The sequence below is a fragment of the Streptomyces canus 299MFChir4.1 genome, from assembly GCF_000383615.1.
Classification (GTDB): Bacteria; Actinomycetota; Actinomycetes; order Streptomycetales; family Streptomycetaceae; genus Streptomyces; species Streptomyces canus_C.
In genome coordinates, this window is the sequence record NZ_KB911582.1 from 585,720 (window position 1) to 643,390 (window position 57,671).

The 57,671-nt window shown below is 70.2% G+C and carries 47 protein-coding genes, 2 tRNA genes and 2 pseudogenes (2 of these 51 cut by a window edge); 10 read left to right on the plus strand and 41 right to left on the minus strand.

Annotated elements, in window-relative coordinates; genetic code table 11:
• Positions 1-1,463, minus strand: partial view of a leucine--tRNA ligase gene (gene leuS / locus H293_RS0102625; protein ID WP_020116327.1) — the 5' portion only. Its footprint begins 1,414 nt before the window's first position; only the first 1,463 of its 2,877 coding nucleotides appear in the window; the start codon lies at positions 1,461-1,463; the stop codon falls past the left edge of the window.
• Between the two features lie 459 nt (positions 1,464-1,922).
• Between leuS and H293_RS0102630 the strand changes: the two genes are divergently transcribed.
• On the plus strand, positions 1,923-3,254 hold the full coding sequence (locus H293_RS0102630) for a ferric reductase-like transmembrane domain-containing protein (RefSeq protein WP_259294406.1): 1,332 nt from the start codon (positions 1,923-1,925) through the stop codon (positions 3,252-3,254).
• Entirely contained in the window at positions 3,251-4,864 is a 1,614-nt protein-coding gene (locus H293_RS0102635) for an NADH-quinone oxidoreductase subunit NuoF family protein (protein WP_020116329.1), read from the plus strand. The genes H293_RS0102630 and H293_RS0102635 overlap by 4 nt, the downstream gene beginning before the upstream one ends.
• A 126-nt stretch (positions 4,865-4,990) precedes the next feature.
• Here the strand turns inward: H293_RS0102635 and H293_RS0102640 are convergent.
• The 11 genes and pseudogenes from H293_RS0102640 to H293_RS59060 form a co-directional block, all read right to left on the minus strand.
• Positions 4,991-5,063: transfer RNA gene (locus H293_RS0102640), tRNA-Ala, on the minus strand.
• 99 nt (positions 5,064-5,162) lie between these two features.
• A complete protein-coding gene (locus tag H293_RS0102645) occupies positions 5,163-5,396 on the minus strand; it encodes a hypothetical protein (RefSeq protein WP_003976229.1) in 234 nt (77 codons plus the stop codon).
• Positions 5,397-5,399: 3 nt separating this feature from the next.
• Positions 5,400-5,573 (minus strand): hypothetical protein, encoded by a 174-nt coding sequence (locus H293_RS57025; protein ID WP_020116331.1) that lies wholly within the window; start codon positions 5,571-5,573, stop codon positions 5,400-5,402.
• 69 nt (positions 5,574-5,642) lie between these two features.
• Positions 5,643-5,786 (minus strand): annotated as a pseudogene (locus H293_RS59810) (MFS transporter); the annotation flags it as partial.
• 115 nt (positions 5,787-5,901) lie between these two features.
• Positions 5,902-5,974 (minus strand) — tRNA-Ala (locus H293_RS0102655).
• Positions 5,975-6,067: 93 nt separating this feature from the next.
• Positions 6,068-6,727: a histidine phosphatase family protein gene (locus H293_RS0102660; RefSeq protein WP_020116332.1), complete on the minus strand. Its 660-nt coding sequence runs from the start codon at positions 6,725-6,727 to the stop codon at positions 6,068-6,070.
• Positions 6,724-7,167, minus strand: a complete 444-nt coding sequence (gene rsfS / locus H293_RS0102665; protein WP_020116333.1) for a ribosome silencing factor — start codon at positions 7,165-7,167, stop codon at positions 6,724-6,726. The genes H293_RS0102660 and rsfS overlap by 4 nt, the downstream gene beginning before the upstream one ends.
• Before the next feature lie 113 nt (positions 7,168-7,280).
• Positions 7,281-9,107: an LCP family protein gene (locus H293_RS0102670; protein ID WP_020116334.1), complete on the minus strand. Its 1,827-nt coding sequence runs from the start codon at positions 9,105-9,107 to the stop codon at positions 7,281-7,283.
• A gap of 16 nt (positions 9,108-9,123) precedes the next feature.
• Positions 9,124-9,762 carry a nicotinate-nucleotide adenylyltransferase gene (gene nadD / locus H293_RS0102675; protein ID WP_020116335.1) on the minus strand — a complete coding sequence of 213 codons (639 nt, stop codon included), beginning with the start codon at positions 9,760-9,762 and terminating at the stop codon, positions 9,124-9,126.
• Between the two features lie 79 nt (positions 9,763-9,841).
• Positions 9,842-10,003 (minus strand): hypothetical protein, encoded by a 162-nt coding sequence (locus tag H293_RS59055; RefSeq protein WP_020116336.1) that lies wholly within the window; start codon positions 10,001-10,003, stop codon positions 9,842-9,844.
• 128 nt (positions 10,004-10,131) lie between these two features.
• Positions 10,132-10,290, minus strand: coding sequence for a hypothetical protein (locus H293_RS59060; protein WP_020116337.1), 159 nt, complete (start codon positions 10,288-10,290; stop codon positions 10,132-10,134).
• Between the two features lie 146 nt (positions 10,291-10,436).
• Between H293_RS59060 and H293_RS0102690 the strand changes: the two genes are divergently transcribed.
• Entirely contained in the window at positions 10,437-11,537 is a 1,101-nt protein-coding gene (locus tag H293_RS0102690) for a M48 family metallopeptidase (RefSeq protein WP_028807486.1), read from the plus strand.
• 136 nt (positions 11,538-11,673) lie between these two features.
• Here H293_RS0102690 and H293_RS0102695 read toward each other — a convergent pair whose 3' ends face one another.
• The 5 genes from H293_RS0102695 to proB all read right to left on the minus strand — a co-directional run bounded on the left by H293_RS0102695 (position 11,674) and on the right by proB (position 16,773).
• On the minus strand, positions 11,674-12,750 hold the full coding sequence (locus H293_RS0102695) for an SCO2583 family membrane protein (RefSeq protein ID WP_028807487.1): 1,077 nt from the start codon (positions 12,748-12,750) through the stop codon (positions 11,674-11,676).
• Between the two features lie 78 nt (positions 12,751-12,828).
• Positions 12,829-13,395, minus strand: coding sequence for an SCO2584 family spore wall biosynthesis protein (locus H293_RS0102700; RefSeq protein WP_028807488.1), 567 nt, complete (start codon positions 13,393-13,395; stop codon positions 12,829-12,831).
• Between the two features lie 147 nt (positions 13,396-13,542).
• Positions 13,543-14,829 (minus strand): glutamate-5-semialdehyde dehydrogenase, encoded by a 1,287-nt coding sequence (locus H293_RS0102705; protein WP_020116341.1) that lies wholly within the window; start codon positions 14,827-14,829, stop codon positions 13,543-13,545.
• A gap of 89 nt (positions 14,830-14,918) precedes the next feature.
• Positions 14,919-15,482: a hypothetical protein gene (locus tag H293_RS0102710; RefSeq protein ID WP_106968246.1), complete on the minus strand. Its 564-nt coding sequence runs from the start codon at positions 15,480-15,482 to the stop codon at positions 14,919-14,921.
• Positions 15,483-15,666: 184 nt separating this feature from the next.
• Complete coding sequence (gene proB, locus H293_RS0102715; protein ID WP_020116343.1) at positions 15,667-16,773, minus strand: glutamate 5-kinase; 1,107 nt, start codon at positions 16,771-16,773, stop codon at positions 15,667-15,669.
• A 252-nt stretch (positions 16,774-17,025) separates the two neighbouring features.
• Here proB and H293_RS0102720 point away from each other — a divergent pair, with 252 nt between their 5' ends.
• A complete protein-coding gene (locus H293_RS0102720) occupies positions 17,026-19,020 on the plus strand; it encodes a hypothetical protein (RefSeq protein WP_199790123.1) in 1,995 nt (664 codons plus the stop codon).
• A 21-nt stretch (positions 19,021-19,041) separates the two neighbouring features.
• A pseudogene (locus H293_RS52510) lies at positions 19,042-19,759 on the plus strand (hypothetical protein); the annotation flags it as partial.
• On the opposite strand, the gene H293_RS0102735 reads toward H293_RS52510, so the two are convergent.
• The 18 genes from H293_RS0102735 to H293_RS0102820 all read right to left on the minus strand — a co-directional run bounded on the left by H293_RS0102735 (position 19,743) and on the right by H293_RS0102820 (position 44,537).
• Entirely contained in the window at positions 19,743-20,936 is a 1,194-nt protein-coding gene (locus H293_RS0102735) for a glycosyltransferase family 2 protein (RefSeq protein WP_028807489.1), read from the minus strand. The pseudogene H293_RS52510 and the gene H293_RS0102735 sit on opposite strands and share 17 nt — an antisense overlap.
• A 108-nt stretch (positions 20,937-21,044) precedes the next feature.
• Positions 21,045-23,126, minus strand: coding sequence for a hypothetical protein (locus tag H293_RS0102740; RefSeq protein WP_028807490.1), 2,082 nt, complete (start codon positions 23,124-23,126; stop codon positions 21,045-21,047).
• A 130-nt stretch (positions 23,127-23,256) separates the two neighbouring features.
• Positions 23,257-24,756, minus strand: coding sequence for a bifunctional cytidylyltransferase/SDR family oxidoreductase (locus tag H293_RS0102745; RefSeq protein ID WP_020116349.1), 1,500 nt, complete (start codon positions 24,754-24,756; stop codon positions 23,257-23,259).
• A 144-nt stretch (positions 24,757-24,900) separates the two neighbouring features.
• Positions 24,901-26,064, minus strand: a complete 1,164-nt coding sequence (locus tag H293_RS0102750; protein WP_020116350.1) for a hypothetical protein — start codon at positions 26,062-26,064, stop codon at positions 24,901-24,903.
• A gap of 91 nt (positions 26,065-26,155) precedes the next feature.
• Positions 26,156-27,706: an alkaline phosphatase D family protein gene (locus H293_RS0102755; RefSeq protein ID WP_020116351.1), complete on the minus strand. Its 1,551-nt coding sequence runs from the start codon at positions 27,704-27,706 to the stop codon at positions 26,156-26,158.
• A gap of 202 nt (positions 27,707-27,908) precedes the next feature.
• Positions 27,909-29,426, minus strand: coding sequence for an FG-GAP-like repeat-containing protein (locus tag H293_RS0102760; protein WP_020116352.1), 1,518 nt, complete (start codon positions 29,424-29,426; stop codon positions 27,909-27,911).
• Between the two features lie 101 nt (positions 29,427-29,527).
• Positions 29,528-30,964, minus strand: coding sequence for a GTPase ObgE (gene obgE / locus H293_RS0102765; protein ID WP_020116353.1), 1,437 nt, complete (start codon positions 30,962-30,964; stop codon positions 29,528-29,530).
• A gap of 121 nt (positions 30,965-31,085) precedes the next feature.
• Positions 31,086-31,340, minus strand: coding sequence for a 50S ribosomal protein L27 (rpmA, locus tag H293_RS0102770; protein WP_007381992.1), 255 nt, complete (start codon positions 31,338-31,340; stop codon positions 31,086-31,088).
• 14 nt (positions 31,341-31,354) lie between these two features.
• Positions 31,355-31,675 carry a 50S ribosomal protein L21 gene (rplU, locus tag H293_RS0102775; RefSeq protein WP_007381993.1) on the minus strand — a complete coding sequence of 107 codons (321 nt, stop codon included), beginning with the start codon at positions 31,673-31,675 and terminating at the stop codon, positions 31,355-31,357.
• Positions 31,676-31,881: 206 nt separating this feature from the next.
• Positions 31,882-32,475, minus strand: coding sequence for a dTDP-4-dehydrorhamnose 3,5-epimerase (gene rfbC / locus H293_RS0102780; RefSeq protein ID WP_020116354.1), 594 nt, complete (start codon positions 32,473-32,475; stop codon positions 31,882-31,884).
• Positions 32,476-32,483: 8 nt separating this feature from the next.
• Positions 32,484-34,484, minus strand: a complete 2,001-nt coding sequence (locus H293_RS0102785) for a glycosyltransferase family 2 protein (RefSeq protein ID WP_020116355.1) — start codon at positions 34,482-34,484, stop codon at positions 32,484-32,486.
• Positions 34,481-35,377 carry a dTDP-4-dehydrorhamnose reductase gene (gene rfbD / locus H293_RS0102790; protein ID WP_020116356.1) on the minus strand — a complete coding sequence of 299 codons (897 nt, stop codon included), beginning with the start codon at positions 35,375-35,377 and terminating at the stop codon, positions 34,481-34,483. The genes H293_RS0102785 and rfbD overlap by 4 nt, the downstream gene beginning before the upstream one ends.
• Positions 35,374-36,360 (minus strand): dTDP-glucose 4,6-dehydratase, encoded by a 987-nt coding sequence (gene rfbB / locus H293_RS0102795; protein WP_020116357.1) that lies wholly within the window; start codon positions 36,358-36,360, stop codon positions 35,374-35,376. The genes rfbD and rfbB overlap by 4 nt, the downstream gene beginning before the upstream one ends.
• A complete protein-coding gene (locus tag H293_RS0102800; protein ID WP_020116358.1) occupies positions 36,357-37,424 on the minus strand; it encodes a glucose-1-phosphate thymidylyltransferase in 1,068 nt (355 codons plus the stop codon). The genes rfbB and H293_RS0102800 overlap by 4 nt, the downstream gene beginning before the upstream one ends.
• Positions 37,425-37,635: 211 nt before the next feature.
• Positions 37,636-41,730, minus strand: a complete 4,095-nt coding sequence (locus H293_RS0102805) for an Rne/Rng family ribonuclease (protein ID WP_020116359.1) — start codon at positions 41,728-41,730, stop codon at positions 37,636-37,638.
• 263 nt (positions 41,731-41,993) lie between these two features.
• Positions 41,994-42,758 (minus strand): TIGR03936 family radical SAM-associated protein, encoded by a 765-nt coding sequence (locus H293_RS0102810; RefSeq protein ID WP_020116360.1) that lies wholly within the window; start codon positions 42,756-42,758, stop codon positions 41,994-41,996.
• A 48-nt stretch (positions 42,759-42,806) separates the two neighbouring features.
• On the minus strand, positions 42,807-43,994 hold the full coding sequence (locus tag H293_RS0102815) for a phage tail tape measure protein (protein WP_020116361.1): 1,188 nt from the start codon (positions 43,992-43,994) through the stop codon (positions 42,807-42,809).
• Between the two features lie 15 nt (positions 43,995-44,009).
• Positions 44,010-44,537, minus strand: coding sequence for a GNAT family N-acetyltransferase (locus H293_RS0102820; RefSeq protein WP_020116362.1), 528 nt, complete (start codon positions 44,535-44,537; stop codon positions 44,010-44,012).
• Between the two features lie 93 nt (positions 44,538-44,630).
• On the opposite strand from H293_RS0102820, the gene H293_RS0102825 reads away from it, so the two are divergent.
• From H293_RS0102825 to H293_RS0102845, 5 genes are all read left to right on the plus strand, one after another.
• On the plus strand, positions 44,631-45,215 hold the full coding sequence (locus tag H293_RS0102825; RefSeq protein WP_028807491.1) for a TerD family protein: 585 nt from the start codon (positions 44,631-44,633) through the stop codon (positions 45,213-45,215).
• A gap of 211 nt (positions 45,216-45,426) precedes the next feature.
• Positions 45,427-46,125 carry a DUF899 domain-containing protein gene (locus tag H293_RS0102830; RefSeq protein ID WP_020116364.1) on the plus strand — a complete coding sequence of 233 codons (699 nt, stop codon included), beginning with the start codon at positions 45,427-45,429 and terminating at the stop codon, positions 46,123-46,125.
• Between the two features lie 105 nt (positions 46,126-46,230).
• Positions 46,231-47,064 (plus strand): class II glutamine amidotransferase, encoded by an 834-nt coding sequence (locus tag H293_RS0102835; RefSeq protein WP_020116365.1) that lies wholly within the window; start codon positions 46,231-46,233, stop codon positions 47,062-47,064.
• A 448-nt stretch (positions 47,065-47,512) separates the two neighbouring features.
• The gene (locus tag H293_RS0102840; RefSeq protein WP_028807492.1) at positions 47,513-48,688 is read left to right on the plus strand and encodes a glutathione-independent formaldehyde dehydrogenase; all 1,176 of its coding nucleotides are present in this window, start codon (positions 47,513-47,515) and stop codon (positions 48,686-48,688) included.
• Between the two features lie 550 nt (positions 48,689-49,238).
• On the plus strand, positions 49,239-49,499 hold the full coding sequence (locus tag H293_RS0102845) for a hypothetical protein (RefSeq protein ID WP_020116367.1): 261 nt from the start codon (positions 49,239-49,241) through the stop codon (positions 49,497-49,499).
• 128 nt (positions 49,500-49,627) lie between these two features.
• Here H293_RS0102845 and H293_RS0102850 read toward each other — a convergent pair whose 3' ends face one another.
• The 6 genes from H293_RS0102850 to mrdA all read right to left on the minus strand — a co-directional run.
• Positions 49,628-49,972, minus strand: coding sequence for a carboxymuconolactone decarboxylase family protein (locus tag H293_RS0102850; protein WP_020116368.1), 345 nt, complete (start codon positions 49,970-49,972; stop codon positions 49,628-49,630).
• Positions 49,973-50,395: 423 nt separating this feature from the next.
• The gene (locus H293_RS0102855; RefSeq protein ID WP_259294410.1) at positions 50,396-50,788 is read right to left on the minus strand and encodes a hypothetical protein; all 393 of its coding nucleotides are present in this window, start codon (positions 50,786-50,788) and stop codon (positions 50,396-50,398) included.
• A gap of 423 nt (positions 50,789-51,211) precedes the next feature.
• A complete protein-coding gene (locus tag H293_RS0102860; protein WP_020116370.1) occupies positions 51,212-53,182 on the minus strand; it encodes a TIGR03960 family B12-binding radical SAM protein in 1,971 nt (656 codons plus the stop codon).
• 76 nt (positions 53,183-53,258) lie between these two features.
• Positions 53,259-54,758 (minus strand): CYTH and CHAD domain-containing protein, encoded by a 1,500-nt coding sequence (locus H293_RS0102865; protein WP_020116371.1) that lies wholly within the window; start codon positions 54,756-54,758, stop codon positions 53,259-53,261.
• A gap of 64 nt (positions 54,759-54,822) precedes the next feature.
• Positions 54,823-56,022, minus strand: coding sequence for a rod shape-determining protein RodA (gene rodA, locus H293_RS0102870; RefSeq protein WP_020116372.1), 1,200 nt, complete (start codon positions 56,020-56,022; stop codon positions 54,823-54,825).
• On the minus strand, positions 56,019-57,671 hold the 3' portion of the coding sequence (gene mrdA / locus H293_RS0102875; protein WP_020116373.1) for a penicillin-binding protein 2. It continues 597 nt past the right edge of the window; the window shows 1,653 of its 2,250 coding nt (coding positions 598-2,250); the start codon falls outside the window, past its right edge — the gene reads right to left on this strand; the stop codon is at positions 56,019-56,021. Before mrdA ends, rodA begins: the two co-directional genes overlap by 4 nt.

The following is a 57,671-nucleotide window of genomic DNA, read 5'->3' on the forward strand; positions in this document are numbered from 1 at the left end:
ACGCCCAGGCCGTCCAGGGAGATGTCCGCGCCGTGCGAGTTCACGATCTTGGCGTCGTACGAGGCGAAGGCGTCGTCCCAGGTGGAGGCGTCGGTGCCCCGGCCGTCGCTGGGCTCGACCACGCAGCGGATCGGCAGCTCGAAGGCGCGCGCGAAGGCGAAGTCACGCGTGTCGTGCGCCGGTACGGCCATGATCGCGCCGGTGCCGTAGCCCATCAGGACGTAGTCGGCGATGAAGACGGGGATCTGCTCGCCGTTGACCGGGTTGGTCGCGAACGCGCCGGTGAAGACGCCGGTCTTGTCCTTGGCCTCGGCCTGGCGCTCGACGTCCGACTTGGAGGCGGCCTGCGCGCGGTAGGCGGCGACGGCCTCGGCCGGGGTGGCGTGACCGCCGGTCCACACGTCGTGCGTGCCCTCGGGCCAGGCGGCCGGGGTGAACTTCTCCACCAGCGGGTGTTCGGGGGCCAGCACCATGTAGGTCGCGCCGAACAGGGTGTCCTGGCGCGTGGTGAAGACCGTGATCGCCTCGCCGTCGATCGGGAAGTCGACGCGGGCGCCCTCGGAGCGGCCGATCCAGTTGCGCTGCTGCAGCTTGATGGCCTCGGGCCAGTCCAGCTCGTTCAGGTCGTCCAGGAGACGGTCGGCGTAGGCGGTGATCCGCATGTTCCACTGGCGCAGCTTGGCCTTGAAGACCGGGAAGTTGCCGCGCTCGGAGCGGCCGTCGGCGGTGACCTCCTCGTTGGCCAGCACGGTGCCCAGGCCCGGGCACCAGTTGACGGGCGCTTCGGAGGCGTACGCCAGGCGGTACTCGCCCAGGACGTCGGCACGCTCGGCGGCGGACAGGGCGGCCCAGGAGCGGCCCCCGGGAACCGCGCGCTCACCGGACTCGAACGCGGCGACCAGCTCGGAGATCGGGCGGGCCTTCTTCGCCTGGTCGTCGTACCAGGAGTTGAAGATCTGCAGGAAGATCCACTGGGTCCACTTGTAGTAGTCCGGGTCGATCGTGGCGAACGACCGGCGCTTGTCGTGGCCCAGGCCCAGCCGGCGCAGCTGGGACTTCATGTTGTTGATGGCGGCCTCGGTGGTGACCCGGGGGTGCTCGCCGGTCTGCACGGCGTGCTGCTCGGCGGGCAGGCCGAAGGCGTCGAAGCCCAGGGTGTGCAGGACGTTGTGGCCGGTCATCCGCTGGAAGCGGGCGAAGACGTCGGTGGCGATGTAGCCCAGCGGGTGGCCGACGTGCAGGCCCGCGCCCGAGGGATAGGGGAACATGTCCATGATGAACTTCTTGGGCTTGGCGACCAGCTCGGGGTCACCCGCCAGGTCACCCTTGGGGTTGGGTGCCGCGTAGGTGCCGTCGGTGTCCCAGAAGTCCTGCCAGCGTGCCTCGATCTCGGCCGCGACGGCGGCCGTGTAGCGGTGCGGCGCGGCCACCTCGGCGGGGGCTGCGGGGTTCGTCTCGCTCATGGTCCTCAAAGCTCCATCGATCGTCTCTGCCAGCGGCTGTGTCATCCGGCTGCTACATCCACCAAATGAAAAAACCCCTCGCACAGGAGGGGACGCCGCGCCGATTCCGACCACGTCTTCACCGGTGGTCGGGACTGATCAGCGCGGCTCGCTAAGCAGAAGGCGTACGGCACGCATGGCGTCAGAGTACCGCAGCCGTTGAGCAAGCCGCGACGAACTTACGTATGCCTCTTTGGCACCGGGTGCCGCACTCGCCGCCGCAGTCGAGCGCACCGTCCGATCCGACAGGAACCGAACCAAGGTCAATGATTACTTCGCGTAACAGTTACTAAGGGGCATCGCAACAGCCCCACGGCCGTTTGATAACAACGCAATAACTCAAACGCCGTACCCATCGGTATGGCGCCACTTAGAGTGCGGCAGCGGGACCGCCTTCCCGAACCGCTCGGAGTTGCCCCCATGAACCCTCGCAGTAACAGCAGCACGCTCCCCAGGACGGGCCGGTCGGCCTACGGGGTGGCGACGGCCGTCTTCCTGCTGGCCATCCCTCTGGTCGTGGTGTACGGAGGTGTCTGGCTCCAGGACTTCCTCAACTTCGGGGCGGGCGTGGTGACGCTTGTCCTCCTCACCTGCTCCGTGATCTGGGGGCTGGTCGCGCAGGACCGGTTGATCCTCAACACCCGGCAGCGGATCGTCGCCCAGGGCGTGCACCGGATCACCGCCGTGGGCTCGATCTCGTTCCTTCTGCTGCACATCGGCATCAAACTGACCCTCGACCACACGACGTGGATCGCCGCGTTCATCCCGTTCGGGCTCGGCTTCAGCAGCAGCGGAGGCCTCATAGGTCTCGGCACGCTGGCCGGCCAGCTCATGATCTTCGTCGGCATCACCGGCGCCCTGCGCAACCGGTTCGCGTCCCCGGCGCCGGTCGCGGCCCGCTGGCGCGCGATGCACATGCTGGCCTACCCGGCCTGGTGCGCCGGGCTGATCCACGGCCTGTACGCGGGCCGCGCGGTGAAGGCCCCGATCTTCACCTACATGTACGCGCTCTGCGTGCTCGGCGTCATAGCGGCCCTCGCCCTGCGCTCGGCACCGCGCCCGTTCAAGCGCAAGATCACCGACCGGGTCGCCATGCTCCTGGGCGCCGAGGAGCGACCGGGCCGCGAGGAGCTGGAGGCCAGCCGGGCCAGGAGGGCCGCGGAGAGCGCCGCACCGGGCCGCGAGAGCCGCAGGGCACCCGAGTCCGCCGGTCGGCGCTCGGAGTCCGCCCTGCCGGGCTACGAGGGCCTGTCCCAGACCGGCTCCATCCCCGCCTACCAGGCCCCACCGGCCCCGGAACCGGCGGGCAGCGGGTTCGCCGCCGCCTATCGCGCCATGTCACCGGGCGCACAGCAGCCCTTCGACACCGGCCAGACCGCTCGCATGGACATGCCGATGGACATGCAGGCCGCCACCGACCCCATCGCGCGCATGGACCCCGGCGGCAGCACCTCCGGCAGCTGGCCGGTGCCCTCCCCGCCGCCGGTCGGCGAAGCACCCCCCTCGGCCTACGACCCGCTCCAGGACACGGGGTACAACATCCCGACCTATGGCGGTAATTCGGGCACGGCCAGCTATCTCTCGGGTGATGTACGCGACACCGGTGAGACAAACACCCTGTACGGCACGTACAACCCGAACGACACGTACAACAGCGGTCCCGCCACTGATCCAACGCCCGGTCAGTCGTACGACTTCGACTCACCGGGATCGGGCGAACCTTGGAACACGCCTTCCGGAGGCTATAGGTGAACGAGGCCCTGCCCGACGTACCAGAAGTCCGCGTGGTCGGTCTTCCCCAACTCACGTCGGGCTTCGACCTTGTCGAACGACTTGACCTGCCCATGCACCTGAAGGTGCACGGGCCGCTCGAACCCATGGGCGGCGAGCAACTCGCGAAGCTCTCCGAAGCCATCAACCTGAAGGGGCGCGGCGGTGCCGGCTTCCCCTTCCACAAGAAGCTGCGCTCGGTCGCCGAAGCGGCGATCAAGCGCGGTGTGCGGCCGGTCGTCGTCGTCAACGGCAGCGAGGACGAACCCGCCTGCCGCAAGGACACGGTGCTCATCAACCGTGCCCCGCACCTCATCCTGGACGGCGCCCTCCTGGCCGCCGAAGCCCTGGGTGCCCGCACGCTCGTGATAGGGGTCACACGGGAGTCCACCCAGCGCTCCATGGAGGCCGCCCTCGCCGAGCGCGGGCTCAGCAACGGCCGCAGATCGGCGCTACGCGCACGCGTGCAGCGCAATCCCGTCCGCATGGTTACCGGAGCGGCGGCCTCGCTGATCCGTTCCATCGACGGCGGCCCGGCCATCCCGCCCGGCCGCAAGGTCAGCGCCTCGCAGAACGGCGTCGGCGGCGCCCCGACCCTGCTGTCCAACGCCGAGACCTTCGCACAGCTGGCGATCGCCGCCCGCATCGGTCCGGAGCGCTACGGCAACACCGGTCTGTACGACGAGCCGGGCACCGTCATGCTCACGGTCTCCGGCGCCGTCGCGCGCCCCATGGTGATCGAGGTCCCCACGGGCGTACCGCTGCGCTACGTCCTGCAGTTGGCCGGCGCCCCGCCGGTCCCGCAGGGCGTGCTGACCGGCGGCTACCACGGCAAGTGGATCGACGCGGCGACCGTCAACGAGGCGATCGTCTCCCGCAACTCCCTGGACGCGGTGGGCGGGGCGCTCGGCGCCGGCGCGATCCTGCCGATCACTCAGGAGACCTGTCCGCTGGGCGAGTCGCTGCGGGTGGCGCAGTGGCTGGCCGAGGAGAGCGCGGGCCAGTGCGGCCCCTGCTACCTCGGTCTGCCGGCCGCCGCGCGCGGCATGGAGGACATCCTCAACGGCGGCGGTCCGGCCGCCCTGGAGGCGCTCAAGCAGGTCGCCAAGAACGTGAAGCGGCGCGGTGCGTGCTCGCACCCGGACGGCTCCGCGATGTTCCTGGAGTCGACCATCAAGGCGTTCACGGACGACCTGGCCGCGCATGTGCTCGGCAACGGCTGCGGACGGCCTGTGGAGGGCGTTCTGCCGCTCTTCGAGGGCGGCAAGATGCCGACGGGCCTCCCGGGCGGCGGCGAGGCCGAGGAGAACGGCCCCAGCCGTCAGAAGATCTACGTCGACTGGACGCTGTGCCGGGGCCACGGCCTGTGCGCCGACATCCTCCCGGAGGTCTTCGAGCTCGGCGCCGACGGGTTCCCGACGGTCGCCCAGGCCCAGGTGCCGCGCTACGCCGAGGCGAAGGCACTACGCGCGGTACGTCGCTGCCCCGCGCTCGCCCTGCGCCTGGAGGAGGAGAGCCCGCGCGACAAGGGTCCCGCCCGCAACCTGCCGGTCCTCTCCCAGGGTCGCGGAAGGCGTGCGCTGGGCCGCTGAGCCGACGTCACGAAGGGGGCCGCCCGGGATCGGGCCGCGATCGGGCGGCCCCCTTCGTCGTATGCGAACAACTCCCCCTGGAAACGCAACAATCCCGCCGGATCGAATGATCTGGCGGGATCTTTGTGGAGCTAAGGAGATTTGAACTCCTGACCCCCTGCATGCCATGCAGGTGCTCTACCAACTGAGCTATAGCCCCGTGCTGCGCTCCGCCCGGTTTCCCTGGCGGCGACGCCAACATTACACGGTCCACCGGGTGGAACACCAAATCGTTTCCCTGCGGGCAGCAGGGACGACGTCACGCGGTCACGAACGAGTAGAACCGCTTCAGCGTGCAGTGTTCTTCGAGGAGACGGCCGTAGATCGGCTCACCCTCCAGTTCGCGGTACGTCTCGATGGGGTCGCCTTTTATGATCAGCGCCCGCGCGCACTCCTCGCACCAGTACTGGTAGTCGGGATTGACCGGCTCCATGTCCCGCACGATCGGCGTCCCGCTGCCGCACCAGTCGCATTTTCGCCTGTGTGCACCCATCGATCAGCTCCAGCTGTGGCCGCAGGCCGTGCACACGTAGGAGACCCCGCCGTTGTCGCCGAGTACTTGGGCCACGTGGACGGAACCGCAGGAAGGGCAGATGAGGCGGACCGTCGTGTCCCTTGTCGACGCCGCTTCGCGGAGGTGGCGGACCTCCGCGAGGATGCTCGCAGGCATCACTACTCCCTCCCGTCGGGCCGCGCCCCCTTCCGGCCGTTTGATTCTGCCACGGCCGGACCAATACGGTCAGCGACGCCTGAGTACCAGTCCGGACACGGCGCCCACCGTGGCGGTCCCGGCCAGCGCGAACATGCACGCTCACAGCGCCTCCGGAGAGGTATACGCCTCAGAGGGGCCCAGTGACTCAAGTCGGTTCAAGAACAGTGTGCCCCGGTGAGCCGGCGGGGCAGGGAGCTCGCGGAGCGGACACACAGAGGATCCCGCCTCCTGAAGGAGACGGGATCCTCATCGACCGATCTTCGACAACTCGCAGAGTGTCGATCTGTGGAGCTAAGGAGAATTGAACTCCTGACCTCCTGCATGCCATGCAGGCGCTCTACCAACTGAGCTATAGCCCCGGACGTTCCCCCCGCTCCGCGGGGCGAACAAGAAGAACTTTAGCCTGCGACCTGCCGGAAAGTGAAATCCGGTCCGGAGCCCTCCCGGAGCCCTCAGTCGTCGTCGCCGAGCACCGGCTCCGGGAGGGTTCCCGCGTTGTGTTCCAGGAGACGCCAGCCGCGGGCGCCCTGGCCTAGGACGGACCAGCAGCAGTTGGAGAGGCCGCCAAGGCTCTCCCAGTGCCGGGAGTCCAGGCCGAGCAGCCGGCCGATGGTGGTGCGGATCGTGCCGCCGTGGCTGACCACGACGAGCGTGCCGTCCTCGGGGAGCTTCTCGGTGTGCCGGAGCACGACGGGGGCGGCGCGGTCGGCCACCTCGGTCTCCAGTTCACCGCCACCGCGGCGGACCGGCTCACCGCGCTTCCACGCGGCGTACTCCTCGCCGTACCGGGCGATGATCTCCTCGTGCGTCAGCCCCTGCCAGACGCCCGCGTAGGTCTCGCGCAGGCCCTCGTCGTGGGCCACCTCCAGGCCGGTGAGCGCGGCGAGCTCGGCGGCGGTGTTCGCGGCCCGCTGGAGGTCGGAGGCGACGATCGCGTCGGGCTGGAGGGAGGCCAGCAGCCGGGCGGCGCGGCGGGCCTGGCCGACGCCGGTCTCGGTGAGCTCGACGTCCGTGGTGCCCTGGAAGCGGCGCTCCACGTTCCAGGAGGTCTGGCCGTGCCGCCACAGGATGACGCGGCGGCCCCGGCCCTTGCGGTCGGCGGGAGCGGTCAACGCGGCTCCCCGAACTCGGTGTCGTCCTCCTCGGCCCGGAGCTCGGCGTGCTCCTGCGCCTTGCCGCGGGTCGCCTTGGCGTCGGCCGGCAGCTCCAGCTCGGGGCAGTCCTTCCACAGCCGCTCCAGGGCGTAGAAGACGCGCTCCTCGCTGTGCTGGACATGGACGACGATGTCCACGTAGTCGAGCAGGACCCAGCGGGCCTCACGGTCGCCCTCGCGGCGCACCGGCTTGGCGCCGAGCTCCTTCGAGAGCCGCTCCTCGATCTCGTCGACGATGGACTTGACCTGGCGGTCGTTGGGTGCGGACGCCAGCAGGAAGGCGTCGGTGATCGAGAGGACGTCGCTGACGTCGTAGGCGATCACATCGTGGGCGAGCTTGTCGGCGGCCGCCTGCGCGGCGGTGTTGACGAGCTCGAGAGAACGGTCAGTGGCGGTCACTACAAGGCTTTCGGTCGTCGGTCGGTTGACATCAAGGGTCTCACGGACCGCCGACACCACCCCACGTGCTGCCGGAGAGCACATGGGGTGGTGTCGGCGGTCCGGAGCAGGGCCTAGGACGAGGAGTCCGGCGTGTAGTCCTGGCCGAGGACCACGGAGACGTCGGCGCCCGATGCGATCGTGCCCTTGCCGACGGCGCTGGTGGGCAGGCCGAGGGTCTTGGCGACCTCGGTGGCGTTCGCCTTGTCGGCGGGGTCGGCGTAGACGACCTTGGAGCTGGTCCGGGCCGAGGCGGGCGTGCCGCCGTCGACGAAGGTGAAGCCGCCGTTGAGGAGGACGACGCGGGCCTTCTCGGTGTTGTCCCTGGTGCCGGTGGCGTTCTGGACCGAGACGCTCACCGCCGCGTCCTTGTCGGGGCTCTTCGCCTTGCCGCCGAGGACGTCCTTGACGACACTCGCGCCGGCCTCCGCGCTCAGGGTGCCGTCCTGCTGGACGGGCAGCAGGGCGGTCTTGTAGTCACCGCTCTTGGCGAGGTCGGCGAGCTTGGCGAGGAAGGTGCCGAGGTCCTTGTCCGTGAGGGACGGGTCGAGGATCTGGGCCAGGGTCTGCACGGTGGTGGTCGCTGCCGCCGGGTCGGAGGACAGCTTGCGCAGGACGCCCTGGAGGACCTGGCCGAACCGCTCCAGCTGGGCGTTCTGCGCCTCGCCGGAGGCACGGTAGGTGGCGTAGGCGACGGCCATCTTGCCGCTGAGCGTCTGGTCCTTCCCCTTGCTCACCAGGGGCGCCTGACCCTTCTTCGTGGCGGCCGGATCGGGTACGGCGGCGTTGGTGTCGACGTCGATGTCGCCGACGAGGTCGACCAGGTTCTGCAGATAGGGCGTGTCCAGGCGCCAGGTGCCCTCGATGTCGGTGCCGAGGACGGTGTCGAGGGAGTCGACGGTCCCGGAGGAGCCGTCGTCGTCGACGGACTTGGCGAGGGTCGTCGTGGAGCCGTCGTCGGCCGTCAGGTTGAGGGAGTTGGGGATCAGGACGGTGGTGCCCTGCTTGGTGGTGGTGTTGTCGACGAGCAGCGCCGTGGAGGTGCCGCCCTTGGTGGTGTTGTGCAGATGGACGACGATCACGTCGCGGTTCTGGGCGCTCGCCGCGATCGTGGTGCCCTTCTTGCTCTTTGTGTCCGACAGGCCGGGCAGCTTCCCGGCGTACCAGAGGTAGCCGACTCCGCCGGCCGCTACCAGGGCGAGGACGACGACGAGGGCGACGAGCCGGCTGCGGGCGCGGCGCTTGGCCTCCTCGCGGCGCTCGGTGCGGTTCTCGGTGAAGTTGAGCCAGTCGATGACGTCCTCGGAGTCCGTGTCGGGCTCCTCGACGAACGCGAACTGCGCGGTGTGGTACTGCCGTTCGTCCCCGTCTGCGGCCTCCGCGCCGGCATGGCCCGCACCGGCACCGCCCGCTCCGACGGGACCCTCGTCGCCCGCGGGGCGGTAGGCCTGTCCGGCCTGTGTCCCCCCGGCCGGCCCGCCCTGCTGCGGGATGTAGGCGGTCTGCTCGGCGACCCGGGGCTGCCCGCCGCTCGCGGCGGCCCGGCCGTACGGGTCGTACGGCGTGGCCGGACCGCCGCCCTGCCGGCCCCCGTCGGTGTACGGGTCGTAGGGCGGCACGGGCGCCTGCTGACCGGTGTCGCCGGCGCCGTAGGGGTCGTAGGGCGGGACGGGGTTCTGGGAACCCGTGTCGTACGGCGCGGCTTGCTGTCGGCCCGTGGCGTACGGGTCGTAGCCGTAGCCCTGCTGGGCGTAGGGGTCGTACTGCTGCTGGGCCTGCTGTTGCGGGGCCTGTTGCGGCGGGACCTGCTGGTACACCGGCCGGCCGTAGTCGTCGTAGCCGACGATCGTGTACTGGTTCTCCTGGTCGTCGCCGTAGCCCGCGTCGTATCGGTCGTTCACCGGTGCCCCTCTCGGCTCACTCGCCGCGGTACAGCTCGCGCTTGTCGATGTAACGCACGACTCCGTCCGGCACCAGGTACCAGACGGGGTCGCCCTTGGCGACTCTCGCCCGGCAGTCGGTGGAGGAGATGGCGAGGGCGGGGACCTCGACGAGCGAGACGCCGCCCTCGGGGAGCCCGGGGTCGGCCAGGGTGTGGCCGGGCCGGGTGACTCCGATGAAGTGCGCGAGGGAGAAGAGCTCTTCCGCGTCCCGCCAGGTGAGGATCTGGCCGAGGGCGTCCGCGCCCGTGATGAAGAAGAGGTCGGTGTCGGGGTTGAGGGCCTTGAGGTCGCGCAGGGTGTCCGTGGTGTAGGTCGGGCCACCACGGTCGATGTCGATGCGGCTGACCGAGAACTGCGGGTTCTCGGCGGTCGCGATGACCGTCATCAGATAGCGGTCCTCGGCCGGGGAAACGTTGCGGTGGGTCTTCTGCCACGGCTGGCCCGTCGGTACGAACACCACCTCGTCCAGGTGGAACTGCGCGGCGACCTCGCTGGCCGCCACGAGGTGCCCGTGGTGGATCGGGTCGAACGTTCCGCCCATGACACCGATGCGGCGCTTGCCGGGGTTCGACGGGCTGTTGCCCGGGCCGGTAGGCATGTCCTGCTCTCCCATGCGTGCAGACCCTACCGGCCCGTCCTGAGGACCCCGGCCGGCGCAGGCCCGGAGTGCCCCGCTTTGGGCGCTCGGTGCCTCAGCGGTCGCGGTTGAAACGGGTGGTGATCCACAGCAGGAGCAGCAGGATGAGGAACGCGGCGCCGCCGGTCACCAGGGGGTCGAGGCTCTCGTGGTTGCCGCCGTGCTCGCCCTCTGCGGCGAGGGTGGCCAACTGGGCAGCGGTGCTGTGGAAGCTCATCTTCGGCAGGACCTATCCGGTGGGCGGGATAAAGACGTCGGTCCATCGTATGCGGGCCCGGTGAGGGCGATCACGCCGACTCCACCATTGGGGGCCGCCCGCAGGACCGGGGGAACCTTCGCCCTTCCTCAGTCGTCCTTCCGCTTGTACCCCCTCAGCACGAACCACGCGGTGAACGCACAGCCCAGGAACATCACGACCAGTACCACCCGGAGCAGATTTCCGGACCCTTGCTGCTCGGCGGCGCTCGCGGCCTCGGTGAGCCAGGCGGCCCGGGTGTGCTCCATGACGTGGACTCCTTCGCTGTACTGCCGGTCCACGCTATCTCCGCCTAGGCTGGGCTCTGCTTCGGGGGCGCAAAGGGCCTCACAAGGGTCCGCAAAGGATCACAGAGGCCGAAGAGGCACAGCCAAAGACGCACATGGGGGAAGACATGTCCGACGACGGCCATCAGAACAACGGTCACGAGCACGTGCCGAGCAGGCAGCGCAGGCGTTTCCCGGGTATCTCCTCGCGTGCCTACGAGCACCCCGCCGACCGTTCCGCCCTGGTGGCGCTGCGCAAGCTGAGCGGATTCGACACGGTCTTCAAGGCACTCAGCGCTCTGCTCCCCGAGCGGAGCCTGCGGCTGCTGTTCCTGTCCGACTCGGTGCGCGTCTCCGACCAGCAGTTCGCGTACCTCAACGACATGCTGCGGGACGCCTGTTACATCCTGGACCTGGAGAAGGTCCCGCCGATGTACGTCACCCAGGACCCGCAGCCGAACGCGATGTGCATCGGCCTGGACGAGCCGATCATCGTGGTCACCACGGGTCTGGTCGATCTGCTCGACGAGGAGGAGATGCGGGCGGTCGTCGGCCACGAGGTGGGCCACGCCCTGTCCGGCCACTCGGTCTACCGGACCATCCTGCTGTTCCTGACCAGTCTCGCCCTCAGGGTCGCGTGGATCCCGCTGGGCAACCTGGCGATCATGGCGATCGTGACCGCGCTGCGCGAGTGGTTCCGCAAGTCGGAGCTGTCGGCGGACCGGGCGGGCCTCCTGGTCGGCCAGGACCTGCGGGCCTCGATGCGCGGCCTGATGAAGCTGGCCGGCGGTCACCATCTGCACGAGATGAACGTGGACGCGTTCCTGAAGCAGGCCGAGGAGTACGAGGCCGGCGGTGACCTGCGCGACTCCGTGCTGAAGATCCTGAACGTCCTGCCGCGCTCCCACCCCTTCACCACCGTGCGGGCTGCCGAGCTGAAGAAGTGGGCCGAGTCCCGCGACTACCAGCGGATCATGGACGGCCACTACCCGCGCCGCACGGAGGACAAGGACACCTCGGTCACGGACTCCTTCCGCGAGTCGGCGGCGAGCTACGCGACCAACGTCAAGAGCTCCAAGGACCCCCTGATGAAGCTGGTCAGCGACATCGCGGGCGGGGCGGGCGACCTCGGCGGCAGGGTGCGCAGGGGTTTCGGCGGCTTCACGAACTCGGCAGCCCGGGACGGCGAGCCCCCGACGGACCCGCCGCGGGACAACGAGGAGGGCTGAGACTCCGTACAGGAGCGCGGGGCCGTGTCGATGCGCGGCTCCGTACAGGAGTGCGGGGCCGTGGATGCGCGGCTCCGCCGCGTGGGCGCGCTCAGCCCCGACGGTCGCAGCCGGCGAACGGCCTCGTGCCCACGGGTCACACCTTCGGCTGCGCGCTGGTGGCCAGCGACCCGCAGAGTGCCGTGGCACTGCCGGTCGCGTAGGGATCGGTCCCGGCCGGTCCGCCGGCCTTCGCGGTCTGCCCGGCCAGCAGCGGGTGCAGCCGGTTCGTGGAGTCCTCCACGCAGGACAGCGGGCCGGCCTGGACGTACGACACGACCAGCTGGGCCGTGTGCATCCGCAGGTCATCCCGGTTGAAGCGGAAGTGCAGCTCACGCCGGACGGTGAACAGCGACACCTCGCCCTTGGCGACCGCGCCCGCGCCGGCGGCCCGCAGCGCGTACACGAACGTGTGGTCCGCGGTGACCTCCAGCGTCGACGAGTCGGTCTCGGCGGCCTGGAGACTCCCCTGCACCCGGATCCTGCCGTCGGCCAGCCGCGCCTCGGCGGGGTCGAAGCGCACCAGCCAGCCGGTCGGCGCGTGCCGCCCGTCGGCGGCGGGGTGGGCGAAACTCTGGTCGAACTGGTCGAGTTGGTCCGTGTCCAGGAGCACGCGCACGGAGCGGACCTGGGCGCCGGCGAGGACGTCCGGGTCGAGCGAGGACCGCACGAGGTAATCCTTGGCGGTGGTCAGCGCGGACACGACCTGGCTGTCGGAGAAGTGCGCGGTGCGCCGGGAGGCGGGCAGCGGGATGCCCTCGGCGCCGACGCGGAACTGGGCGGCGGGGCTGTGCGCGTACAGGTACTCGGCGTCGGCGTGCCCCGGGACCCTGCCCTCGGGGGCCAGCGGGATGACCGTCATCCGCAGGGGTTCGACGGGCTGCCGGATCGCGGCGTTCTGGTAGGGGTGTCGTACACCCATGTAGATCGCGGTGCCGAAGGCGACGGCGATCAGCAGGAACAGGATCAGCGCCTGCCGGGACAGTCCCCGGCGCAGTGGCGGGCGGCGGCGGACGGCGGGCGCGTGGTCGGACATGCGCTCCTGCGCGGAGTACTCCTGAAGGCGGGCAGCGCGGACGAACGACTCGTCGAAGACGACGGATCGGTACTCGTCCTCACCACCCACGGGGCCGCCCTCGGGTGTCCCCTCAGGTGGGTCTCCTGGCCCTCCCATATCTTCAGGGTAGGTCTCGGGGAGCTCGGGTAAACGCCCCGCCGTGCGACAAGTTCTGACAGGTTCTCACCAGGATCGTCAGGGAGTTCGCGGGACCGCGGAGGCGGCTGGCTGGGAGTAGTCGGCGGACGCCGAGGGCGTCACCGTGCTCCCCTGCTCCAGACCGGTCGAGGCGGGCGGCGGAACCCGGTCCCGGCTGCCGGAGGAGGAGCCCCGGTAGACCGCCGTGAAAGCCAGCGCGACCATGCCGATGCCCATCACGAGGGCGAGCATCCAGGCGACGGGGCGGTGCCAGCGGACCTGTTTGCCGTACGTCCCGGGGGCGCCGTAGCGGCCTTCGAGGATCTCGGTGTCCTCCAGGTCGTCGAGTTCGCGATCATGGCCGAAACCGCCGGGTCCGTAGCCGTCGTCGTACCGCTCGGCTCTGGGGCGGGCGCGGCGGGCCTCGGCCTCGGAGGCCTCCGCTCTCGCCTGGGCCGCGGCCAGGAGGCGCTCGACGGCGGTCGGCTCGTGCACCACGGCCGCCCGTACGAAGGCCTCGTCGAAGACCACGGAGGCGAACTCTTCGTCCGACACCCCGCGGTCGTGGTCGTCGTCGGGCTCCCAGCCGTCAGGGAACGGCGTGCCCCCCACGTCCTCCGGCACGAATCCAGAGTAGACCTGGGGGGTCAATTTGGGCAGACGGTACGGAAATTCATCCGCCCTGTGAGACACCTCTCGTGCGACACGGAAGCGGGCCGGGGCGCCTGCCGGATGCATATGCCCTGACCGCGCGCCCCCTGGCGCCCCGGCTCAGCGGCGGATGTGACCGTCGCCGGTGACGATGTACTTCGTACTGGTGAGCTCCGGCAGTCCCATCGGACCCCGCGCGTGCAGCTTCTGGGTGGAGATCCCGATCTCCGCGCCGAAGCCGAACTGGCCGCCGTCGGTGAAGCGGGTGGAGGCGTTGACCGCGACGGTCGTGGAGTCGACCAGCTGGGTGAAGCGGCGGGCGGCCTGCTGGGAGGTGGTGACGATGGCCTCGGTGTGGCCGGAGGTCCACAGCCGGATGTGCTCGACGGCCTTGTCGAGCGAGTCGACGACGGCGGCGGCGATGTCGTAGGAGAGGTACTCGGTGTCCCAGTCCTCCAGGGTGGCCTCGACGACGGTCGCCTTGGTGTCCTTCGCGTACGCCAGCACGCGCGGGTCGGCGTGGACGGTCACCCCGGCCTCGGCGAGGGCGTCCAGGGCGCGCGGCAGGAACTCGGGGGCGATGTCCTGGTGGACCAGGAGGGTCTCGGCGGCGTTGCAGACGCTGACCCGCTGGGCCTTGGAGTTGATCAGGATGTCGATCGCCATGTCGAGGTCGGCCTGGGCGTCGACGTAGACGTGGCAGTTGCCGGTGCCGGTCTCGATGACGGGGACGATCGACTCCGTCACGACGGTCTGGATCAGCGAGGCGCCGCCGCGCGGGATGAGCACGTCGACCAGGCCGCGGGCGCGCATCAGCTCCTGCACGCTCTCCCGGGACTGGCCGGGCACGAGCTGGACGGCGTCGGCGGGGAGTCCGGCGCCGCCCACGGCGTCGCGCAGGACCCGTACGAGGGCGGTGTTCGACTCGTACGCGGAGGCCGAGCCGCGCAGCAGGACGGCGTTGCCGGACTTCAGGCACAGGGCGGCGGCGTCGACCGTGACGTTCGGGCGGGCCTCGTAGATGATGCCGACCACGCCGAGCGGGACGCGGACCTGGCGCAGGTCGATGCCGTTCGGCAGGGTCGAGCCGCGCACGACCTCGCCCACCGGGTCTGGCAGCGCCACGACGTCCCGGACGTCGGAGGCGATGGCGCGCACCCGCTCCGGGGTGAGGGTCAGCCGGTCGATGATCGACTCACTGGTGCCGGCCTCGCGGGCCTTGGCGATGTCCTTGGCGTTGGCCTCGACGATCTCGCTCGTACGGACCTCGAGGGCGTCCGCGATGGCGAGCAGCGCGTCGTCCTTCTCGGCCCGGGGCAGCGGGGCGAGGTCGGCGGCGGCGGCCTTGGCCCGGTAGGCGGCCTGGACGACCGGGGTCATGGAGTCGTACGGCGAGAGCGAGGTCATAACGGAAGGGTAGTGCGCCCACAGGGGGCGTCCACCGCTTGTTCCACAGCGCGAGACGGGATCAAAGGGACACCGTCACGGGGCCGGGATCAGAACGGGTGGGCTCCGACCGGTGAGGCGGGGGGCGGGCCGTACCCCTCGGCGATGCGCTGGTGGTAGGTCTGGCGGTCGATGACCTCCAGGCCGACGATCTCCCAGGGCGGCAGTCCCGCGGTCTGCCGGTGCTCGCCCCACAGGCGCAGGGCGACGGCGGCCGCGTCGTGCAGGTCGCGGGCCTCCTCCCAGTAGCGGATCTCCGCGTGGTCGTTGGCGTAGCGGCTGGTCAGCAGGAAGGGGTGGTCGTGGGCGAGCTGTTCGAGGGCGCGCCGGACCTCTTTCAGCGGGGCCTCGTCGCCGGAGACGCTGAGGGTGACGTGCCACAGGCGCGGCAGGTCCTGGGGCTCCTCGCCCCGGTACCGGTCGCCGGCCGCGACGCTCGTCAGGGCCCGCTCCTCACCGGCCGCCCGTGTGGCCGGGCCCCCGGCCTCGTCCGCGGCCGGGGCCGAGGAGCCGCCGGCCGTCCGGGCCACGGTCCCCGCGGACGGACCGGAGCCGCCGCGGGAAGCCGCCGCACCAGCGCGGGACGCGGCCGCCCCAGGGCGCACTCGTCTCACGACGGCCTCCTTCATGCACACGTCGACCCACGGGGTCGGGCGGAATGTGTCCCTGGGACAAAGTTGAGCAGGCCGCAAGGGCTCGTGGGGCGGTTTTGCGGAACGTCCACCTCAGGGCGACGCTCTTGGCAGGGCGTTCACCCCGTTTTCGGGCACACCGGCCCCGCGAGGCATCGGGCGGCCCTCAAGGGTGCAGGATCACCAGATCGTCCCGGTGGACGACCTCCCGCTCGTAGGCCGGCCCCAGTTCGCGCGCCAGCTCCCGGGTGGAGCGGCCGAGGAGCCGCGGGATCTCCTTGGCGTCGAAGTTGACGAGCCCGCGGGCCACGGCGTGCCCGGTGCCGTCGCGCAGTTCGACCGGGTCGCCCGCGACGAACTCGCCCTCGACGCCAGCGATCCCGGCCGGCAGCAGCGAGGTGCGGCGGTCGACGACCGCCTTCACCGCGCCGTCGTCCAGGATCAGCGCGCCCTGCGGGGTGGAGGCGTGCTGGAGCCACAGCAGCCGGTCGGCGGAGCGCTTGCCCGCGGGGTGGAAGTAGGTGCCGGTGTCACCGCCGGACAGCGCCTCGGCCGCGTGGACCGCGCTGGTCAGCACCACGGGGATGCCGGCGGCGGCCGCGATCCGGGCCGCCTCGACCTTGGTGACCATGCCGCCGGTGCCGACGCCCGCCTTGCCGGCGCTGCCGATCTCGACGCCCGCCAGGTCCTCGGGACCGCGCACTTCGGCTATCCGCGAGGTCCCGGGCTTGCTCGGGTCTCCGTCGTAGACGCCGTCGATGTCGGAGAGCAGGACGAGCAGGTCGGCGTGGACCAGATGGGCCACCAGGGCCGCCAGCCGGTCGTTGTCGCCGAAGCGGATCTCGTCGGTGGCGACGGTGTCGTTCTCGTTGACGATCGGCAGGGCGCCCATCGCCAGGAGCTTGTCGAGGGTGCGGGAGGCGTTGCGGTGGTGGGCGCGGCGGCTCATGTCGTCGCTGGTCAGCAGGATCTGGCCGACGCGGACGCCGTAGCGGGCGAAGGAGGCGGTGTAGCGGGCGACGAGCAGGCCCTGGCCGACGCTGGCGGCGGCCTGCTGGCGGGCGAGGTCCCGGGGGCGGCGGCGCAGGCCCAGCGGGGCGAGTCCGGCGGCGATGGCTCCGGAGGAGACGAGGACGATCTCCTTCTCTCCTCCGCTGCGGCTCTTGGCGAGGACGTCGACGAGCGCGTCGACCCGGTCGGCGTCGAGGCCGCCGGCGGCGGTGGTCAGCGACGAGGAACCGACCTTGACGACGATTCTGCGGGCCTCGCCCACGGCCTGCCTTGCCCCTGCCACCTTGTGTCCTGTCCCCTCGCGCCACTGTGGGTACCTCGCCCGCAATGTACGCGAAGGGGACGCGGCGACGCGCATCCGTCCGATCCCCGGACCCGATACCGGACGCCTTCGGGGAGCCGTCCGGTTCCCGTTCCGAGAAAAGCGGAAGTACACCCTCCCATTAATCGGAAGTGAATTCTTTCTGACATCCGGATGTACAACCTTCAGTCATCCACCCGTGTCGAACTGGCCATGAACATCCGTCGGCTGTGCGCCGTCCTGCGCGTTCGCGGGAAAACCGAACTTCTCCTGGTGATCCTTTTCGCCGCCGGTTTCGCGGCGCTCCCCGTCCTGGCGCTGCTGCCGTCGCTATGGGGGTTCACGGCGGCGTGGGCCGTGACGTATCTGGCCGACGAGGCACTGCACACGAAGGCCCCGGGCTTCGTCCGCCGCCTGGCGACCCTGCAGCTCAGCCGCACGATGCGGTTCGCCGTACGGACGGTGATGCTGCTCGCCCTGGCCGACCGGACGGACGCACCGGACGCGGTGCTGATCACCGGGCTCGCCGTCCTCAGCGCCCATGTCCTGCTGGTGATGATGTATTCGGCGCTGCATCACGCGATCCGCAGGCGGCGCGTACTCCCGGTGGTCGTGCGCAATCTCGACATGAGCGGGATCGACATACCCGAACGGCCGCCCGCCTGGCTCTATCGGCGTTTCCTGCGCAAGCTGCTCCACCTCGACCTGCCGGCTCACGCGGGACTGATCGCCGCGCTGGCCACCGGAACCTGGTATGCCGCCTACGCCGGCTACGCGCTGACCATCGGCGCCGCCTCGGTCGCCCTGGCGGCCCTGCTGGGACAGTTCCGCGCGGTCCGCCGGATGCCCGGCCGGGACGCGGTGATCGACGGGGTCAACCGCCAACTGGCCGCGTACCGGCCCGAGGTTGCCCTGTACTTCAGCTTCGCCGCGGTGTCCCGGGACTTCATGTACCAGGTCAACATGTGGATCGAGACGCTGGAGCAGCTCGACCGGCGCCCGGTGATCGTCCTGCGCGAGCGGGCCTCGTTCCGCTTCCTCGCCCGCACCCGTATCCCCGTGGTCTGCGTGCCCAAGGCCGACGACCTGGCCGAGCTGGACCTGTCCGGCGTCCAGGTCGTGCTCTACCCCGGCAACGCCGGCAAGAACGTCCACATGCTGCGGGTCGCCGAGGCCAAGCACGTCTTCATCGGCCACGGCGACAGCGACAAGCTCGCCAGCAGCAACCGGGTCAGCAAGGTGTACGACGAGATCTGGGTGGCCGGAAAGGCGGGCCGGGACCGCTATCAGAGGGTGCGGCACGCCATCAGTGACGAGGCCATCGTCGAGGTGGGCCGCCCGCAGCTGGCCCCGGTCCGCTCGCACGCCGAGCACGTCCCCGGCCCGGTGCCCGTCGTCCTCTACGCGCCCACCTGGGAGGGCTGGAGCGACGACGACTGCCACACCTCCCTGATCACGATGGGCGTACCCCTGATCGAGGGGCTCCTCGCGGAGGACGTGCGGATCATCTACAAGCCGCACCCCCTCACCGGCAAGCGCTCGCCCGAGGCGGCCGCCGCGGACCGGACCATCAGGGAGCTGCTGCGGGGCGACGAGAAGAAGGGCGCGGAGGCCTCGGAGGCCGCCGGAGCCCGGCTCCAGGAGATCCGGGCCCGGCTGGACGAGATGTCCGGCCGCCACGAGGGCGACGACGCCCAGCAGGTGCGGGACGCGCGGGTCCCGGACGGGGACGGCGCGGCCGAGTGGCAGGAGCTGCGGGACGAGTGGCACCGGATCTTCTGGGCGAGCCGGAGCGGCGCCCGGCACCACGTGATCCTCGAACAGCTCCCCACCCTGTACGAGTGCTTCAACCAGGCGGACCTCCTCGTCAGCGACGTCTCCTCGGTGGTCGCCGACTTCGTGGCCAGCCTCAAGCCGTACGTCCTGACCAACGCCCAGGACCTGCCCGACGAGGAGTTCCGGGCCGCCTACACCACCGCGGGCGGCGCCTATCTGCTCGACCGGGCCTGCACCCGGCTGCCGGAGATCCTGCGCTCGGTCCGCGAGCCCCTGCACGACCCCATGGCCGCGCGGCGCCGCACGCTCAAGGAGTACGTGCTGGGCCCGGACCGTCCGACCTCCATGGAGCGGTTCAACGCGGCCGTCAACGACCTGGCCGACCGGTCGACGGCGGAACGCGCCGAGGACCTGCTGGCCCCGCTCGCCTGACGCACCTCCGCACCGCACCTCCCCGCCCGGCAAGGCACGACCGTGCTGTACGCCCCGACCTGGGAGGGCTGGGACGGCAACCCGGCAACACGTCGGTGATCGAGGCGGGCGAGAACCTCGTGCGGGCGCTGCTGGCGGACCCGGGGGTACGGCTGCCCGTCGACGACGGTGAACTCTCGCGCAGGACCGAGGAGTTGGACCGGCTCACCATCGCGACCTTCCGGACCGCCGCGGACTCGGTCGAGCGGATGCTGCTGCAGTCCACGCCGGAGGCGGGCCGTGCCGAGGCGGTGGTCCGGGCGACGGCGGCCTGGGAGCGGGCGTACTGGGCCTCGCTGCCGGAGTGGGAGCACCAGGTCGTGACCGACGTCCGGCCCGCGCTGTACGGCTGCTTCAACCGGGCCGACCTGCTGATCAGCGATGTGTCCAGCGTGGTCAGCGACTTCCTGGCGAGCGGGAAGCCGTACGCCGTGGCCAACACCGGCGGGTTGAGCGAGACCGCGTTCCGTGCGGCCTTCCCCACGGCGGGGGCGGCGACCGCGCTGACGCCGGACGCGGCGGGGGCGCCCGCGCCGAGCTGAAGCGGCGGTTGCTGGGGCCGGACGAGCCGAGTGCGCAGGAACGGTTCGACAGGGCCGTTCAGGCGTTGAGCGCGGTGGCCCGGGGGCGCAGGCTGCCGGGGCAGCGGCGGGACGAGGAGACGGTGTGCGCCTCGGGGACGCTCAGGCCGCCGGGGTGAGAGCCCGGCGCGCCTTGCGGACCGCCCGCCGCAGCAGCTGGTCGACGCCGACCTCCCGGTAGCCCGGCACCTCCCTGGCCTCGCGCGGCTCGGCCAGGTAGACGGAGTCGGGCAGGCCCGTCGGCCCGTCGCGGAAGAACGGGTAGGCGAAATACACCCGGCGGCCGCCCTTCTCCAGCACCGGCTGAGGGGTCTTCTTCGCCCTCATGAACTCCAGGACCTCCACCAGGAGGTCCGGGCGGCCCATCGCCACCAGCTGGAGCCGCAGACGTTCGTGGACGCGGAGACGGTGGGCCACCTCGCCCGTCCAGTAGGCGTCCACCAGGGGCTTCGCCAGCTCCAGCTTCTCCTGGCGCACCGCCTCGCCGTCCTTCAGGAACTTCGGACCGAACTGCGGGAGCAGGGTGACGAGGAAGGGCCGGACCATCAGTGCGTCGCGTCTCGCGCCCGCCGGGACCATGTCGGCTATCAGGTTCATCAGGGCGCGCGCGGAGTCGAAGCGCAGAGTGTGGCTGCCGGTCCTGGTGACGTGCTTGCCGTCCTCGCGGCCCACCAGGTAGTAGCAGGTGTGGTCGGCGATCACGGAGACGCCGTCGGCCCGCAGATAAGCCTCCATGGTGAACAGGGCGTCCTCACCGGTCCACAGGGACTCGTCGAAGCGCATGCTGTGCCGTTCGAGGAACGCGCGGCGGAACAGCTTCTGCGCGCTCAGCGTGAACTTGATGTTGGAGGAGAACACGTCGGTGCGCTCCAGGGTCTGCCCCCACATCGACGTCGGCGGCTTGCGGTTGACGCCCTCGACCCGGCCGAGGACGACGTCCGTGCCGTTGCGGTCTGCCATCGCGACCATCCGCTCCAGGGCCTCGGGGCCGAGCCGGTCGTCGGCGTCGAGGAAGAAGACGTACCGCCCGGTCGCCTTTCCCAGACCGACGTTGCGCGGGCCGCTGGGGCCGCCGGAGTTGTCCTGCCGGATCACCGTGACGTCGAGGGACGTGCGCGCGGCGAACTCCTCCAGGTACTCGCCGGTGCCGTCCGCCGAGCCGTCGTCGACCGCGATGACCTCGACGCGGGCGTGGCCGATCGTCTGCGCCTCGACGGAGGCCAGGCAGTCGACCAGGTACGGCATCGCCTCGTAGGCCCCGATGACCACGGTCACATCAGGCTGGGCAAGGGACACTGTTCCCCCTCGGCGCGGTGGGTTGTTCCGACGCCCAGGGATACGCAGGAAGGGCCCGGTTTTCGGGATCACCCCCGAAAACCGGGCCCTTTCTTTACGAAGGGGAGGTCAGGCCTTGGTCGTGGCCTCGGCCTCCGCCGCGGAGGCCGCCGCCCGTGACTCCTGGCCGACATTGCGCGCCTCGGCCTTGATCGCGAGGTTGGCGACCGCGGTGTTGAACTGCTCGATGGACGTGGGCTCGTCCGGTCCGAGCAGGTACTGCTTGAGCTCCACCCGGTCCTCGGCCAGCAGATCGGCCGCCGGGTCGCGGACCGCGTCCAGCAGCTCACCCAGCTCGGTGGCCTTGTTGGACAGGATCGTGGCGGCCCGCACCGCGGTGTTCTGCCGCTTGAACTCCTCCACGCCCAGCTCCGCGGAGTCCGTGACCGCGTACGGCTTGCCGCTCGCGATGAAGTCGGAGACCACGCTGGAGATGTCGGAGACCATCGCGTCGGAGACGTTGAAGCAGTCGTAGAGCCGCGGTTCGGCGCCCGTGACCACCCGGTGCTCCCACACCGGGAAGGCACGCCAGTACGCGTCGTTCCACTCGCCGCGCAGCCGCGCGATCTCCTCGTACTTGGCCACGTCGACCACACCGTCACGGGTGGCCTCGGCCTCGTCGCCCTTCTCGCCGCCGCTGCCGACCAGGACGGCGAGCCGCGCCTCGATGCGGGCGAGCTCGGCCTTGGCCGCGGCCGACACGGTCGCGTCGGCCTGGAAGCGGGGGTCCGTGGCGCGCTCGGCGGCGGCCTTCTCGATCAGTGCGGTGACCTTCTGGTGCGCGGCGCCCGCCTTGGGCAGAACCGTGCCGGTGAAGGGGTGCGGCTTGTAGAGGACACGGACCGGCGGGTCGGCCTTCAGCAGCTTCTTCACGATGTTCTCGCCGGCCAGCATCAGCGAGGTGTTGCCCGGGTTGCCGTCCCAGCCCTCCCAGGTGGGCGCGTAGAGCACGGTCGGGCAGGATCCGTCAGCGGCTCCGCCGCGGGGACCCTCGGGCACGCCCTGCCCGTTCTGGATCGGCGCCAGCTGCGGGCGGCCCACCTCGACGATGTCCTCGTCGCGCACACCGACATCGGCGATGGCGTAGCGGTCGCGGCCGGCCCGGCCGGCCACCCACACCTCGTCGTACGCCTTGCTGAACGGGTTGACGCTCGCCAGCTTGTCGCTGTCGCCGTGGCCGATGAAGACGTGCTTCATGGTGGGCACGCGCAGCAGGTGGATGTTCTTGCCGACGTTCGCCGCGTACAGCGCGACGCGCACCGTGGACAGGTCCATGTTCATCAGATGCACCCCTCCGGGCACGCAGATGACGGGGACCGTGGTGGGCGCGAGGTTCTGCAGGATGACGCGCTCCCGCAGGATGATCAGCGGCCGGGAGTCCAGCTGCTCCATGGTCTCCAGCCACATGTTGACCTGGTAGACGGAGTCCTTGGAGCCGGAGAAGTAGAGCACCGTCTCCGGCTGGTAGTCGCGCAGCCATTCGTCGACCTTGGCGAGCACCTTGTCGGCGTTCGGCGGGACCTTCTTGCCCCGCACGTACGGCATCAGCGCGAGGACGTACAGGGAGCCGAGCACTATCGTCACGCCGATGCCGATGAAGCCCGGCAGCGCCGCGTCCATCGCGGCGGCGACGAGTATGCCGACCACGGCCGCGAGGTCGAGGTGGAGCATCTTCTCGGCCGACCGGTTCAGCAGGCCCAGCGGCGGGGCGTCCGGGATGCGGATGCGGGAGGCCAGGTCGACGTTGCGGGTGGCGACCGGGAGCCGGCGGCGGTTGCGGATCAGGGTGACCAGCGCGCCGTGCGGGGCCTGGAGGCCGTAGAACGCGATGAAGCAGGCGGTGGCGCCGTAGAAGATCAGGTTGTTGGAGAGGTCGAGCCGGGCCAGCAGCAGGATCAGCAGGAGCTGTCTGATCAGGAAGCGGATCGACAGTCCGGCGCGCACCTTGCTGAGGCGGTTGATCAGATAACTGCCCTGGCGGTGCAGATAGTGGTCCGCAAGGTACGTGACCGCGGTCGCGGCCGCGAAGGCGGGGACGCTCGGGATGAGCGCGGCCACCATTATGGCGGGGAAACCCGCCAGCATGAGGACCGCCGCGGCCAGCTCGGCCGCGCTGCCCACCCGGGCGACGCGAATAGCAGTGCTTATCACTGAAAACCTGCTCTGGGAGGGATGCCGGTTGTTTACGAATTAACGGTGCTTAAGGCTTCAGGCCCCTGTGAATGCGCCAGGAACGGGCAGCCACAGAGGCCTGAATTTACCGAAAACTAATTGTCCCTGATTATGCCACGCCGTCCTGACGGTCCAGGACACTCGCCAGCGCGGCCTCGAAGCCGGAGGCCTGGCCCGCGGAGGCCGTCGGGTCCTGCTGGCGGACGTCGATGACATGCCCGGTCAACTCGGAGAGCAGCACGTCGAGCGAGGTGCGGGCCACCGCCTCGGAGGACAGCAGGCTGCCCGCGGGCTCCTGCCCGAAGGCCTTGGTGCGCATGGGCGTGGCGGTGCGCTCGGGGTTGATGCAGTTCACCCGGACGCCATCACCCGCCCATTCGTCGGACAGGGCCTGCGTGAGGTTGACCATCGCCGCCTTGGTCGAGGAGTACAGGCTGTACTCGGCGCGGCCGCGGGTGTAGCTGCTGGAGGTGTACAGCAGCAGCTGGCCCTTGGTCTCCGCCAGGTACTTGTACGAGGAGCGCGCGATCTGCACCGGGGCCAGGTAGTTGACCTTCAGCGCCTCCTCGATGGTGGCGTTGTCGGTCTCCGCCAGCTTGCCGATGCGCAGCACGCCCGCGGTGTTGACGACGTAGTCGATGCGCCCGGTCTCGGCGTACGCCTTGGACAGCGCGTCGTCGACCTCCTCCGGGTTCTCGACGTGGGTGCCGGTGGTGGAGCGGCCCAGCGCGTACACCTTGGCGCCGTAGGCCTCGGCGAGCTCGCCGATGTCCTTGCCGATGCCGTAGGAGCCGCCGAAGACGACGATGGTCCTGCCGGTGAGCAGCTCGCGGTAGGCATCGTCGCTGACCTGCTCGGGAGCGGCGGTCGAGGCGAGCTGGAAGAGCTTGTCGGCGATGAAGACGTCGACGGGCTGGGTGACCTTCATGTTGTACTCGTCACCCGCGACGACGTGGATCGGCACGTCCGGCAGGTACTTGAGCACGACCGAACAGTCGTCCGTGGCCTGGAAGTTGGGGTCACCGGAGGCGACCTCGTAGGCGCGCTTGATGGTGGACAGCTTGAAGGCCTGCGGGGTCTGGCCGCGGCGCAGCCGGGAGCGGTCCGGGATCTCGGTGATGAACTCGCCGTCGTCGCCGTGCTTGCGCGTGACGATGATCGTGTCCGCGGACGGGATCGCGACGTCGACGGCCTGGTAGCGCTCGAGGGCGACCACGCAGTCGTCGATCACGCGCCGCGAGAGCAGCGGGCGTACGGCGTCGTGGAACAGGACGTTGAGGTCCTCGCCCTCGGCCAGGCCCTCGCCGAGGGCCTCGATGGCGCGCTCGGTGGTCTCGTTCCGGGTGGAGCCACCCTCGATGATCTTCTTGACCTTCGTGAACCCGGCCTTGGCGACGATCTTCTCTATGTCGGGCACGTAGCCGGGCGCCATCAGGACGATGATGTCGTCGATGGAGTCGGCCTTCTCAAAGGTGGTCAGGGTGTGCTCGATGACTGCCTTGCCGGCGATCTTCAGCAGCTGCTTGGGGATCGAGAGACCCACGCGCTGACCGGTACCACCGGCCAGGATCACTGCGGTGGTACGGGGCTTGGCGATGTGCTGGGACACAGAAGACCTACCTCGGGGCGACAGGGAACGGGGAAATGGTCCCACTTGCGGTTACCGCTGTGCAAGGTGACCGCCGTTCACTGCATATGTACGCGCTACCTGTCATTCATCTTGCACTGCCGGTAACGACGACCGTGCGGGAGTTCAGCGCCGGCGCAGCTTCTTCAGGCACCGGTGTCCCAGTACCCGCATCAGCTCCTTCGACGACGTCTGATGCACCGTACGCGCCTTGGCCGCCGAGGCGAGCGCCCCGTAAAGCGCCTGGGCCGCCACCTCCGGGGAGATCCGCGGCGCGGGGATCCCGGCCGGCGCGGGCGCCTTCGGTACGGCGGACAGGAGACCTGGGTCACCGACCATCCGCACGCCCGTGTCCGCGATGTTCCGGGCCATCTCGGCACCGATCCCGGCAGCGGCTTCCACGGCCCACTTCGGAGTGAGGATCTTCACGTCCTCGGGCGAGGGACTGCACGCGTTCTTCATATGCATGACGGCGCCGTTGCGAACGAGCCTGGAATACAACTCGTCGGGCAGTCCATTGCCACGGAATTGCTTGTTAAGATTCCGCAGCATTTCGGTCTCGGCGAGAGTAAGAGAACGATTCGCGGCGTCCGGGACGGGCTGGAGGAGATTCTCGGGAAGCCCGAGGAGCTGTTCGAAAGTGCGCAGCAGACCACCACGGTCGCGGTCGTCGACCACGAGGACGGTGATCCGCTCGGGACCGACCGCCCGCATCCAGCGCGCCACGAGCCGGTCGTGCCGGTGGCGGCGCCAGAAGGTGGGGTTGGGCTGCTCGTACGGCGCCTTCCGCAGCATGTGGGTGAGCCAGTCCTCGTAGCCCATGCGCAGGCCGTTCTGCACGTACTGCTGCCACTGCGAGGGCATGATCCGCACCAGCGGACGCAGTGTGACCAGCACGTGCGAGCGGTCCCCGCCGAGCTGCTCGACGATCCGCGCGACCGTGTCGTCGTCCTCGGCGTCGGCGAAGAACTCGCTGCTGATCACCGAGGTCATCGCGCCGGTTGCCCCGATCTGTTCCAGCAGCCGCGTCCAGTGCTTCTCGGTGGGCGCGGTGTCGCCCATCATCGCGGGCCTCGCGCACGCGGCCAGGGCGGCTTCCATGGGGTGCCTGCTGCGCGCCGGGAAGACCACGCCGTGCTCGGGCAGCTGGGCCTTCGCCGCGAACAGCGCGCCCTGGACGGCGGTCGTGCCGGTCTTGTGGGGGCCGATGTGCAGCAGGCGCGTGCCGACGGGCAGCGGAGCGGTCACGCCGTTCACCGGAAGGTCGTCTCTCGTACAGTCCGTCTCCATAGTCGGAGGACGGTAAGAGAAGTGCCTGAGTGTCACCTGAGAGGAGCGTGGGACTGTGCTGAGGAGCACGCCCCTCTCAGGCGACCCGCGCTCACGCGGGCCGTACCCCCGGCTTGCCCGCGTCCACCCGCAGCTGCGCCAGCGTGCTCGCCGTCGCCTCCGGCCTGACCACCGTGTCCACGGCCCTGACCTGCGCGTCGATGCCGTACCGGTCGATGTCGAAGAGGTGGTAGCCGCGGTGGGCGTCGATGAACTTCCAGTGCGGGTTGTCCGCCATCAGCGGGTCCCACTGGGCGTGGAAGGCGGCCTGGTCCTGGTCGCCGTTGCTGGAGATGGACGTACCGACGAACTCGGCGCCGACGACCCGGGAGGACGGGTCGGCGTAGTCCACCTTGAGGTCGCTGATCATCGTCAGATGGCGGTCCCCGGAGAGCACGACCGGGTTGCGCACGCTCCTGAACTCCTCCAGGAGGGCGTTGCGTTCGACCTGGTAGCCGTCCCAGGCGTCGTAGTACCAGAGCTTGCCCTCGCCGGGCAGGATGTCGGTCTCGGCCATCATGATCTGCGAGGCGATGAGGTTCCAGCGGGCCGGTGAGCCGTGCAGCCCGTCCAGGAGCCACTGCTTCTGCTCGGCGCCGAGCATGGTGAGCGAGGGATCCTGTGCGGCGGCCTGGCTGGTGACCTGGTCGCTGCGGAACTGGCGGGTGTCGAGCACGTTCAGCCGGACCAGCCGGCCGAACTCCAGGCGCCGGTACATCTGGATGTGCGGGCCGTTCGGGACGGCGGTGGCGCGCACCGGCATGTGCTCGTAGTACGCCTGGAAGGCCGCCGTGATCCGGTTTACGAAGGTGTCGTGGGGCTGCTTGTCGGGGTCCTGCGGGATCTCCCCCGCCCAGTCGTTGTCGACCTCGTGGTCGTCGAAGGTGACCACCCAGGGCGTGCTCGCGTGGATCTCGGCGAGGTCCGGGTCGGTGCGGTACTGGGCGTACCGGTTGCGGTACTGCGCGAGGGTGTACGGCTCCCCCGTGCCCTCGTGCCGGCGCGGGCCCGCCGACGACGGCGCCGACTCGTAGATGTAGTCGCCGACGAACAGCACGACGTCCGGGTCCTGGTCGAGCATGTCGGCGTACGGAGTGAAGTAGCCGTTCTGCCAGTTCTGGCAGGAGGCGAGCGCGACCCGGAGGCTGCCGCCGGAGCTGTGCGGGGCGGGGGCGGTGCGGGTGCGGCCGGTGCGCGAGAGCTGGCCGTCGGCGCGGAAGCGGTACCAGTACGTACGGCCCGCGCGCAGTCCCCGTACGTCGACGTGGACGCTGTGTCCGTACGCGGGCAGGGCCTGGGCGGTGCCGCGGCGGACCACCTTTCTGAAGCGCTGGTCCTCGGCGAGCTCCCATTCGACCGGCACCACCCGGTCGGGCATGCCTCCGCCGTTCAGCGGATCGGGGGCGAGCCGGGTCCACAGCACGATGCCGTCCGGCAGCGGGTCGCCGGAGGCCACGCCGAGGCTGAACACTCCGTCGGGCAGCGGGGGCTCCGCCGCTCGCGCGGTCCCCGGCAGCCACAGCTGGGCGGAGGCGGCGGCGCCGAGCACGGCGGCACCGGCGGTCAGAAAGCGGCGTCGGCCGGGTGATGCTGCTCCGTACATGGGCGAACTCCCTTACGTCGCTGACCTCTTGGGCACCCTGGAAGCTCACGCTTCGGGGTGATCCGTGCGTTGAACCAGAGTGTTCGCGTGCATGACAAATAGGTAGACAACAGAAGAGCCGTTGCGACTCGGGTATCACATGATGAACGTGATCCCGGCGCAACGGCCTTCAGGACACTGCCGACTGACGATCTTTTGGTTTCTAGTTGGCGAATTCCGAGCCCAGACGGGCCTTCGCCGCGGTGGTGCCGAGGAGGGTGTGGCCGAAGGTGAACGTGCCGTCAGGCCCCAGGATGGTGGCCGGAATCGGCACCCCACCGGGCGAGACGACGTACTGGCCCCGGGACCGGAAGGACCACACGGACCCCGCACCAGCGTTCTCGCCGGGCGCGCCGACCGCGACGTCGGCCAGTCCGTCGCCGTTCGCGTCACCCACATGGACGGCTCCGCCGAAGGCGTCGCCCTTCTCGGTGGCCCCCGGGACCCCCGGACTGTCCTGCGTGACCACCTGGTGGGAGCCCACTCCGGTCAGCCCGTCGGCCCGGCCGCTCAGCACGACGACCGCGCCGGCGTCCTTGACGGAGTTCGGTGCGGTGGCGGGGCCCAGGTCCTCGCCGGGCACGCCGGTGACCACGTCGAGGAAGCCGTCCCCGTCGACGTCCGCGAGTTGCACGTCGGTGCCGAAGCGGTCGCCCTTCTCGGCGGTGCCGGGGACGCCGGGGCTGTCCTGGTTGACGGCCTGCTCCGCCACTCCGTCGGGAGCGCCCGAGGTGCCGGGTATCCAGGTGACCCGGCCGCCCTTGGCCCGGTAGGCGTCGTGGTCGCTCTCGTAGCCGTCGACGGCCCGGCCCACCACGATGTCGGCGTAGCCGTCCCGGTTCACGTCCCCGACCGCGAGGTTCTCGCCGCCCTGGAGCGCGGCGCCGTCGATGTCCCAGACCAGGGTCCAGGGCGTGAGGCCGTCCTTGGTGCCCCACCAGTACGCGATCCGCCGGGAGTCGAAGGTGTCGGTGCCGGTCTGGGCGGCAACGACGTCGGTGATCCCGTCGCCGTTGAGGTCGCCGACGTCGAGGTCGAGGACGCGGCTGTCGTACCTGTCCTTCACCACCTGGCGCTTCCCGGTGGCGGAGCCGGAGCGGGTGAAGGGGCCGCCGGTCGCCACCAGGCCGTACCGGTCCACCGCCGTCAGCAGATCGGTCGCGCCGTCCCCGTCGACGTCGGCCGCAGCGAGGTGGCCCTGGGCGCCGAGCCCTTGGCCGGCCGCACCGGAGGCGAGGGTGGCACCGCCCGCCAGACCGCGTGCACCGCCCCAGACGACCTGCACCCGGCCCGAGCCCCTGTCCTCGCCGCCCACGCCCACGATCAGGTCGGTGTACCCGTCCCGGTCCAGGTCGGCGGTGGTGAGCGCGCTGCCGAAGCGGTCGCCCGCCTCGGAACCGCCCGGGACGCCCGCCGTGTTCTGGCTGAACACCTGCTTCGTCGAGGACTTCAGGCCGCTCGCCGAGCCGTACAGCACGCCGACGAAACCGGCCTTCGCCCGCCCCGCGACGGTCCCGTCGGGCGCGGCCACCGCGAGGTCCGCGTAGCCGTCCCCGTTGAAGTCGTCCCGCACCTGGTGAGGGGCGGCCGCGGCCCCCGCGGTGGCGGGCAGGGCGACCGCACCGCCGACCGCCAGGACGACGGCGAGTGCCGTGCGCCATCCTCTTCGTTGTACGCGCATGCCGCGTCCCTCCTGTGACGGTCGTACGGATTGCTCCGTACGACTCACAGGAAGGGCGGTTGGTTGTCCTCAGGGATGACGGGACGTCACCCGGCGTTCACTCAGAAGGGTTCGAAGTCGTCGAACTCCTGGGCCGCCTCGTCCCGTTCGGCCTGCTTGTCGCGTCGGCGCTGGGCGGCGGGCCGGGGCTCCTCGAAGCGGTGGTCCTCGCCGCGCCGGCCGAGCATCTCGGCGCCGGCCATGACGGTCGGCTCCCAGTCGAAGACGACGGCGTTGTCCTCGGGGCCGATGGCGACGCCGTCGCCCGAACGGGCGCCCGCCTTCATCAACTCCTGTTCCACACCGAGGCGGTTGAGGCGGTCGGCGAGGTAGCCGACGGCCTCGTCGTTGCTGAAGTCGGTCTGCCGCACCCAGCGCTCCGGCTTCTCGCCGCGCACCCGGAACAGCCCGTCCTCCTCGCGGACCACGCTGAAGCCCGCGTCGTCCACGGCCTTGGGCCGGATGACGATCCGGGTCGCCTCCTCCTTGGGCCTGGCGGCCCGCGCCGTGCCGACCAGGTCGGCGAGCGCGAAGGAGAGCTCCTTCAGCCCCATGTGGGCGACGGCGGACACCTCGAAGACGCGGTAGCCGCGCGCCTCCAGATCGGGCCGCACCATCTCGGCGAGGTCCTTGCCGTCCGGTACGTCGATCTTGTTCAGGACGACGATGCGGGGACGGTTGCCGAGGCCGCCGTACTCCTTGAGCTCCGCCTCGATGATGTCGAGGTCGGAGACCGGGTCGCGGTCGGACTCCAGCGTGGCGGTGTCCAGGACGTGCACGAGGACGCTGCAGCGCTCCACGTGCCGCAGGAACTCCAGGCCGAGGCCCTTGCCCTGGCTGGCGCCCGGGATCAGGCCCGGCACGTCCGCGATGGTGTAGACGGTGTCGCCCGCGGTGACCACGCCCAGGTTCGGGACCAGCGTGGTGAAGGGGTAGTCGGCGATCTTCGGCTTGGCCGCGCTCAGCACCGAGATCAGCGAGGACTTGCCCGCGCTCGGGTAGCCGACCAGTGCCACATCGGCGACCGTCTTGAGCTCCAGGACGATGTCCTGGAGGTCGCCGGGCACGCCGAGCAGCGCGAACCCGGGGGCCTTGCGGCGGGCGGAGGCCAGCGCCGCGTTGCCGAGACCGCCGCGGCCGCCCTGGGCGGCGACGTACGACGTGCCGTGCCCGACCAGGTCGGCGAGGACGTTGCCCTGCCGGTCGAGGACGACGGTGCCGTCCGGCACCGGCAGGACCAGGTCCTGGCCGTCCTTGCCGGAGCGGTTGCCGCCCTCACCGGGCTTGCCGTTGGTGGCCTTGCGGTGCGGGGAGTGGTGGTAGTCGAGCAGCGTGGTGACGGACTGGTCGACGGTCAGGATGACGTCGCCGCCCCGTCCGCCGTTTCCGCCGTCGGGACCGCCGAGCGGCTTGAACTTCTCCCGGTGGACGGAGGCACAGCCGTGACCTCCGTTACCCGCGGCGACATGCAGTTCGACGCGGTCCACGAAGGTGGTCATGGTTCGGTGCCTCCAAAAACGGTACGAGTACTACTTCAGTAACACGCGAAAGGCGGACCCGCCTTCCCACCAGGGAAGTGAGGTCCGCCTCGCGAAAGCTTCCGATCAGCTGCCTGAAGCGTCAGGCGACCGGAACGATGTTCACGACCTTGCGGCCACGGTGGGTACCGAACTCCACCGCACCGGCGTTCAGCGCGAACAGCGTGTCGTCGCCGCCACGGCCGACGCCCGCACCCGGGTGGAAGTGGGTACCGCGCTGGCGGACCAGGATCTCGCCCGCGTTGACGACCTGACCACCGAAGCGCTTCACGCCGAGGCGCTGAGCGTTGGAGTCACGACCGTTACGGGTGGACGATGCGCCCTTCTTGTGTGCCATCTCTCCTCAGTCCCTTACTTCGCAGCCGCGGGGATCTCAGTGACCTTGATCGCCGTGTACTGCTGGCGGTGGCCCTGACGACGGCGGTAGCCGGTCTTGTTCTTGTAGCGAAGGATGTCGATCTTGACGCCCTTGTGGTGGTCCACGACCTCGGCCTGGACCTTGATGCCGGCCAGGACCCACGGGTCGCTGGTCACAGCGTCGCCGTCGACAACGAGCAGGGTCGAGAGCTCGACCGTGTCGCCAACCTTGGCAGTGGAAATCTTGTCAACCTCAACGATGTCGCCGACAGCAACCTTGTGCTGGCGACCACCGCTGCGCACGATGGCGTACACGCGGATCTCACTCTCTCGCTCGGGAACGGCACCCCCGCAGTCCAGCCGCCCGGCAGAACGAGCGGCCTCTCCCGGCCAGAACAGCGACCCGAGAGGAAGAGGTTTACGGGGATGTGGCGTGTCACCAGTGGACACGCCGACGGTCTAGGTTACGGGGCCGCGGCCGAACGGGTCAAACCGGGCCCCGTCGCGTTCAAACCCACGCGTCAGGAGCCGAGGCTCTCCCGGTACGCCACGCACTCCTCGTAGGAGGGCAGCAGCCCCTGCTCACGGGCCTCGGCCAGGGTGGGCGCCTGCTCGTCCTTGGGCGAGAGCAGCGGGGCGACCCCGTCGGGCCACTCGATGCCGATCTCCGGGTCGAGCGGGTGGATGCCGTGCTCACGCTCGGGCGCGTAGCCCTCCGAGCAGAGGTAGACCACGGTGGCGTCGTCGGTGAGCGCCATGAACCCGTGGCCGAGTCCCTCCGAGAGGTAGACGGCGTGGTGGTCCTGGTCGTCGAGGCGGACGATCTCCCACTGGCCGAATGTGGGCGAGCCCACCCGGATGTCCACGATCACGTCGAGGATCGCGCCGCGCACGCACTTGACGTACTTGGCCTGCCCGGGCGGCACGTCGGCGAAGTGGATGCCGCGCAGGGTGCCCCGGCTGGAGACCGACATGTTGGCCTGGGCCAGCCCGAGCGAGTGTCCGGCGGCCTCCGCGAAGACGGGGGCCTTGAACCACTCGTGGAAGCTGCCCCGGCCGTCGGGGAAGACCTTCGGCTCGAACACCCAGGCACCGGAGATGGAAAGGGGTCGCATCGGGGGTCTCAGCCCTTCTTCTGGTTGGTCAGGGCGCGCTTGATGCGCCCGGCGGCCCGGCGCCACAGCGGGCGCGGCGCGGCGGCCTTCTTCTTGGGGGCGCTCGGAGCGGCCTTCTTCGTGGCGGACGGCGTGTGCCGGTCGATCACCTTGGCGGCGCCGTCGGCGTCCACCACGACATCGACGGGGAGCCGGGTCCACTTGCGCTCACCGCGGGCCGCGGAGGGCACCCCGACCCGGACCGCCCAGCGCATGCCGGTGAGCTTCTCCAGCGGCAGCGTGGCGGTGGCGATACGGCCGTCCAGCGTGGCGTCGGCCGGGTACTTGCCGACGTTCTTGCGCTCGAAGCGCAGCTGAACGGTGTCTCCGCCGGTCGCGGCGAGGTGCAGCGGCAGGGGCAGCCGTACGGCCGAGCCCTCGACGGTTCCCTCGGCGGGCGGCATGAAGGCGACCGCCTCGCCCTCCAGCTTGTTCGTGTGCTGGTCGACGTCGAGCGAGAGGTTGCCCGGTCCGTCGGTCCAGTACGGCAGGACGAGCCGCTGGGACTCGCCGGTGAGGGCGGCCAGGCGGCCGGTCTCGACGTCCTCGCCGCGCACCGCGCCGAGCCGGGTCTCCTTGCTCCAGCCGCAGGACTTGATCCTGAGGTGCAGGTCCCAGATGCCCTTGTCGAGCGGGGCGCCGGAGGCCGCGGTCTCGGGGTCGAGCTCGGCGCGGGCGGAGATCCGCTGGCGGAAGACCCCGTCCCCGGCCGCGATCTCGTGCAGCTCGCTCTTCACGGGCAGGTAGAACTGCCGGGCGTCCTCGCGGTGCCGGACCACCAGGTCCACATCGCTCTTGGCGAGCGGGGCGTCCAGCTTGATGCCCTGGTCGTCGAGTGCCTTGAGGGCCTCGTCGGACAGCGGCAGACCGAGCAGCCGGCGCGCGCCGTCCTGACGGAAGGTCATCGGCTCGTCGCCGATGTGCAGTTCGGAGTCGAAGCCGACCTTCAGGATGCCGTCCTGCCACTCCAGCGAGGTGAGTTCGCCGGTCGGCTTGATCCCGGCCTCCCACTCGGCGAGTGCGCGGATGTCCTGGTAGCGGTCGGCGAAGACCAGCCCCGCGACCACCTTCTGGGTGAGGCCGAGGCGGGCGACGACACCGGGCCCGAAGCGCTCGGTGACCACCTTGTGGATCTCGGTGTACAGCTCCTCGGCGTAGTCCTCGGGGAGCTTGAGGAGGCGCTTGCCGCGCAGCCGCTCGACCATCTCGTTGCGCAGCCAGCGGCTGAACAGCTTGTCGCGCAGCGCACCGGGCTCGGTCAGCGACTCGACGACGTCGAGGGCCTCGCGCAGGTTGCCGAAGTAGCCGACCGGGTCGAAGCGCTGGAAGCCGGCGTTGGAGCCGTCGTCACGGGTGATGTGGTAGTAGCACAGGTAGTCGCCGAGGACGGAGACGTTCTTCGCGCGCAGATAGGTCTCCACGACGAAGACGTGGTCCTCAAGGCGGCGGCGACCCTCCTTGAAGCGGATCCCGTGCTCGTTGAGGAACTCCCGCCGGAACATCTTGTGCGGGGTGAGGCTGTCGATCAGCGGCGCGTCGGCGACGGTGGCGCGCGGCCGGTTGACCCGGAACAGCTCCTGCGGGACCGGGCGTCCGATGCCCGCCATCTTCCCGACGACCACATCGGCCTCATTGGCCTTGCCGTAGTCGTACATCCGCTCAAGGGCCTCGTCGCCGAGCCAGTCGTCGTGGTCGACGAACATGACGTACTCGCCCTGGGCGGCCTCGATGCCGGTGTTGCGGGGCCTGCCCGACCAGCCGGAGGACTCCTGGTGGATGACGTGGAAGTGCGGGTGCTCGGCGGCGAGCTGGTCCAGGCGGGCCGGCGTCTCGTCGGTGGACCCGTCGTTGACGAAGAAGACCTCGAACTCGTCCGGGGTCAGGCTCTGCCGGAGCAGGCCCGTGATGCAGTCCTCGACGTACTTGCCGGGGTTGTAGACCGCGATGACGACGCTGACCTTGACCGTCACGCCGTGTTCTCCTTCAGATGGACCCGGTGGATCTCCGGGAAGGCCTCGGTGAGAGCCGTGCGCCAGTCGCGCAGCGGCTCGATGCCGGCCTCGGCGAACCGGCCGTGGCCGAGGACGCTGTAGGCGGGACGGGGGGCGGGGCGTACGAACGCGGCGCTGGTGGTGGGGCGGACCCGGTCCGGGTCGGTGCCGAGCAGCCGGAAGATCTCCTGGGTGAAGCCGTGCCAGGTGGTCTCGCCGGAGTTGGTGCCGTGGTAGACGCCGGCCGGGGCGGTGCCGGCCAGGGCGCCGAGGCCCAACTCGACCAGGAGGCCCGCGAGATCGGCGCTCCAGGTGGGCTGGCCACGCTGGTCGTCGACGACGTCCAGGGTGTCCTTGACGCCCTCCAGCTTGATCATCGTCTTGACGAAGTTGGGGCCGCCGGTGCCGTAGAGCCAGGCGGTGCGCACGACGTAGCCGCGCTCGGTCGCCAGGACCGCCTTCTCGCCGGCCAGCTTGGTGCGGCCGTAGGCGCTGCGGGGGGCGGTGGGCGCGTCCTCGGCGTACGGCGTGGTGGCGTCCCCGGCGAACACGTAGTCCGTGGAGACGTGCAGCAGGACGGCGCCGGTGCGGGCGCAGGCATCGGCGAGATTGCGCGGCCCGTCGCCGTTGATGGCGAGCGCCTCGTCCTCACGGGTCTCGGCGTCGTCGACGGCGGTCCAGGCGGCGCAGTTGACGACCACGGCGGGCCGGTGCTCTTCGAGAGCCGCGCTCACGGCGTCGGCGTCGGTGAGGTCCAGCGCCTTGCGGTCGAGGGCGACGAACCGCTCCCCCGACTGGGCCAGCCGGGCCAGGACATCCTGGCCCAGCATGCCGCCCGCGCCCGTGACCAGCCAGGTGCGGTTGTCGGTCACAGCGCGGCCCGCTCCTTCAGCGGCTCCCACCAGGCGCGGTTGTCGCGGTACCACTGCACGGTCTCGGCGAGGCCCTGCTCGAAGCTCTTGCGGGGCTCGTAGCCGAGCTCCTCGCGGATCTTCGTGCAGTCGACGGAGTAGCGGCGGTCGTGGCCCTTGCGGTCCTCGACGTACTCGACGCTGGTCTCCCAGTCGGCGCCGCACGCCTTCAGCAGCAGCCCGGTGAGCTCCTTGTTGGAGAGCTCGGTGCCGCCGCCGATGTTGTAGACCTCGCCCGCGCGGCCCTTGGTGCGCACCAGCTCGATGCCCTGGACGTGGTCGTCGATGTGCAGCCAGTCGCGGACGTTGCCGCCGTCGCCGTACAGCGGGACCTTCTTGCCGTCGAGGAGGTTGGTCACGAAGAGCGGGATGACCTTCTCGGGGAAGTGGTGGTGCCCGTAGTTGTTGGAGCAGCGGGTCACGCGCACGTCCAGGCCGTGGGTGCGGTGGTACGACAGCGCGATCAGGTCGCTGGACGCCTTCGCCGAGGAGTACGGCGAGTTGGGCTCCAGCGGGTGCGTCTCGGGCCAGGAACCCTCGTCGATCGAGCCGTAGACCTCGTCGGTGGAGATGTGCACGAAGGTCTTGATGCCCGCGCGGTGGGCCGCGTCGATGAGGGTGTGGGTGCCGACCACGTTGGTGCGCACGAACTCGGCGCCCCCGTCGATGGAACGGTCGACGTGCGACTCGGCGGCGAAGTGCACCACCTGGTCGTGCTCGGCCATCAGCTTGCCGACCAGCTCGGGGTCGCAGATGTCGCCCTGCACGAAGGCGAATCCGGGGTGCTCGCGCACCTCGTCGAGGTTGGCCGGGTTGCCCGCGTAGGTCAGCTTGTCGAGGACGGTGACCGAGACGTCACCGGGTCCCTCGGGGCCGAGCACGGTACGGACGTAGTGCGAGCCGATGAAGCCGGCACCGCCGGTCACCAGAATCCGAGTGGTCATGAAGAGATCTGCACCTTGCTGTGATCACCGAGCACGAGCCGGTGTGCCTTGGGGTTACGGGGCGCGGGCGTGACCTCGACGTCACGTCCGATGAGCGAGGCCTCCACGCGGCGCACGCCGGTCACGGACGAGCCGCGCAGCACGATGGAGTACTCGATTTCGCTGTCCTCGATCCGGCAGTCCTCGGAGACGGACGTGAACGGACCGATGTAGGCGTCGTTGACCACCGTGCCGGCACCGATGATGGCAGGCCCGACGATCCGGCTGCCACTGACGCTGGCACCCGCCTCGATGCGGACCCGGCCGATGATCTCGCTGCTCTCGTCGACCGTGCCCTCGTTCACCGGATCGACGGTCTCCAGGACCGACCGGTTGACCTCCAGCATGTCGGTGACGTTGCCGGTGTCCTTCCAGTAGCCGGAGATGGCCGTGGAGCGGACGTCACGCTTCTGGTCGATCAGCCACTGGATCGCGTGGGTGATCTCCAGCTCGCCGCGCCAGGACGGCTCGATGGAGCGGACGGCCTCGTGAATGGCCGGGGTGAAGAGGTAGACACCGACGAGTGCCAGGTCGCTCTTGGGCTGCTTCGGCTTCTCCTCCAGGCCCACCACGCGGCCCTCACCGTCGAGTTCGGCGACACCGAAGGAGGTGGGGTTGGGGACGCGGGTCAGCAGGATCTGCGCCTCGGGCCGCTCGGCGCGGAACTCGTCCACCAGACCGGTGATGCCACCGACGATGAAGTTGTCGCCGAGGTACATGACGAAGTCCTCGTCACCGAGGAACTCCTGCGCGATGAGGACGGCGTGGGCGAGGCCCAGCGGCGCGTCCTGCGGGATGTAGGTGACCTTGATCCCGAACTGGGAGCCGTCACCGACCGCCGCGCGGATCTCGTCCGCGGTGTCGCCGACGACGATGCCGACCTCGCTGATCCCGGCCTCGGCGATCGCCTCCAGGCCGTAGAACAGCACCGGCTTGTTGGCGACCGGCACCAACTGCTTGGCGGAGGTGTGGGTGATCGGGCGGAGGCGGGTGCCCGCTCCCCCGGAGAGCACGAGAGCCTTCACGAAAGTCCCTATTTGTCTAATTTAAGCGTCAATCTCGGCTCACATCATAACCCTGGGGACAGGACCGGGATTCACCGGCCATTCACATGATCGATCACCGGTTGACAACTTTCCGTCGGACGCAATACCCACAGAATCACGAAATCCGCCCCCGTCGAACCGGGAGCGGATTTCGATCTTCAGACGGCTGAAATTGTGCGGTGCCCGTGCGTCAGGACTCGTCGGCCGGGGTCGACACGGACTGCGGCGACTGCTGCTCGGCCGCCACCGTCTTCTTCGACGCCGCCTTCTTCGCGGTCGTCTTCTTGGCGGCGGTCTTCTTCGCGACCGTCTTCTTGGCGGCGGTCTTCTTGGTCGCGGCCTTCTTCGCCGTGGCCTTCTTGGCCGTCTTGCGGGCCGTCTTCTTGGCCGGAGCCGCCTCTTCGGCGGCCTCCTGCGCGTCGACCGGCGCCTCGGCCGACGGCACGACCACGACGGCCGCCTCCTCGGACGCGGTGGGCGCGGTGGCCTTGCGGACGGCACGGCGGCGCGGACGGGCCGGGGCGGCGCTCTCGGTGACGGCCTCGGGCTCGGCCGACGCGGTCGGCGGGGCCTCCTCGGCCTGTGCCTCGACCACCGGCGCGGCCTCGGCGACCGTCACCACGGCCGCCTCGGCACCCGCCGGGGAACCGGCCGGAGCCGACGCCCTGCGGGTGGCCCTGCGACGCGTACGGCCCTGGGGAGCGGCCTCGTCGGCAGCGGCGGGCTCGCTCGCAGCCGCGGCCTCCACGACGGGGTCCTCCGCGGCGACCGGCTCGGCCTGGGCCTCGGCGGCCGTCTCCGGCTGCACCGGACGCGCGATCTCCGCCTCGGCCGGTACGGCCTGAGCGGTCGGGACCTCGACGTCCTCGGAGACCTGGCTCTCCTGGTCGGCCGGCGCCTCGGCGCCACCCGACCTCCGCGCCCCGCCCCGCGGGGCACCGGCCGGAGCGGACGCCCGGCGGCCCGCCCTGCGACGGCCACGTCCGCGCGTGGCCGCGGCCTCCGCCTCGGCGACGCTGCTGTACAGCTCCTCGTCGGGGGCGAACTCGGTGGGCGTGAGGGCGATCGGCTCGGCCACCTCGGCGGCGAGCTCCGCCTCGGTCTCGACCTCGATGTCCTCCGGCGCCTCCAGGGCGGCCGCGGCCTCGTGGGTGTGCTCGTGCGTGTGCTCGTGCCCGTCGCCGCCGCGCCCGCGCTTCTTGCGCTTGCCGCCGCCACCGGCGGAGGTCGGCTGCTCCATGTGGACGATGACACCGCGGCCGTTGCAGTGGACGCAGGTCTCCGAGAAGGACTCCAGCAGGCCCTGTCCGACCCGCTTGCGGGTCATCTGGACCAGGCCCAGCGAGGTGACCTCGGCGACCTGGTGCTTGGTCCGGTCCCGGCCCAGGCACTCCAGCAGACGCCTGAGCACCAGGTCCCGGTTGGACTCCAGGACCATGTCGATGAAGTCGATGACGATGATGCCGCCGAGGTCGCGCAGCCTGAGCTGACGCACGATCTCCTCGGCCGCCTCCAGGTTGTTCCTGGTGACCGTCTCCTCCAGGTTGCCGCCCTGGCCGGTGAACTTGCCGGTGTTGACGTCGACGACGACCATCGCCTCGGTCCGGTCGATCACCAGCGAACCGCCACTGGGCAGCCAGACCTTGCGGTCCAGCGCCTTGGCGAGCTGCTCGTCGATCCGGTACGTGGCGAAGACGTCGACCTCGGAGGTCCACCTCTGGAGCCGGTCGGCGAGGTCGGGCGCGACGTGCGAGACGTATCCGTGGATGGTCTGCCAGCCCTCGTCACCGCTCACGACGACCTTGGAGAAGTCCTCGTTGAAGATGTCGCGGACGACCCGGACGGTCATGTCCGGCTCGCCGTAGAGCAGCGTGGGGGCGTTGCCGCTCTTGGCCTTCTTCTGGATGTCCTGCCACTGACCCTGCAGCCGCTCGACATCGCGGCGCAGCTCGTCCTCGCTCGCGCCCTCGGCGGCGGTGCGCACGATGACGCCCGCGTCCTCGGGGACGATCCTCTTGAGGATGGTCTTCAGACGCGCGCGCTCGGTGTCGGGCAGCTTGCGGCTGATGCCGGTCATGGAGCCCTCGGGGACGTACACCAGGTAGCGGCCCGGGAGGGAGACCTGGCTGGTCAGACGCGCGCCCTTGTGCCCGATCGGGTCCTTCGTCACCTGGACGAGCACGGGCTGGCCGGACTTGAGCGCGGACTCGATGCGGCGCGGCCCGTTGGCCATGCCGAGCGCCTCGAAGTTGACCTCACCGGCGTACAGCACCGCGTTGCGGCCCTTGCCGATGTCGATGAAGGCGGCCTCCATCGACGGCAGCACGTTCTGGACCTTGCCCAGGTACACGTTGCCGACGTACGAGGTGGCCTGCTCCTTGTTGACGTAGTGCTCGACGAGCACACCGTCCTCAAGGACGCCGATCTGGGTGCGCTCACCGCTCTGCCGGACGACCATCACGCGCTCGACGGCCTCGCGGCGGGCCAGGAACTCGGCCTCGGTGATGATCGGGACGCGGCGACGCCCCTGCTCGCGGCCCTCACGGCGGCGCTGCTTCTTGGCCTCCAGACGGGTCGAGCCCTTGATGGACTGCACCTCGTCGGACGGCTCGGCCTTCGCGCGCGGCTCGCGCACCTTGACGACGGTCCGCTCGGGGTCGCCGTCACCGGGCTCGGTTTCGGCGGTCGAGTCACCGGCCCGGCGCCTGCGGCGACGGCGGCGACGGCTGCTGGAACTGGAGCCGCCGGACTCGTCCGAACGGGCGTCCTCGTCGTCCTCGTCGTCGTGCTCGGCGTCGTCCTCGTCCTGCGCGGCCCGCCCGCTGTCCTCGGCGGGCTCGTCGGAGTCCTCCGCGGCCTCGTCAGAGGCCTCGGCGGACTCGCCGCGGCGACGGCGACGGCCACCGCGCCGACGGCGACGCCGCGACCCGGGCTCCTCGGTGTCGTCCGCGTCGGCGGAGTCCTCGGCGGCCTCGTCCGTCTCCTCTTCCTCCACGACGGTCTCGGCGGCGGTCTCCCGTACCTCGGGCTCGTCACCGGCACCCCGGCGCCGGCGGCGGCGCCGCGACCCGGTCTGCTCCTCGGCGATCTCCTCGACCGGCTCGACGACGGACTCGTCCGGCTCGCTGTCCCCGGCCTCCGCCTCCGCGGCGGCCTCGGCGGCGGCCCGCTGCGGGGTCTGGAACTGCGGCTCGGTGAAGACGGGCGCCTGGAACACGGCGACCGCGGGCCGCGCGGGCCGACGCGACGACCCGTCCTCCTCCTCGGCACCGGCAGCGGCACCGCGCCGCGCGGGCTCGGAGAACCCGGTGGCGGCCTGGCGGACGGACCGGCGACGGCCACGACGCGGGGCGGCCTCCTCGACGGGGGCTTCCTCGGTGGGGGCCTCAGCGGCGGGTTCCTGCACGGCGGGGACCTCGGCAACCGGCTCGGACGGCGTGGCCTCGACGGCCTCGCCCTCGGGGGCACCGGCAGGCGCGGAGACTCGGCGCGTGGCACGGCGGCGGGTACGACGCGGGCTCGCGTCCTCGGCATCGGCGCTCTCGGCGGGCGCTTGCGCGGCCACCGGCTCGACGGTCTCGGCGACCTCGACGGCGGCAGGCGCCGCGGCCACGGGCTCCGCGGCCTCCGGAGCACCGGCGGGCGCGGCGGCGCGGCGCGAGGCACGGCGGCGCGTACGCCCGGCGGGCGCGGCGGTCTCGGCAGCGGGCGCCTCGTCGGCGCTCTCGGCCACGGCAGGCGTCTCGGCGGTCACCACGGGCACCACGGTCTCGGCGGCCTCAGCGGCTGCGGCCTCACCGGCGGGCGCGGACACCCGACGGGTCGCGCGCCGACGGGTACGCCCGGCGGGCGGAGCCGCGTCCTCGACGGCGGGCGCGCTGTCCGCGGCCGCGGTCTCGGCGGGCGCCTCGGCGGCCACCGCGGGCACCACGGTCTCGGCGGCCTCGGCGGCCTCGGTCGCCGCGGGCGCCCCGACGGGGGCGGACGCCCGGCGCGTCGCACGCCGACGCGGACGCCCGGCGGGCGCGGCGGCCTCGGCCGGCTCCTGCGCCTCAGGGCTCTGGGTGTTCTCGACGTTCTCGTCGAGCTTCTCCTCCTCGTCCGTGACGAGGTCATCGGCCTCCGCAACCGGTATGGCCGGAGCGACGACCTCCTCGCCGCCCGGGGCGGCGGCGACCGGCGGTCCCGCCGGCCTGGAGGCGGCACGGCGCCGACGACGCGGCGGCAGGGTGTCGCTCGGAGTGTTCTGTTCGGAACCCTCGATGGGTTCGGTCGGTTCGAGCATGCGGGCTTGTCTCCCGTCAGGCTCCCGGGCGCCGCGCCTGGTCCGGCGAAGATGCCGGTGACGTCCGCGGCTCGCGCGATGCGCGGTGCCGCCGTCCGGGGCGCGGGCGCCGCACGGGAGCTCTCTGTGTCCTGTCTCGCCGGTTCCGTACGCCCTTGTTGGGTACGGCCTGGCGAAAGTCTTGTGGTCAGTGCACTGCCCGACCCAGGTGGCTCCCGAGTCCGAGGGCTGCGCTACGACGCCCGTCCTTCGCGGGACCTTCCTTACGCCGGCGCCTTCGCGGCGGCAGTCGGTTCGGCCTTTGAGTGGGCCTCGGCTGCCTCGCGGTCGGGCGCGAGCGGGTCGGTCACCGTGCCGGTCTCTTCATCGAGCAGCCCCTGCGCCAGCCTGGTCACCGCTGCGGGGACCGGCGGCGCCAGGTCGGCCACGGCGCGGAGACCGGACAGGACGTCGTCGGGTCGTACGGCAGGCGTCACGTGCCGAACAACCAGCCGCAGTATCGCACAGGGCTGCTCGGTCGGCCTATCAGCAGGTTCACTGTGCGTTTCAAGTTGTACGACCGCGGGGCGGGCGTCGAAGGTCCTCAGGCCGTTCTTGGTGGTGCGCTGGACCTCGACCGCCTCGGCGGCGTTGAACGCGGCGACCGCGCGCCCGACCTCGGCCGGGTCCACGCCGTCCAGCCTGAGCTCCCACACGGAAGCGGTGAGCCGGTCGGCGAGTCCCGAGGTGCGGGCCTCGACCGCGTCGACGACGTCCAGCCCGGCGGGCAGCGACTCGTCGAGGAGGAGCCGCAGCTTCTCCGGGTCGCGCGCCTGCGTGAGCGCGATCTCCAGGTACTCCGCCTCACTGCCCGTGCCGGTGGGTGCGGCATTGGCGTACGACACCTTCGGATGCGGCGTGAACCCCGCCGAGTACGCCATGGGCACCTCGGCACGGCGCAGCGCACGCTCGAAGGCACGCTGGAAGTCACGGTGGCTGGTGAACCGGAGGCGGCCGCGCTTGGTGTAGCGCAGTCGGATGCGCTGCACCGCCGGTGCGGGCGGCGGGCCTTCGGGCTGTCGCTTGCCCAGTGTCGCTCAGTCCTTCGTGAGTGCGGTCGTACTACTACCAAGAGTACGTGTGTCGGCGGCCGTCGGTTCCCGCCGGGCCACCGGCTCACGCTCACGGGTGTCCGCGTCCGCGCCGAAGAGCATCCGGCGGACGTCGGCCCGGGTCTGCCGTACGGACTCCCGGGCGGAGGCGAGCGTGGCCCGGGTGATCCGGCCCACACTGCGCGCGGCCTCGGCGACGGGACGCAGCACCGTGTCCCGGATCACGTGTCCGACGGGGGTCAGGATCTCGCGGTACACCCAGCGCACCGGCTCGACGAAGACCCACCGGAAGAGGGTCCCGAGGAACCGGCCGACGGCGAGGGAGATGTGCCCGGCGATCCGCCAGGCGTGCCCGAGCGCGTCCCACACCTCCCGGCCGACGACGGCGAGGGCTCTTCCCACAGGCGCGAGGATCCAGCGCCACAGGGCGACGGCGGGCAGCACGAGCAGGATCCGGGCGATCCAGTACAGGCCGACACCGATACCGGTGACGACGGCGCCCGCCAGCCACGCGAGCCCCCTGGCGCACCAGACGATCGCGCGCCCCACCGGCGTGAAGATCCAGGCGAGTACGGCTCCGACGCCCTTGAGGAGCCATACGATCCCGTGCCCGACCGGAGTGAACATGCGCGTGTACACCCACGTCAGCCCGGCCGCGATGCCCCGCAGGACCCACGCGATCCCCCGCACGACGGCCGCGATGCCGTGCCCGATCACTGTGAAGATCCAGACGAGGCCTGCGCCAAGGCCCTTGAGGAGCCACACGATGCCGTGCCCGACCGGAGTGAGCACGCGCGCGTACAGCCACGTCAGGCCGGCACCCACTCCCCGCACGGTCCAGGCGATGCCGTGCCCGACCGGCGTCAGCACATACCGGTACAGCCACGCCAGAGGGACGACGAGGAGCACCTTGCCGAGCCACCCGACCGCCTTGGCGAGCGGCACGACCAGGTATCGCCACAGGGCCACGCAGGGCCAGACGACCAACGCCCGCCACAGCGGCCGCAGCACGCTGTCCCGCAGGAAGCGCCCCACCACCACGAGCGCGTCCCACACGAGCCGCACGGGCACGACCAGCACGAGCACCACGATGCGTACCGGGATACGAATCGCCACCGTCAGACATCCCTCGGGCGGGGGCGCCTGCGGCGCGGGCTGCTTCTCCAGGTCCATAACGACGTAGACGCCTCAGTTCCCCGTACGGATCCAGTACCGCAGCTTTAAGCCGCGCCGGTCCTCGAATTCTCCGCCATTGGCCTCGATCACCTTACGAGACGCGGTGTTGGTGGCGTCACAGGTCACCAGGGCCCGGTCGACGCCGAGTTGACGGCAGACGGGCAGGGCGGCCGCGAGCATGGCGGTGGCGTGTCCCCGTCGCCGGGCGCCGGGTCGGACCACGTACCCGATGTGGCCGCCGAGTTCCAGCAGGTGCGGGGTGAGCCGGTGCCGTATCGAGAGCCTGCCGAGGAAGGTGTCGCCCTCGACGTACCAGAGGTTCGTCATCGGCACCCAGTCCGGCCGGCGCGGCCGCCGCGTCTCCGCGCGCAGCATGTCCACGAAGGCCGCGAACCCCGCGGGCTCCCGCAACACCTCCGTGTCCCGTCCGATCCACCCGCTCTCCAGGACGGCCGGGTCCTGGCCCGCTTCGGTGAACTCGCGTACGGCGTCGAGGTAGGAGGCGTGGAACCGGACGTCGGGCACGGTCAGCTGCGGCATCACCCCATGATGGCGAGACCGCGGCCCGCCCGGCCACGGATTTGCGCGGGCCCGCGGTGCCGGCCGCCGTGAGAGCCCGTGCACTATGTCCCCATGATTACGCTTACGAAGGAAGACGGCCCCGCCGACCTGGACGGCGTGACCCATCTGTCCATAGGGGTCTCCTGGGACCCCACCGCGGGTGCCAGTGGCGGGGTGATCGGCAAACTCCGCCGCAAGAGCGGCACGGACCTCGACCTGATCGCCATCGCCATGCACGACGGCGACCCGGTGCGCCTGGCGGGCCTCGACTCGCTCGACCCCATAGGCAACGGCTCCCTGCTCCACAGCGGCGACAACCAGACCGGCCACGGGGACGGCGACGACGAGACGGTCACCGTCGAGTTCGCGAAAATCCCGCCGCACATCACCTCGATCGTGTTCGTCGCCGCCGCCTACAAGAAGGGCAGCTCCTTCCAGAAGGCCCGCAACATCAGCTTCAAGGTCTACGACGCCACCGGCGGCAGCTCCCAGCAGGTCGCCGACATCTGGCCGAGCATGCTGACCACGGACAACGGCTGCGCGGTCGCCAAGGCGGTCCGGGTCGGCACCACCTGGAAGCTCGAGGTCATCAACACCACCGGAAAGATCAAGCAGGGCGACGAACTGGCCCTGATGCGCTTCGCCGTGAGCAAGTAGCGGGTGGGAGCAGCGAGATGCCGAGGGGCGGGGCCAGGCCGTCAACGGCCCTCCCCCTCACCTCTTGTCTCTTTCCACCGGTGAATCGACCGGTGAATCGACCGGTGAATCGACCGGTAAATCGACCGGTAAATCGACCGATGAATTCCGAAGCCCCACAGGGTCTGCCCCCGCACAGGAGAAAGCCGCGTACGCACTCTGTGAGGGACCCATGACCGCACACGCACTGCCTCCCGTCGTCGACGCCGCGACGTGGGAGCACCGACTCGAGGAACTGCGAGCCCGGGAGAAGGCCGCGACGCGCGAGCTCGACGCCGTCGCGGCCGAACGCCGTCGCCTCCCGATGGTCGAGATGCCCGACTACACACTGGAGGGCGAGGACGGCCCGGTCCGCCTGGCGGACGTCTTCGAAGGCAAGAGCCAGCTGATCGTCTACCACCACATGTGGTTCGCCGGCCAGGAGTGGCAGTGCCCGGGCTGCACCGGCTTCACCTCGCAGTACACCCGCCTGGAGTTCCTGGACAACTACGACGCACGCTTCGTGATCGTCACCCAGGGCCCGATCGAGGAAGCGCTCGCCTACAAGGAGCGGGTCGGCAACAAAATGCCGTGGTACTCCACCGCGAACAGCCCCTTCGGGACCGACGTCGGCGCACCGCCCGACGGAGGATTCGCGGTCAATGTCTTCCTGCGGGACGGCGACACCGTCCACCGCACCTGGCACACCAACGGCCGCGGCACCGAACAGCTCAGCCACACCTTCGCCCTGATCGACCTCCTCCCCTACGGCCGCCAGGAGGAATGGCAGGACTCCCCCGAAGGCTGGCCCCAGTCCCCCACCTACAGCCGCTGGGCCACGTCCAAGGACATCGCGGCGCTCTACGGCCCGAACACGGTCGACGGTCGCTGAGCCCGCCCCCGGGCGGGGGCGCCACGCCCTGCTCCCCTCGCCCGGGCGGTCCATACTGATGGCAGGAGTGACGCCGCCCTTCGCGCGAGGAAGGTGAGTGCGCCCATGTGCCGCTGGATCGCCTACTCAGGTACGCCCGTCCTTCTCAGCCACGTCCTGTTCGAGCCTCGCCACAACCTGATCGACCAGAGCCTGCACTCCCGCATGGGGGTGGAGACCACCAACGGCGACGGCTTCGGCGTCGGCTGGTACGCACAGGAGCTCACCACACCGGCGGTGCTACGGGACGTGGGCCCCGCCTGGAACAACCGGAACCTTCAGGAAGTCGCTCACCACGTCCGCTCCGGTCTGTTCTTCGCCCACATCAGGGCGACGACCGGAACAGCCGTCCAGCAGACCAACTGCCACCCCTTCCGCAGGGACCGCTGGCTGTGGATGCACAACGGCATGATCAACGAGTTCCATCGGCTCAGACGCGACCTGGCCCTGGCCGTCGACCCGGCCCTCTACCCCGAGATGGAGGGCTCCACCGACTCCGAGCTGATGTTCTACCTGTCCCTGACCTTCGGCCTCACCGAGGACCCGCCGGGTGCCGTGGCCCGCATGGCCGGCCTGGTGGAGGAGACGGCACGCAGACACGGCGTCCCCCACCCCCTCCAGATGACCGTCGCCCTCGCCGACGGCGACCGCCTGTGGGCCTTCCGCTACTCCAGCGAGGGCGCGTCGCGGTCCCTCTTCTACAGCACCCGGGTGGACTCCCTGCGCGCCCTCCACCCGGACGCCGCCTTCCTCCGAGACGCCGGGGAAGAGACCCGCCTGGTCGTCTCCGAGCCCTTGGGCGACCTGCCCGGCGCCTGGAACGAAGTACCCGAGAGCAGCTACGGCATCGTCCAGCCGGGCGAGGACGTGCTCCACCCGTTCCAGCCCCAACTCCCCTAGCCGTAGCATCGGGGCGCCGCCGCTACCCCGTGGGCATCCTGGGCACTGGTGGTCCCAGGACAGCCGACGAGAGGGGCCCGGTCACGCGGGTCGCCCCGAAGCGATCGCCACCGTGAACTCCACCCCTGGAGCCTGTCCGAGGCACTGAGCACGCCGCGGGCATCGGTGTGCTCGTGTGCTGACTCGGCTGTAGGAAATCAGCTGATCGATCGCAAAAAGGTCGTTTCGTGCCGAAGGTCGATGGGGACCCGCACCAAACGCCGTCGGAGCGCTGAAGGTCGGCCTGGCGGGCCGACGGCCCGAACCACTGTTCCGCCTGATCCGGGTGAACGGCCCGCAGAGACGTGCCGGAGCCACGCCCCCGTCCCAGCACTTCCGAGAGTCAGGCTCTTTGTGCGTCCCATCACCGCCGTGCAGCCGTCATGCCGCGGCACCGAGGGAAGTCATCATGAAAGCAGCGGTATATGAAGGTCCGCGAACGGTCACAGTGAAGGACGTACCGGACGCGAAGATCGAGCATCCCTGCGACATCATCGTAAAGATCACCACCACCAACATCTGCGGTTCGGACCTGCACATGTACGAGGGCCGCACTTCGTTCGAGTCCGGCCGTACCTTGGGACACGAGAACATGGGCCAGGTCGTCGAGGTCGGCTCGGCCGTCCGTAAGGTTCAGGTCGGTGAGTACGTCGTCCTGCCCTTCAACATCGCCTGCGGCTTCTGCAAGCAGTGCGAGCGAGGTCTGACCAACTACTGCCTGACCATGCAGCCGGAACCGGCGCTCGCCGGAGCCGCCTACGGATTCGCCGACATGGGCCCCTACCAGGGCGGCCAGGCAGAACTGCTGCGCGTGCCCTACGGCGACTTCAACGCGCTGCGCCTGGGCGAGGACGCCGCCGAGCGGCAGACCGACTACGTGATGCTTGCCGACATCTTCCCCACCGGCTATCACGCCACCGAGATGGCCAACGTCAAACCGGGCGACCAGACGATCGTCTTCGGGGCCGGTCCCGTTGGGCTGATGGCGACCTACTCCGCCCTCCTCAAGGGCGCCGGCCGCGTCTGGGTGGCCGACCACCAGCCCGACCGACTGCGCAAGGCGGAGGAGATCGGGGCCATCCCCATCAACACCGCCGAGCAGAACCCGGCGGAGGTCGTCAAGGAGGCGACCCTCGGTCTGGGCGCCGACAACGGCTGTGAATGCGTCGGCTACCAGGCACACGACCCCGAGGGCCACGAGGACGCCAGCCTCACCCTCAACGGCCTCATCGACTCGGTCAGGTTCACGGGCGACATCGGCGTGGTGGGCGTGTTCCTGCCGCAGGACCCCGGCGGCAAGGAGGCCCAGGGGGAGCTGGAGGCCCAGGGCAAGGTCCCGATCGACTTCGGACTGATGTGGTTCAAGGGCCAGCGCATGGGCACCGGGCAGGCGCCCGTGAAGAGGTACAACCGGGCACTGCGGGACCTGATCGCCGGAGGGAAGGCGAAGCCGAGCTTCGTCGTCTCCCACGAGCTCGGTCTGGACGAGGCCCCCACCGCCTACGAGCACTTCGACGCCCGCGACGAGGGCTGGACCAAGGTGGTCCTGCATCCCAACGGACGGGGCAACGGCCACAAGAAGTAAGGCGACCGGAGACGTCGGCGGGTCCGCTCCCCCGGACCGGGCCGACCGACCGGTCACGTCCACCCCCGGCTTCGGTCGGGGGTGGACGGGCCGTCGGTCACCTGACCTCCCGTCACACCTGGGCGGCGGCGATCGCCCGAGTCCCGGCCGGGTCGGACGAACAGCTGACCCGTCGCCCAGCCTGCGCGTGCCCACGGACAGACCGGAGCCGCCCCGGCGTCGACCGCCGTACGCCAGTCACCCTTTCACCCTTTCACCCGAGCAATCCGCCTTCCCTTTCTCTGACCCCAGGTGGGGAGCGCCCATGACGACGACACCCGTTCCGCCTCCCGCCTCCGCCTTCAGGCACGACCGGCTCGTACGTGGCCTCGGCTGGGCCAGTGCACTCCGCAGGGCAAGATCGATCCCGCCCGGGTCATCACCCACCAGCTGCCCCTGACCGAGGCACCGACGCCATGAGGGCCGCTCGGGTTCACAGACCAGGGAACCTGACATGGTGCGACCCCTTGCTCGGAATGCGATGTTGCCCCCTCCAGTGAATGCTGGAGAAATGAACTTGCACCACCAGCCCGAGCACACGTTCCAGATCGACAACCGGCTCGTCACGATGGGTGCCGTACTCACCGCGGCCGGGGCCCTCCTGTCCGGCGCCGGCATGGCCGTTATGGCATTCGCCGCGGTCAAGGCGGGCAAGCGCATGATCCGCAACATGGACGTGCCTCCCTCCCAGCAGGCGGCCATGAAGTGGCAGAAGGCCAAGGAGGCCTCCCGAGCGGGCATGGATGCCTGGCACTCCGCGTCCGACGCGTGAGTATTTCGGGTGGCCTGGCCCGGCACCCGGATGAACCACAGGAGTCGTCGTCGCCCTGAGGCTGGTGCCGCGACGCCGTGAGTCCTGCTCAGAAGCAGGCGCTCACGGGCCGCTGCGGTTGGTGGGGGCTACTCGTCGTCGGCGCTGAGTCCAAGCCCGAAGGCCTCGCCGATGGCGCGGGCCGCGGAAACCACCCGGGCGCTGCCCACCACGGGGGCGATCGCCACGAGCGTGCCCTGGATCCTCTCCAATGGCACGCCGATTTCCGCGGCGGTGCCGATGTTGAGGAGGTAGGAGGGCGCGGACGCATCCATGGCCACCAGGGCCGCGATGCGTGCCAACAGATACGTCTCCTGGTCCAGTCCCGACCGCTCGAAGGTGTCGAGGGTCATCTGGACGAGCGTCTCGAACACAGGAGCGTCGGCTTCAGCGAGGGCGGCGACGCCCTCTGCCCCTGTCTTGACTTCCGCCATGGTTCGTTTTCCTTTCCGGGCGGTGGTGCGATGCACCTTCAGGAGATCCCGGCACGGCGTCGTCGGCATCACCCGGGAAAGGTGATCGCCCGTTCGCGGCGAGGGGGGTACCGCCCGTCCAGGCGCGGACAGCCCGCTGCCGAACGCCCGGGTCAGGCCACTGCCCGCGGCGCATCTCCGAGGTGAACGGTCCTCGTCCGGAACGAATCCCCCGAGGCGGCTGATGCGCGGACCGATCCAGTCCCAACACCAGCTTCGGGACGTGTCACCGTGATCCACAGGGCCGACCCTCCGCAACAGCGACGATGAACCCCCGAACGCGGCCGCCGGCGTGCAGCGCGAAGAGGGCGATGTCGAGCGCGCGGTCTCCAGGAAGGCCACCGCTCGTGGCCAGTTGAACCGGCGCAGGCACTGCCCACGCCCTCAGTAGCTGGCAGTCCGGTCAAAGCTGGTGACGTTCAGCTTGATGCCCTTCACGCTCTTGAGCGTCGTGAAGAACTCACCCCGCGCCGTCTGGCCGGGTTGCACGTTGGTCTCGAACTCCGAACCGTCCCCCACGCGAGTGCCGTCGGCGTCGACCGCTTCCCAGTCCCAGGAGTAGTCGGACTTCGCGCTGCTGCTGTTCTTGATCGTCCAAACGAGCCAGATGTCGGTGATGCCGGCTTGCGAGCGGTCGTCGAGCCTGAAGCTGACGAGGTCGGCTCGTTCCCCCTCCGGCTCCTGTGTCCGCCCCTGCTGCTTCTTCGCGGTGGGACTCGTACTTGGCGCAGAGGTGGTGCCCTCGTCCTTGTCCCCCGACGCGATCACCAGCACCACGATGACAATGACGACCACCGCGGCCAGAGCGCCTGCGCACCCCCAGAGACAGCCACGGCCCCGTCGCTTCTTCTGCGGCGGCCCAGGGGGTGAGGTCCACTGCCCGGGAGGGGGAGAGGCCTGACCCGGGCTTCCCCACCGAGAACTGCCCCCAGACGGCTCGCTCGCTGCCATGGCGCCTCCTCCGTAGCGGATATCGCCACGCTAGGAAGCCAAGCGACACGTCGCGAACCGAGAGCATCCACTCAGGCGACACCTGCCGAGTACGGGACTCTCCTCGACTGGCACCCCCTCAGACCCACGCCACCTCGGAACGGACAACCGCCGACCCTCTCCGCACCAAGTGCCCTCAAGACAGCAGCCGTCTCCTCCTCGCTGCCGTCCCCCAGGGCATCCACAATGCGCCGCAACGCCTCACTCACGTCAGTGCGTGTGACCACTCGAAGCCGGCGCCGGAGCAGCGTTCTTGACCGTCAGCGGAAGCAACTTCTTCCCGGTCGGGCCGATTTGGATGGCCGTGTCCATCTGCGGACACACCCCGCAGTCGAAGCAAGGCGTCCACCGGCAGTCCTCGACCTCCGTCTCGTCGAGGGCGTCCTGCCAGTCCTCCCAGAGCCAGTCCTTGTCGAGGCCGGAGTCGAGGTGGTCCCAGGGGAGGACTTCCTCGTACGTCTTCTCGCGGGTCGTGTACCAGTCGACGTCCACGCCGAAGGCGGGCAGCGTCTTGTCGGCGCAGGCCATCCAGCGGTCGTAGGAGAAGTGCTCGCGCCAGCCGTCGAAGCGGCCGCCGTCCTCGTAGACGGCGCGGATCACGGCGCCGATACGGCGGTCGCCGCGGGACAGCAGGCCTTCCACGATGCCCGGCTTGCCGTCGTGGTAGCGGAAGCCGATCGAGCGGCCGTACTTCTTGTCGCCGCGGATCTTGTCGCGGAGCTTGGCCAGGCGGGCGTCCGTCTCCTCGGCCGAGAGCTGCGGGGCCCACTGGAAGGGGGTGTGGGGCTTGGGGACGAAGCCGCCGATCGAGACCGTGCAGCGGATGTCGTTCTGGCCGGAGACCTTGCGGCCCTCGGCGATCACCTTGGTCGCCATGTCGGCGATCTGGAGGACGTCTTCGTCGGTCTCCGTGGGCAGGCCGCACATGAAGTACAGCTTCACCTGGCGCCAGCCGTTGCCGTACGCCGTGGAGACGGTCCTGATCAGGTCCTCTTCCGAGACCATCTTGTTGATGACCTTGCGCATGCGCTCCGAGCCGCCCTCGGGGGCGAAGGTCAGGCCGGAGCGGCGGCCGTTGCGGGTCAGTTCGTTCGCCAGGTCGACGTTGAAGGCGTCCACGCGGGTGGAGGGGAGGGACAGGCCGATCTTGTCCTCCTCGTACCGGTCCGCCAGGCCCTTCGCGATGTCGCCGATCTCCGTGTGGTCCGCCGAGGACAGGGAGAGAAGGCCCACCTCCTCGAAGCCCGTCGCCTTCAGGCCCTTCTCGACCATGTCGCCGATGCCCGTGATGGAGCGCTCGCGGACCGGGCGGGTGATCATGCCCGCCTGGCAGAAGCGGCAGCCGCGGGTGCAGCCGCGGAAGATCTCCACGGACATGCGTTCGTGGACCGTCTCGGCGAGCGGGACCAGGGGCTGCTTGGGGTACGGCCACTCGTCCAGGTCCATGACGGTGTGCTTGGACACGCGCCACGGGACGCCCGACTTGTTGGGTACGACACGGGCGATACGGCCGTCCGGGAGGTACTCGACGTCGTAGAACGCCGGGATGTACACCGAGCCGGTCTTCGCGAGGCGGAAGAGGACCTCCTCGCGGCCGCCGGGCCGGCCCTCCGCCTTCCACTCGCGGATGATCTTCGTCATGTCGAGCACGGCCTGCTCGCCGTCGCCGATGATCGCCGCGTCGATGAAGTCCGCGATCGGCTCGGGGTTGAAGGCCGCGTGGCCGCCGGCCAGGACGATCGGGTCGTCGAGCGTACGGTCCTTGGACTCCAGCGGGATGCCCGCCAGGTCCAGCGCCGTCAGCATGTTGGTGTAGCCCAGCTCCGTGGAGAAGGACAGGCCGAACACGTCGAAGGCGCCCACCGGCCGGTGGCTGTCCACCGTGAACTGCGGGACCCGGTGCTCCCGCATCAGCGCCTCCAGGTCCGGCCACACGCTGTACGTGCGCTCGGCGAGGACGCCCTCCTGCTCGTTCAGGACCTCGTAGAGGATCATGACGCCCTGGTTGGGCAGTCCCACCTCGTACGCGTCCGGGTACATCAGTGCCCAGCGGACGTCGCAGGACTCCCACGGCTTGACGGTCGAGTTGAGCTCACCGCCGACGTACTGGATCGGCTTCTGCACATGCGGGAGCAGAGCTTCGAGCTGCGGGAACACCGACGCGGCGGTTTCGGCTGACATCTCGCACTTCCATGGACGGACAGGGGTGACCATCTAGCCTAACGCGGCCGCGGCCACCCCCCGTACGCCCGGAAGGTCAGAGGGCGTCCGCCTCGCTCTTGATCCCGTCCCAGAAGCCGGGCAGCTCCGCCTCCACCGCCGCCGCCCGCTGCTCCTCGCGCCCGTACAGCAGCCCGTATGTGAAGGCGCTCTCCCCCGCCGCGTGGGCGACCGCGGACAGCTCGCGCAGGGTCTGCCGGGCCATCACGCTGTCCTGGTGCTCCCCCAGCAGGTTCTGGAGCGCCTTCATGGACTTGACGACGGTCTTGGCCGGATCGCCGAGGACCGGGCGGGCCGCCTCGGCGACGTAGCGGGTGCGCTTGGTCTTCTTGCGGGCCTCGTGGATCGCCACGTCCCGGTCGGTGCCGGGCTCCAGCTCCAGGGCGTACCCGACGAGCCCGGAGACCTTGCGGAAGTCCTTCCGCACGGCCTTGGCGATCACCTTGTGGGGTTTCTTCCCGGCCGCCTTCAGCAGCGGCGGGTCGGCGATCAGCGTGTCCAGGGCGTCGAGCAGGGCGAGATGGCGGCGGGAGTCCAGCACCCCGATCAGGCGCGCGCTCGCCCCGCCCGGGCTGTCCCCCGACCAGGTGTTCAGGCGTTCGGCCACGGGCCCCGAGACCAACGTCGCGGGCACCTCGTCGAGGGCGGCCGACAGGCGCTCGCTGAGCACTTCGCGGTCCCGGTCCACGCCCAGCTCGCCGGCCAGCCACTTCAGTTCGTCGCCGATCGGGTCGGTGACGGCCCGGTCGAGGACCTTGCCGTACGACTTGAGGGTGCCGCGCAGTCGGCGGGTGGCGACGCGCATGCTGTGCACGGAGTCCTCGGCGTCCTGGCGGACGGCCGGGTCGAGTTCGACGATCGCGTCCCGCTGGGTGCGGACGTAGGCGAGGACGTGGTCGCCGGCGGTCACCGGGTCACCGGTGACCGGGAGCTTCTTCTTGGGCGCGGTCTCCGCGAGGGCCCGGGCCAGCTTCGAGGAGGACCCGGACGGCCGTACGCCCGATTTGCGCAGCCGCTTCTCCACCTTGTCGAGGAAGGCCGGTTCGCCGCCGTCGGCGAGCTCCACCTCGATCTCGGTCCACTGTGCGTCGCCGACGCCGCCGCTGAGCCGCTCGGCGTGCACGGCGTCCACGCTGACCTCGGCGAGGAGCCGGCCGTCGGCGTCGAGGAGGTGGCGCACGTCGCGGTCCGAACGCAGCCGGACCACGGGCAGCAGCTCGACGCCCCTGACGCGGGAGCGGACCAGTGCGGCCAGTTCGTCGGGGAGGGTGTCGGAGAGGGGTGCCCGGATCTCGTCGCGCACCCCCTCGGAGACGGGGAGCTTCAGGTGCCAGCCCGCGTCCGAGCCACCCGTGCGGCGGCGCAGGGTGACCGAGGACGCCATGAGGCGTTCGTCGGCCGTGTCGTAGTAGGTGGCGTCCAGGTGTGCGACACCCTTGTCCACGACGGCCTCGACCCCGGCGACTCCGGTCAGATCGGGCAGGCCGCTGTCGTCGGACTCATACTTGCGTTCGATCTCCCGCTTGATGTCCGCCATGATTCAAATCTAGTGCTCGGCCCCCGGTTCCGGCAGGGGCCGCGGCCACCCGGACCACCCCCGCCTAGGCCGACATCGGCCGCTGCACCTTGATCGACTGCAACAGCCCCACCGCCACCCACACCGCGAACATCGAGGATCCGCCGTACGAGACGAACGGCAGTGGCAGGCCGGTGACCGGCATGATCCCGAGGGTCATGCCGATGTTCTCGAAGGACTGGAAGGCGAACCAGGCGACGATCCCGGCGGCCACGATGGTGCCGTACAACTCGGTCGTCTCGCGGGCGATCCGGCAGGCCCGCCACAGGACGACCCCGAGCAGGACGATGATCAGGCCCGCGCCGACGAAGCCCAGTTCCTCGCCGGCGACGGTGAAGACGAAGTCGGTCTGCTGCTCCGGCACGAACTGGCCCGTGGTCTGCGAGCCGTGGAAGAGCCCGGCGCCGGTCAGTCCGCCCGAACCGATGGCGATCCGGGCCTGGTTGGTGTTGTAGCCGACGCCCGCCGGGTCCAGGCTCGGGTTGGCGAAGGCGGCGAAGCGGGCGATCTGGTACTCGTCGAGCACCCCGAGCTGCCAGACGGCGAGCGCGCCGAGCGTCCCCGCGCCGAGGAGCCCGAAGACCCAGCGGTTGGAGGCGCCGGAGGCGAGCAGCACACCGAGCACGATGATGACCATGACCATGACCGACCCGAGGTCGGGCATGAGCATCACGATCAGCATCGGGACGGCGGCCAGGCCCAGGGCCTGCAGCACGGTGCGGTGGTCGGGGTAGGGCTTGTCGCCGGCGTCGACCCGGGCCGCTAGGAGCATGGCCATGCCGAGGATGATCGTGATCTTCACGAACTCCGAGGGCTGGAGGGAGAAGCCGCCGCCGAGCACGATCCAGGAGTGGGCACCGTTGACCGTGGAGCCCAGCGGGGTGAGGACCAGCAGGAGCAGGAAGACCGAGGCTCCGTACAGCAGGGGCACGGCGGTGCGCAGGGTGCGGTGGCCGACCCACACCGTGCCGATCATCAGGGCGAACCCGATGCCGGTGTTCATGAGGTGGCGGATCAGGAAGAAGTACGGGTCGCCCTGGTTGATCTCGGTGCGGTTGCGGGTCGCCGAGAAGACCAGGATCGAGCCGATCAGGGACAGGGCGAGGGCCGAGAACAGTATCGGCCAGTCCAGCCGGCGGGCGAGCGAGTCGCGGGCCAGCAGCCGGGTCCAGCCCGCGCGTGCGGGGCCGTATCCGGAGACCTGGAAGCTGTTCGCCCCGGTCATGTGAGCATCCTCCGGCTCCCCCTCCTGCGGCGCCGCCTGCGGGTGTCACGGTTCCCGTTGGTCGGCGTGTTCACGGTCGCGCCCTGCTGTGTCTCGTCCGGCTGGGGCGTGGCGTCCTGGCTCGCCCGCTGATCCTTGGCCGGGTCCTTGGAGATCTTCGGGGACTTGATGGTCCCGTCGGTCTGGACCTTCGGCAGGCTCGTCTGCGGGCTCGGCAGGAGCGCGTTCTTCTTGTTGATGGTGCCGTCCGCCGAGACGCCGTACATGGCGTTGTAGATCTTGCGCACGGCCTCACCCGAGGCGCCGGAGCCGGTACCGGCCTGCGCGATCGTCATGACGACCGTGTAGTCCTTGGAGTACGTGGCCAGCCAGGACGTGGTCTGCTTTCCGTAGACCTCGGCGGTGCCGGTCTTGGCGTGCAGCGGGATCTTGTCCTGCGGCCAACCGCCGAACTTCCAGGCGGCCGTACCGCGGGTGACGACGCCTTCCAGGGCGGCGTCCATGCCCTTGAGGGTGGCCTGGCTGACCGGAAGCCTGCCGGTCGGCTTGGGCTTGATCTCCTGGACGGTCTTGCCGTCGGCGCTGATGATCGCTTTGCCGATGCTCGGCTGGTACATGGTCCCGCCGTTGGCGAGCGCTCCGTAGATCCTGGCCTCCTGGATCGGGGTGACGAGGGTGTCGCCCTGGCCGATGGAGTAGTTGATGGAGTCACCCTCGCGCATCTTGTTGCCTTCGAGGCAGTTCTCGTACGCGATCTTCTCGACGTAGGTGCCGTCCTTCTTGCCGGTCCTGCACCACGCGTCCTTGTTGGCCTTCCAGTACGACTCCTTCCACTGGCGGTCGGGGACGCGGCCGGTGACCTCGTTGGGGAGGTCGAGGCCGGTCACCTTGCCGAGGCCGAACTGGTGGGCGGCCTTGTAGAAGTAGTCCTTCGGCTCGCCCTTCTTGGGGTTGATGCCGCCGTCCTTCTTCCACTCCCGGTCGGCGAGGCCGTAGAAGACCGTGTCGCAGGAGACCTCCAGGGCGCGGCCGAGGGAGATGGGGCCGAAGCTCTCGCCCTCGAAGTTCTTGAAGACCTGGCCGCCCACCGAGTACGAGCTGGTGCAGGGGTAGCCGCCGTCCCACTCGTAGCCGGCCTCGACCGCGGCGGCCGTGGAGACCACCTTGAACGTGGAACCGGGTGCGGACTGACCCTGTATGGCCCTGTTGAGCAGCGGGTAGTCGGAGTTCTTGCCGGTGAGCTTCTTGTAGTCCTTGGCGGAGATACCGCCGACCCAGACGTTCGGGTCGTAGGTCGGGGCGGACGCCATCGCGACGATCCGGCCGGTCTTGGCCTCCATCACGACGACGGCGCCCGAGTCGGCCTTGTAGTTCTCGCCTGTGATCTTGTCGAACTGCTGGCGGGCGATCTTCATCGCCTGGTTCAGCTCGTACTCGGCGACCCGCTGGACGCGGGCGTCGATGCTGGTGACGAGGTTGGCGCCGGGCTGGGCCTCGTCGGCCTCGGCCTGGCCGATGACGCGGCCGAGGTTGTCGACCTCGTAGCGGGTGACGCCCGCCTTGCCGCGCAGCTCCTTGTCGTACTGGCGCTCAAGGCCCGAGCGGCCGACCTGGTCGGAGCGCAGATAGGGCGAGTCGGTGTCCTGGGC

Bases quoted from the DNA above. Each gene is read 5' to 3' on its own strand.
- H293_RS0102850 (WP_020116368.1), bottom strand. From the start codon at position 49,972: ATGGCGGAAGTCAAGACAGGGGCAGAGGGCGTCGCCGCCCTCGCTGAA.
- rfbB (WP_020116357.1), bottom strand. From the start codon at position 36,360: ATGACCACTCGGATTCTGGTGACCGGCGGTGCCGGCTTCATCGGCTCG.
- H293_RS0102860 (WP_020116370.1), bottom strand. From the start codon at position 53,182: ATGTCAGCCGAAACCGCCGCGTCGGTGTTCCCGCAGCTCGAAGCTCTG.
- H293_RS0102630 (WP_259294406.1), top strand. From the start codon at position 1,923: ATGAACCCTCGCAGTAACAGCAGCACGCTCCCCAGGACGGGCCGGTCG.
- H293_RS0102705 (WP_020116341.1), bottom strand. From the start codon at position 14,829: ATGACCTCGCTCTCGCCGTACGACTCCATGACCCCGGTCGTCCAGGCC.
- rfbC (WP_020116354.1), bottom strand. From the start codon at position 32,475: ATGCGACCCCTTTCCATCTCCGGTGCCTGGGTGTTCGAGCCGAAGGTC.
- H293_RS0102720 (WP_199790123.1), top strand. From the start codon at position 17,026: ATGAACATCCGTCGGCTGTGCGCCGTCCTGCGCGTTCGCGGGAAAACC.
- H293_RS0102865 (WP_020116371.1), bottom strand. From the start codon at position 54,758: ATGGCGGACATCAAGCGGGAGATCGAACGCAAGTATGAGTCCGACGAC.
- H293_RS0102755 (WP_020116351.1), bottom strand. From the start codon at position 27,706: ATGTACGGAGCAGCATCACCCGGCCGACGCCGCTTTCTGACCGCCGGT.
- H293_RS0102645 (WP_003976229.1), bottom strand. From the start codon at position 5,396: ATGGGTGCACACAGGCGAAAATGCGACTGGTGCGGCAGCGGGACGCCG.
- H293_RS0102840 (WP_028807492.1), top strand. From the start codon at position 47,513: ATGAAAGCAGCGGTATATGAAGGTCCGCGAACGGTCACAGTGAAGGAC.
- H293_RS0102825 (WP_028807491.1), top strand. From the start codon at position 44,631: ATGATTACGCTTACGAAGGAAGACGGCCCCGCCGACCTGGACGGCGTG.
- H293_RS0102760 (WP_020116352.1), bottom strand. From the start codon at position 29,426: ATGCGCGTACAACGAAGAGGATGGCGCACGGCACTCGCCGTCGTCCTG.
- H293_RS0102690 (WP_028807486.1), top strand. From the start codon at position 10,437: ATGTCCGACGACGGCCATCAGAACAACGGTCACGAGCACGTGCCGAGC.
- obgE (WP_020116353.1), bottom strand. From the start codon at position 30,964: ATGACCACCTTCGTGGACCGCGTCGAACTGCATGTCGCCGCGGGTAAC.
- H293_RS59060 (WP_020116337.1), bottom strand. From the start codon at position 10,290: ATGGAGCACACCCGGGCCGCCTGGCTCACCGAGGCCGCGAGCGCCGCC.
- H293_RS0102805 (WP_020116359.1), bottom strand. From the start codon at position 41,730: ATGCTCGAACCGACCGAACCCATCGAGGGTTCCGAACAGAACACTCCG.
- H293_RS0102845 (WP_020116367.1), top strand. From the start codon at position 49,239: ATGAACTTGCACCACCAGCCCGAGCACACGTTCCAGATCGACAACCGG.
- H293_RS0102695 (WP_028807487.1), bottom strand. From the start codon at position 12,750: ATGGGAGGGCCAGGAGACCCACCTGAGGGGACACCCGAGGGCGGCCCC.
- H293_RS0102820 (WP_020116362.1), bottom strand. From the start codon at position 44,537: ATGCCGCAGCTGACCGTGCCCGACGTCCGGTTCCACGCCTCCTACCTC.
- nadD (WP_020116335.1), bottom strand. From the start codon at position 9,762: ATGGGAGAGCAGGACATGCCTACCGGCCCGGGCAACAGCCCGTCGAAC.
- rodA (WP_020116372.1), bottom strand. From the start codon at position 56,022: ATGACCGGGGCGAACAGCTTCCAGGTCTCCGGATACGGCCCCGCACGC.
- H293_RS59055 (WP_020116336.1), bottom strand. From the start codon at position 10,003: ATGAGCTTCCACAGCACCGCTGCCCAGTTGGCCACCCTCGCCGCAGAG.
- H293_RS57025 (WP_020116331.1), bottom strand. From the start codon at position 5,573: ATGCCTGCGAGCATCCTCGCGGAGGTCCGCCACCTCCGCGAAGCGGCG.
- H293_RS0102750 (WP_020116350.1), bottom strand. From the start codon at position 26,064: ATGGAGACGGACTGTACGAGAGACGACCTTCCGGTGAACGGCGTGACC.
- rpmA (WP_007381992.1), bottom strand. From the start codon at position 31,340: ATGGCACACAAGAAGGGCGCATCGTCCACCCGTAACGGTCGTGACTCC.
- H293_RS0102835 (WP_020116365.1), top strand. From the start codon at position 46,231: ATGTGCCGCTGGATCGCCTACTCAGGTACGCCCGTCCTTCTCAGCCAC.
- H293_RS0102815 (WP_020116361.1), bottom strand. From the start codon at position 43,994: ATGGACCTGGAGAAGCAGCCCGCGCCGCAGGCGCCCCCGCCCGAGGGA.
- H293_RS0102830 (WP_020116364.1), top strand. From the start codon at position 45,427: ATGACCGCACACGCACTGCCTCCCGTCGTCGACGCCGCGACGTGGGAG.